We start from the raw sequence: 56,896 nt of genomic DNA, 5'->3' as shown, positions 1-56,896 counted from the left end.
GCTGCACTTCCCGGTCGCGGCCGACAAGCTCGGCATCTCGCGGCAGAAGCTCGAGTCGTCGATCGAGGCACTCGAGCTCGAGTTCGGCGCGAAGCTGTTCGACCGCGACGCCACGCCCTACCGGCTGACCAAGGCCGGCAAGGCGGCGGTGGTCGTCGCCGAGGACGAGCTGGCGAGCCCGTCCACCCCGACGCCGCCGCCACCCCCGCCGGCCGGCGGCAAGGCCAAGGCGTCCAAGGGCAAGGGCCGCACTCCCGCCGCCAAGGGTCAGCCCAAGCCGTTCAAGAAGCGCCAGGGCCGCTAGCCGCGCCCGCGGCGGGCCGCCCGCCCGCCACCGCATCACACGGCACCACACCACGAAGTGGACTCTGCACCGCGGTTTGGCGTGGCGCGGTGTCCACTTCGTGGTGGGGAGGGCACCTCGCGGGCCGGCGTTCAACTCGGGGCGGCGTCGGACCCGGCCGTGGCGAGCCAGGCGGCGTAGCGCGTGTTCCGTGCCATGCGGCGGGGCTCGTCGGGGGCGTCCCCGCCCCACCACACCGGTCCGCGTTCGCCGAGCGACGTCTTGGCGGCGTCGACCCGGGCCCGGGCGTCCTCGACGGCGGCAGCGTCGTCCGCGGCCAGCGCCGTCTTCTTCGCGCGCCGCGCCTCCATCAGCTCGTGGACCAAGGAGGCGCGGGTCGCCCCCTCGAGGCGCGGTGCGGTCCGGCGCCACAGCCGGCCGCGCACCACGAGGTAGCGGCCGTCGGGCGTGACCAGCGGTTCGGCGCTCATGGTGCGACTCGATGACGCTGCACGAGGGAGTGCAGGAGGGGAAAGCTTCGGGTCACGGTCTGCCAGAGGGTCTCGCGATCGAGGCGGTCGTAGTGATGCACGACGAAGTCACGGTTCTTGGCGGCCAGTGAGAACTCGACCTCATGGAACCGCTGGCCGTCGTACGCGACCAAGCGTTTGCTCAGGTCACCGACCCGGTTGGCCAGTGCCTCGAACGCCAACGGAAGCGCCGGGTCGCCGTCGAACGCCTCGCGCCCCCGGGACACGAGCTCGGCCGAGGCCGTCAGGGCCGCGTCGAGGTCGGCCAGCCAACGTTCGGCGCGGTCCGGAGAGGAGATCACACGGGCACCGCTTGCGCCAGGATCTCGCGGTCGGTCTCGGGGTCGAGCGCCCGCCGGGACACGACGTCGACCTGACGCTGGAACACGGCTTCCATGTCGAGTTCGAACTGGGCGAAGTCGAAGTAGGTCGCCTCGGCCCCCGGGTCGACCAGGAGGTCGATGTCACTGTCGTCGGTCTCGGTCCCGCGAGCGACCGACCCGAAGACGCTCACGGCGTCGATGTGGCTCAGGCCAGCCAGGCGCCGCACGAGACCGGCACGCGAGGTGATCTCGTCCAGCACCGAGGCGACCGCGCGACCCGACGTCGGGCGCTCGGACATCTCGAGGAAGCGGCTCCACGGCACGATGACGACCTCGGGGCGTCGGTGGGGCCCCACAGCGACGGCAGGGCGGTCGGGGTCGAGCCGGAAGTCTCGCATGAGACGACTGAGGCCACTGCGGGCGTCGGCCACGGCGAGGACGTCCGAGCTTCCGATGGAGGTCTCCATGACGACGAGACTAGCGCGGAGCGCCACGTCGTGTACATCTTTCTGTACATCGAACGTCACGCCCGCGCGACGGCCTGCTTCGCGAGCTCGCGCTGCACGCTGAGGGCGAGCTCGCGAAGCATCACGAGGTCGACGCTCTCGACCGTCCGGGGTTCGGGGTCGGCGACGCAGAGAGCGCCGATGCGGACGCCGTCGGGGCTCTCGACCGGATAGCCGGCGTAGAACCGGGCCGGCGCCTCGATGCCGAAGCGTTCGTCGGCCCAGGCGTCCTCGACGACGAACGGCTGGCCGCCGGCGACGGTGTGCGCGCAGAACGACAGGGCCATGGGCATCTCGCGGTCACCGCCCCCGGCGAGGGCCTTGTTCCAGTGTCGGTCGGCGGTGACGAGCGAGAACGCGGCCCCGCTCGCGCCGAGCAGGGTCCGGGCCCGTTCGACGATGTCGTCGAAGCGTTCCTCGGGGTCGGTGTCGAGGAGGCCGAGGGCCCTGATCGCCTCGACGCGGTCGACCTCGGCCTGCGGGGCGTGCCGACGCGCCCGCGCCACGCCGCCGCCGGCCGACATCTGCGCGTCGAGCATGGGCGCGAGCATCCCGGCCTGCGCCTCGCCCCAGCGGGCGTACTTGGCGATCAGCTGGTCCCGGTCGTCGTGGCCCGAGAGCGGCGACGGGGGCATGAGCACGTGCACCCGGGGATGCGTCGAGCAGACGTCGTGGATGATCGCGTTCATCTCGGCCGCATGGCGGTCGACGAGGCCACCGCCGGCGATGTGGAACACGGTCACCTCGCTGGGCGCCTGGACGCCCGTGACGAGCACGGGGCTGCTCGCGCCTCCGGTCTCGGTCTCGATGTGGACGAGCAGGTCGACGAACGCCCGCCGCCACTTCGTGACGTCGGTCATCTCGAGGGCGTCGTTGATGCCGGTCACCACGACCACGGCGTCGTAGCGCGTGAGGTCGCGGTCTCCGAGCACCCGCCGGGCGTCCGCCGTCCGCATGGCGGGGTCGGCCACGACGTCGACGTCGACCCCACGGCCGGTGGCCTGCGAGACCGCCCGCGCGAGATGGCCCGCGAGCCCCAGGTCGTGGCTGCGGACGCCCCACCCGACGGCGGGCCCGCTGCCGAACAGCAGCACGCGATCGGGGTTGACGCCGGGGGCGTGCGCCCGCGCGACGCCCTCGGGCCGGGGCAGCCCGGGGCGTCGGTCGAACCAGCGGTTGCGCTGTCGGATCAGCCCGCGCACGAGCGGGCTCACGAAACGGTTCATGCCGGGTTCCTCCCACAGCGGTGGCCTGATCGACGAGGGCTCCGCGTGGTGAGGGCCGAGCGGTGTCCCTCAATGGTCTCGTCCCGACGCCGGGCCCGGACAGCCCCAGGTCGGGGGCCGACGGACGAACGCACCCGTCAGGTCGAGCGCGGAGCGTCCGACGCCTGCGGCGGCTGCGCGAGCAGCTCGGCGAGGTCCACCTCGACGAGATCACGGAGGCGCTGGTCGCGTTCGTCGGGATACGCCGGGTCGACCGCCTCGACCGCCGACACCTTCGTGACGATCACGGCTCCGACGTCGCCCCAGGCGCGATCCACCGCCGCCGCGACGATCCCGCCCACGAAGTCGTCGTCGGACTGCAGTTCGTCCAGCCGCTCGGCTACGGCCGTGTAGGTCTTCTCCCGGAACCACAGGGTGTCGTCGTCACCGCGCCGGTAGTCGTGCTGGTGTCGCGACCGCCCCTTGGCCTTGAGGGCCTTCGCCCGTTCGCCGCCGATGCGTTCGTTCTGCTCGCGTTGTTCCGCCGCGAGGCGACCGAGGACGGTCCGCACGGCCTCGCGGGTGCGCTCGTGGTCGAAGTGCTCGTCGTCGCGGAGGGCACGGATGACGATCGAGTTGGCCACCGAGACCACGGCGGCCGCACGCGAGATGAGGACACCCTCGGCGACCGCCCGCTCGAGGGCCGCGGGATCGGGCGTCGCGGGTTCCGAGGGGGTCTTGCGCGTCTTGCCGAGCTTCACCGCGCCTCCTTCTCGACCGGATGGGCGCCGGAGCGCCGGGGACGGACCGACGACGGCCCGACGTCCCATTAAAGACCCGCGGCGGGGGCCGTCGCCCCGGGACGGGGCGACCGACCCCGCCGCGACGGAGGACGGCGGATCAGGCCGTGGCGGCCAGGGCCGTCGAGGTCTCGCGGACGAAGTCCTCGAGGTCGTCGGGGTCACGCGACGTGACGAGCGTGAAGCCCTGCTCGACGTCGGTCACGACCGAGCGGTCCACCCACGTGCCGCCGGCGTTGCGGACGTCGGTCTGCAGCGAGGCGAAGGAGGTCAGTTCCTTGCCCGTGACGAGGCCCGCCTCGATGAGCGCCCACGGGCCGTGGCAGATGGCCGCGATCGGCTTGCCGGCTGCGGCGAAGGCCTTGACCAGGTCGACCGCGTCGCTCTCGGTGCGCAGGGTGTCGGCGTTGATGGTGCCGCCGGGCACGAGCAGGAGGTCGTGATCGGCGGCGTCGACCTCGGCGATGGTCGTGTCGGGGCGGACGGTCTGACCCGGGTCCTTGTCGCCGACGAGCGTCTCGATCGGCTCGGTGGAGACGCTGGCGACGACGACGGTCGCGCCCAGCTCGCGCAGCTTCGCGACGGGGACGACGAGCTCGTCCTGCTCGACGCCGTAGTTCGTGACGATCGCGAGAACGCGGCGTCCGGTGAGTTCGGTGCTTGCCATGGTGATGCTCCTCTCGGGGCCCCTCGGGGGCCCGGTGTGCGACCGCTCCCGTCTACGCGGGCGGGCTGGGTCGCGGCTGATGCGACGTACCCCACCCGCGCCTCCTCGTCCGGGCCGACACCGGCTCAGCTGGCCAGCAGCGCCCTGGCGGTGCCCTCGTCGAGAATCAGGTCGGTGACCAGGCCCGCGGCCAGGGCACCGCGGACGCTGACGACCTTGGCCTCGCCGGCGACGACGCAGACGCGACGCGGCGTGCGCCGGATGGTCGCCAGGTCGGGGCCCGTGGCGCGCTGGTTGAGCTCGATGTCGGCCGACGAGCCGTCCTCGCGGAAGAACACGGTCGCGACGTCGCCCACCACGTGGTCGTGGGCGAGGCTGTCGTGGTCGCTCTGCTCGAGGTACCCGCCCGAGTAGACGTGGCTCGGCACGTGCGCCTCGCGCGAGCCGACGCCGAAGACGACGAGGTCCATGGCGCCCTGCAACGAGAGGACGCGTCGGGTGCTGCGTTCCCGCCACAGGGCCCGCTTGGTCGCCGGGTCGTCGAAGAACGCCGGCACGGGGAACTGCTGGATCAGGGCGCCGTACGCGTGACCGAACCGCCGCAGGATCTCGCTGGCGTACTCGATGCCCGTCGTCCGGGTGTTCGCCGCACCGTTCAGCTGGACGAAGACGGTGTTGTGCGTGGCCTTGGGCACCAGGTACCGGCTGACCGCGCTGACGGTGGAACCCCAGGCGACGCCGACGACCATGTTCGAGTCGACGTACTGCGTGAGCGTTCGTGCAGCCGAGAGCGCGACCCGGTCGAGCCGGTCGACGTCGCTCGTCTGGTCGGGCACCGGGACGACGTGAGCGACGACACCGAACCGCCGGTGCAGTCCCTCGCCCACGGCCGTCGGCTGGTCGAGCGGCGACTTGATCTGGATGTCGACGAGGCCCGTCTCGCGCGCCGACTTCAGGAGGCGCGAGACCGACGAGCGGGACGTCTGCAGTTCGTGCGCGATCGCCTCCATCGTGAGGTCCTGCATGTAGTACAGGTGCGCCGCACGCAGCGCCTCCTGTGTGCGTTCGGACGTGTCGCCAGCGACCAACGGGACCTCCTTGCACGTTCGTGCAGATCCGTTGCACCGTGTGTGCATCGGGACGACGATGAATCTACCGGCCCGCAGGACGAGTCGGTCACCATCACCTGACATCGCATCTCGAAAGAAGCAGTGACCATGTCGAAGAAGACAGACTCGATCCGTCCCAACGTGCAGCGCATCGTCGACCGCCCGACGGCACAGGTGCTCGTCGTCGGCGGTGGCATCAACGGCATCGCGACCTTCCGCGACCTCGCCCTCCAGGGCGTCGACGTCGTGCTCGTCGAACGTGCCGACTACGCGTCGGGCGCGTCCGCCGCCTCGTCGCACATGATCCACGGCGGCATCCGCTACCTCGAGAACGGCGAGTTCCGCCTCGTCCGCGAGAGCGTCGAGGAGCGCAACGGTCTGCTGAAGATCGCCCCTCACTACGTCAAGCCGCTGCAGACGACGATGCCGATCTTCTCGACGTTCAGCGGCATCATGAACGCCCCGCTGCGCATGCTGACGCACAAGCAGCGCTCCACGAAGGAGCGCGGCGCGCTGCTGATCAAGGTCGGCATGACGATGTACGACTCGTTCTCGCGCGACGGCGGCTCGGTGCCGCGTCACAAGTTCCTCGGTCGCAAGAAGGCCCTCGCCGAGATGCCGCACCTCAACAAGGCGCTCAAGTACACGGGCACCTACTACGACGCGTCGGTGCACGAGCCCGAGCGTCTCGCGCTCGACGTGCTGAAGGACGGCCTGGCCGCCGGCGACAACGCCCGCAGCGCCAACTACCTCGAGGCCGTCGGCACCGCCGACGGCGGCGTGACCCTGCGCGACGTCGTCACCGGCACCGAGTTCACGGTGAAGGCCGACGTCGTCATCAACGCCTCGGGCCCCTGGACCGACCTCACCAACAAGGCCTTCGGCGCCGAGTCGCAGTACATGGGCGGCACCAAGGGGTCGCACATCGTCGTCGACAGCCCCGAGCTGCTCGAGGCCACGAACGGTCGCGAGATCTTCTTCGAGAACAACGACGGCCGCATCGTCCTGATCTACCCGCTCAAGGGGCGCGTGCTCATCGGCACCACCGACCTCGAGGCCGACATGGCCGAGCCTGCCGTCTGCACCGAGGAAGAGGTCGACTACTTCTTCGACCTGGTCAAGCACGTCTACCCCGACATCGAGCTCGACCGTGGCCACATCGTCTACCGCTATTCGGGCGTCCGCCCGTTGCCGAAGCACGACGACCTCGCCGCCGGCTTCGTGTCGCGCGACTACCGCATCGTCGAGACCGAGGTCGCCGAGCTGCCCGGAACGACCGTCCTCAGCCTCGTCGGCGGGAAGTGGACCACGTTCCGCGCCCTGTCGGCCCACCTCTCGACCGAGGCGACGACGAAGCTCGGCGTGGGGCGGTCGGTCGACACGACGGGCATGGCGATCGGCGGCGGCAAGGGCTTCCCGACCACCGACGGCGCCCGCACCACCTGGATCGCAGCCCACGCCGACGGGCTCGACCGCGACCAGGTCGACCGTCTGCTGACCCGGTACGGCACCCGCGCCTCCGACGTCATCGAGGTCCTGCTCGACCAGCCGTCGCAGGCCCTCGAGGCCGACTCGACGCTGACCACGGCCGAGATCGCCTACTTCGCCGAGCACGAGGACGCCGTCCACCTGGCCGACGTCGTGCTGCGCCGCACGAACCTCGCGTTCGTCGGCGGTGTCACCATCGAGTTGCTCACCGAGATCGCCGACGTCATGGCTGGCTCGCTCGGCTGGACGACCGAGCAGCGCGACGACGAGATCGAGCAGACCCTGACGACCCTGCGCGACGCGCACGGCGTCGAGGTCGCCTCGCAGCACGTGCCCGCAGCGACCCCCACCGCCGCGAAGTAACCGCACCGACCCGAGTCACGAAGCCCCGCCCCCGTCATGGAGGCGGGGCTTCGTCGTCCCTGGCACCCGATCGGTCCACTGGAATTGACATGTGAACTTCACTGCCCAACGGGCAAAATGCGACGTTTTCGTATTAGGATGCTGGCCGGGCACCCGCCCGTGAGGATCTAGGAGGCCGCATGCCGATTCCCGTCACTCCCCCCGCCGCCGAGCGACAACTGCTGCGCGACACGGTCCGCAGCCGCATCCGCGACGCGATCATCGACGGAACGCTCGAGCCCGGCGAACGCCTGCACGACGACGAGCTGATCGCCTGGCTGCAGGTGTCGCGCACACCGATCCGCGAGGCCCTCGGCGACCTCGTACGCGCCGGCCTGGTCGAGATGGCCCCGAACCGCTACACGAAGGTCGCGACGCCGAAGGCCGAAGAGGCCGTCGAGGCGGTCCAGACCCTCGGCGTGCTCTTCGGCGGGGCGGTCCGCCTGGCCGTCCCCAACCTGCCTGCCGCCGTCAAGCGAGAGATCGTCCGGGCGATCGACGTCTGCCTCGCCGATCTCGACCGCGAAGACGGCCCGGCCCTCAACGCCCACGCCGTCGCGCTCTTCTCGACCTACGTCGACCACTGCGGCAATCCGGCACTGGTCAAGGTCTGTACGGACGTCACCGACGGTCTCGCCTACAAACTGCGCGTGCCCAACATCGTGCAGGTACTGCACTGGGACTCGATGGCCGACTCGTTCGTCGCCCTCCGCGAGGCGACCGAGGCCGGCGACCCCATCGCGGCCGAACTCGCCGCCGAAGACCTCCACGCCCTACCCGGGCACCGCCCCGTCGCCTGAGCCGACGAACCCGACGAGGCGCGGGTCAGGTCGTCGGGATCGTCGGCGTCGGGATCGTCGGCGGCAGGGCGGGCGGCGTGGCCCGCAGGTCGGCCACCCGGTCGGCCGGCTCGGTGCGGGCGAGGAACCCGATGCGCGACTCGCGGACGTGCCAGCCCATCAGCTCGGCGGCCCCGGCCTCGTCGCCCGCGTCGATCGCCGCGAGGATGCGGCGGTGGTCGGGCCAGAGCCGCTTGCCCCGCGAGAAGGTGTCGAGAGCGTACAGCCACTCGATCTTGTTCGAGAGCTGGCGCAGCAGCGTCGCCAGGGTGGCACTCCCGCTCAGGTGTGCCACGCCGACGTGGAACCGGTCGTGGAGCTCGACGAGAAGGTCGAGGTCGCCGGCCTCGACGGCGGCGTCCCCGTCGTCGAGCAGCTGCCCGAGCACGCGCCGCGTCCGCCACCAGTCCTCGGGCGGGCGGGGCTCGCCGAACAGCTCGCGCGCCCGCTGGGCGGCACGCCGCGCGGTCGAGATCTCGAGGGCCTCGCGGACGGCGAAGAGGTCGTCGGCCTCGTCGGCCGGGATCGCGGCGACCCGGCTGCCCACGTGGGGCGTCGACTCGACGAATCCCTCGGCCTCGAGCGCCCGCAGCGCCTCGCGCACCGGGACGCGCGAGACGCCGTGGCGGCGGGCGACCGAGGCCTCGGTGATGCGCGTCCCCGGCACGAGGGCGCCCTCGACGATCTCGCGACGCAGGACGTCGACGAGGACGACGGGTGGCGGGCCCTCAGAGGGCGAGGCTGGCACCGGGGATGGCTCCCAACAGTTCGGTCGTGTACTCGGCACGGGGCGACAAGAAGATGTCGTCGACGCTACCGCGCTCGACCACGGCTCCCTTGCGCATGACCACCACGTCGTGGGCGATCTGGCGCACGACCGCCAGGTCGTGCGTGATGAACAGGTAGCTGAGGCCGAGCCGACGCTGCAGGTCGCCGAGCAGCTCGAGGATCTGCTCCTGGACGAGCACGTCGAGCGCCGAGACGGCCTCGTCGCAGATGAGCAGCTCGGGTTCGAGCGCGAGCGCCCGCGCGATGGCCACCCGCTGGCGCTGGCCGCCCGACAGCTCGTTCGGCCGGCTCTGGGCGACCGACCGGGGCAGGGCGACCTGGTCGAGCAGCTCGGCGACCCGCTGCCTGCGGGAGACCCGGTCGCCGACGCCGAAGATGCGCAACGGCTCGTCGATCAGCCGCTCGACGCTGTACGACGGGTCGAGCGACCCGTAGGGGTCCTGGAAGACGGGCTGCACGCGGCGACGCAGCGCGCGACGGGACGCACCCCGGCTCGCCGTGATGCTCTCGCCGTCGATCAGTGCCGATCCACTCGTCGCCGACTCGAGGCCGAGCACGATGCGGGCCACGGTCGTCTTGCCCGAGCCGGACTCCCCCACGATCGCCGTCGTGGTGCCGCGCGGCACCTCGAACGAGACGTGGTCGACGGCCCGCACCTGCTCGCCACGGCGACCACGGAGGCGGAACTCCTTGACCAGGTCGGTGACGGTCAGGATCGAGCCGACCCGCGCCTCCTTCGCGTCCGTCGCGTCGTCGAGGACGGCCTCGCCGCGACGGAGGGCGGTGGCCGAGGCCAGCGTCGGCGCGGCCGCGACCAGGCGCTTCGTGTACTCGTGCTGCGGGCGACGCAGGATCTGCTCGGGCGTGCCCTGCTCGACGACGCGACCCTCGAGCATCACGACGATGCGGTCGGTACGGTCGGCGGCGAGCCCCAGGTCGTGCGTGATGAAGAGCAGCGACGTGCCGCGGCTCTCGACCAACGTCTGCAGGTGGTTGAGGATCTGACGCTGCACCGTCACGTCGAGCGCGCTGGTCGGTTCGTCGGCGATGAGCAGCTGCGGCTCGCGGGCCAGGGCGATCGCGATGAGCACGCGCTGGCGCATGCCGCCGGAGAACTCGTGCGGGAACTGTCCCGCCCGGCGCTCGGCCTCGGGGATGCCCGCCTCGGTCATCAGCGCGACGACGCGGCGTTGCACCTCGTCGTGGCCTCGGAGCCCGTGGGTGCGCAGCGCGTCGGCGATCTGGGCGCCGACCTTCATCGACGGGTTCAGGTTGGTCGACGGGTCCTGCGGCACGAGGCCGATGCGCGCGCCGCGCACCTGGCGCATGGGTGCCTCGGTGGCCTGCGCGAGGTCGAGGGTGCTGCCGTCGGGGCCCGCGAGCTCGATCGTGCCGCCCGTGATGTGGCCGGCCCCGGGCAGCAGGCGCAGGATGGCCGCGACCACCGTCGACTTGCCCGAGCCGGACTGGCCGACGATCGCCACCCGCTCGCCCGGCAGGACGTCGAGGTCGACGCCGTGCACGGCGGGGGTGTCGCCGAACGAGACGCGGAGGTCGCGCACGCTCAGCAGAGGGGAGGTCGGGTTCTCAGCGTCCTGCGGCATAGGCCTGGGCTCCTCGGGGGTTGGCGGCGGCGGAGAGCACGCCGGTCTCGGGGTCTCGCGAGACGCTCGACAGCCGGCCCAGGGACCAGCCGCCGGCGCGGGTGACGACGTGGCCGCGGGCGACCAGCGCGTCGATGACGTCGTCGCCCAGGCGGTCCTCGACGACGACGCCTCCGGGCTCCCAGGTGCGGGGCCAGAAGCTGCCGGGGAACGACGTGGTGTGCAGCGCGGGGGCGTCGATCGCCTGCTGCGGGGTGTACCCGCCCACGATCGTGCGCAGCAGGTAGAGCAGCTGCCACTGGTCCTGCTGGTCACCTCCGGGCGAGCCGAGCGCGACGACGGGCTCGCCGTCCTTCAGCACGAGCGTGGGCGTCAGCGTCGTGCGCGGGCGGGTGCCGGGCTCGAGGGTCGACGCCGTGCCCTCGTCCAACCACGACATCTGCAGCCGGCTGCCCAGGCAGAAGCCGAGCTCGGGGATGGTCGGCGACGACTGCAACCAGCCGCCCGACGGGGTCGCCGAGACGACGTTGCCCCAGCGGTCGACGACGTCGAGGTGGCAGGTGTCGCCGCGCGTCTCGCCGGTCGGCTCGGTGAACGGCTCGGCCAGACGGTCGGCAGGAGGCGCGGTGCCGGTCGGCGGGGCGTCCTCGGCCGGTGCGACGGGTGCGGCGGGTGCGGCGGGTGCGGCGGCCGATGCCTGCGCCCGCCCGGGGGCGGCGACCGTGGGCTCTCCGACGCCGGCGGGTGCCTCGCTGAGCGCGGGAGGCAGGTACTCGGTGCGCATGGTGGGCAGGGCGAACGGCTCGCGCCCGGGGACGTCGCCGGGTCGCAGGTCGTGCGACGCCCGGTCGCCGATCAGCGCGCGGCGCTCATCGGCGTAGTCCGCGGACAAGAGGGTCTCGAGGGGCACGTCTCCGGGGCCGTACCAGGCCTCGCGATCGGCCATCGCGAGCTTCTGCGCCTCGACGATGGTGTGGGCGCCGTCCGCGGTCGAGGGATCGAGCAGCTCGTCGTCCAGCGGCTCGAGCAGCGCCAGGACCTGGAGCAGGGCGGGACCCTGGCCCCAGGCGCCGGTCTTGGCGATCGTGTGACCCCGGAACTCGATCGTCGTCGCCGGTTCGGTCGTGGCGCGGAACGCGGCGAGGTCCGCGGCCGTGACGACACCCGCGTGGTCGGTGCCCGACGAATGACGGTGCGGAGTGCGGACGAACGCGTCGATCGCCTGCGCGACGTGTCCGCTGCCCCACTCGACCCGCGCCTCCTCGATCTTCGCCTCGCGGGACGCGTCGGGGCCGAGGGCCTCGCCGGCCGCGACCAGCTCGTCGAGGACGGCCGCGTAGGCCGGGTTCGTCAATAGGTCGCCCTCGCGTGGCACCTCGCCACCGGGCATCCACTGCGCGGCCGAGGTGGGCCAGTGCTCGGTGAAGAGGTCGGCGACGGTCTCGATGGTGGAGGCCACGCGCGCCACGATCGGGTGGCCGTCACGGGCGTAGCCGATCGCGTAGGCGAGGACGTCGGCGAGCGACCAGGTGCCGTGCTCGGCCAGCAGCTTCAGCCAGGCGTCGACGGCACCGGGGACGGCGGCGGCCAGGGCTCCCGACCCGGGGACGAGCTCGAGGCCCTCGGCGAGGTAGTGCTCACGGGTCGCGGCCGCCGGGGCCGGGCCCTGGCCGACGAGCACCGTCGGCGCGACGGGGGCCTCGGCTGTCGCGTAGATCGCCGTGAGGTCGCCGCCGGGGCCGTTGAGGTGCGGCTCGACGACATGGAGCACGAAGGCGCCCGCCACGGCGGCGTCGAAGGCGTTGCCGCCCCGCTCGAGGACCGACTGGGCCGAGGCCGTCGCCAACCAGTGCGTGGACGACGTCATGCCGAAGGTGCCGCGCAGGTCGGGGCGGGTGACGAACTCGTCGGGGGTGGTGTAGGTCACGAGGGGGTCACTTCCGGTCGCTGGCGGTGGGGTCGAGGGCGTCGCGCAGGGCGTCGCCGAACAGGTTGAAGCCCAGGCAGATCGCGGCGATCGCGAGGCCCGGCACGACGGCCGCGAACGGCGCCTTGGCCAGGTACTGCTGCGCGTCGCTGAGCATGATGCCCAGACTGGCCGTCGGCGGCTGGATGCCCAGCCCGAGGAACGACAGCAGGGCCTCACCGATCACGGCGACCGGCATGATGACCGTGGCCTGCACGATGATCGCCGAGACGCAGTTGGGCAGGACGTGCTGGAAGATCACGCGCAGGCCCGTGGCGTCCATGGTCGTCGCGGCGAGGACGAAGTCGGTCGACTTGACGCGCAGCGTCTCGCCGCGCACCACGCGGATCATCGTCGGCACCTGGGCGATGCCGAGGGCGACCACGGCGTTCGTCAGGCTCGGACCGCTGATCGCGGCGAGCGCCACGGCGATGATCAGGAACGGGAACGCCAGCATGACGTCGGTCAGGCGCGAGATGACACCGTCGAGCCAGCGCCAGTAGCCGGCCAGCAGCCCGAGGGGCGTGCCGACCACGACGGCCAGCAGCACCGACAGCACGCCGACCTGCAGCGAGACGCGGATGCCGTACACGGTGCGCGACAGGATGTCGCGGCCGAGGTCGTCGGTGCCGAGCACGTAGCCCACGGTGCCGGGCACCTGGAACGGCAGCTCGAAGTCGACCCGGGTCGGGTCGTACGGGGCGATGAGCGGCGCGGCGAGGCCCGCGACGAGGACGACGAGCAGCATGACGCCGCCCGTGACGCCCAGCTTGTTGCGGACGAGGCCGCGCCAGACGCGTCCCCGCGCCGAGCCGAGCCCCGCCCCTGCGGCGGTGGGTGTCTCGATGACGGTCACGATGCGCCTCCTACCCTGATGCGCGGGTTGATGACGGAGTACAGGACGTCCACCGCCAGGTTGATCACGATGTAGCCGACCGTGATGATCAGCACGACGGCCTGGATCACCGGGTAGTCGCGGGTGAACACCGAATCGAGCGTGAGCTTGCCGAAGCCCGGCAGGGCGAAGATGCGCTCGGTGACCACGGCGCCCGAGATCAGGCCGCCGAGCTGCAGGCCGACGATCGTGACGACCACGATCATCGAGTTGCGCAGGCCGTAGCGCATCAGCACCCGGCCGCGACCGAGACCCTTGGCCCGCGCGGTGCGCACGTAGTCGGTCTTCATCGTCTCGATCATCGAGGCCCTGGTCTGCCGCATGATGACCGCGGCGAGGCTCGTGCCGAGGATCAGCGCGGGCAGGGTGAGGTGGTAGAACGCGCTCGCCGGGTTCTCGGCCACCGGCACGTAGCCCGACGCGGGGAACAGGCCGAGGCCGGCCGCGAGCCAGAGGATCGCGAGGATGCCGAGCCAGAAGTTCGGCACCGAGAGCCCCACCAGGGCGGCGGCGTTGGCCATCCACTCGGGCCAGCGGCCCCGGTACCGTTCGGCGACGACGCCCAGCGCGACGCCCACGACGACGGCGATCACGATCGCGTAGAGGGCGAGCCACAGCGTGACCGGCAGGGTGGCGCCGATCAGCTCGGTGACCGGGGTGCCGGTGCGGGTGGACTCGCCGAAGTCACCGCGGACGAAGTTGCCGACGAACCGGCCGTACTGCACGAGCAGCGAGTCGTCGAGGCCGAGGTCGGCCCGGATGGCGGCGACGCGCTCGGGCGTCGCCTCTTCTCCGGCGAGCGCCAGGGCCGGGTCGCCGGGCAGCTGGCGCACCCCCCAGAACACGACGATCGAGGCGATCACGAGGGTGACGGCCGACTGCCAGAGCCGGGTCAACAGGTAACGGGTCATCGGGTCACTCCCCCTCGACGAAGGCGGCGTTGCTGAGGCGCACGACGCCGTCGGCGTAGGTGGACACCCCGGCGACCTCGTTCGTCAGCGCGGTCAGGCTGCGGGTGCGGTACAGGTAGATGAGCGGTTCGTCCTCTTGGACCTGCGTCACGGCCTCGCCGTACAGCGCCGCCCGCTCGTCGACGTCGATGGACGCCGCGGCGTCGGCCAGCAGCTCGTCGACCCGGGGGTTGCTGTAGCCCGAGTAGTTGTTGCCGCCACCGGTGCGCAGGAAGTTGACCATGTTGCCGTTCGGGTCGACACGACCCGACCAGCCGAGCTGCAGCGCGTCGAAGTCACCACGCGACTGCACGTCGAGCAGGGTCGAGTACTCGACCGGGGTGATCGACAGGCGGAACCCGCCGTCGGCGGCCTGGGCCTGCAACGCCTGGGCGAGGCGCAACGTGTCGGCGTTGTTGCTGGCCTGGATCTCGATGGCGTGGGGCGCGGCCCCGCCCGCCTCGTCGAGGAGGCGCTTCGCTCCCTCGGGGTCGTAGCCCGGGCAGGCGTCGCTGGCGTCCGTGGCGAACGGACTGGTCGGCGGGATCGGCGAGCAGGCGGTGTCGTTCCACCCGCCGAACACGCTCTGGACGAGCGCGTCGCGGTCGATCGACATGGCCAGCGCCTGACGGACGCGCACGTCGCTCGCCAGGGGGGTGTCGATCTGCACGGGGTCGGTTCCGACGCCGTCCTGGTTGCCGATGTTCACGGTGATGCCCTGGTAGCCGAACGAGCCGACCTGCAACACCGTCAGGCCGTCGTCGGCCATGAGGGAGTCGACGTCCATCGTCGACATCGAGTCGGCGACCTGCACGTCACCCGCCCGCACGTTCGCGGCCCGGATGCTCGCGTCGGTGATGATGCGGTAGGTGATCGTGTCCAGGTGCACGTCCTCGGCGTCGTAGTACAGCGGGTCGCGCTCGACCGAGATCGAGGTCTGCGGCACCCGGTCGACGAACTTGAACGGGCCCACGCAGACCGGGGCGTCGCCGAAGTCGTCGCCCTCGGCCTCGAGTGCCGTCGGCGACATGATCATGCCCGCCCGGTCGGCGAGGGCCGCGGTGAGCGGGGCGAAGGGGCGCTCGTAGGTCAGTCGCACCGTGTCGTCGTCGAGGGCCTCGACCCCGGTGACGGGGCCGAGTTCGCTGGCCCGCGACGAGTCGGGCTTGTCGAGGTGGCGGCGCAGCGTGGTGACCACGGCCTCGGCGTCGAGCGGGGTCCCGTCGGCGAACACGGCGTCGGTGCGCACGGGGATGTCGACCGTCAGCCCGCCGTCCGACAGCGTCGGCAGCTCGGTCGCCAGCAACGGCACCAGGTCGCCCTCGGCGTCGATGTCGTACAGCTTCTGGCACACCGTCTCCATGACGTACCGCGTGTAGAGCGACGACGACGTGGTGGGGTCGAGGGCGTCCGGCTCGGCCGACAACGCCATGACCAGGTCGCCTCCCTCGACGATCGTCTTGTCGCCGATCGGGGCGGTGGTGACGTCGGTCTTGTCGGGCGGGTTCGTGCCGGCGGGCTGCTGCGGGACGCAGGCCGTCAGCGCGAGCGTCGCGGCGGCGGCGAGGGCCGGGAGCGCGAGGGCTCGGCGCAGGCGGCGACGGCCGTCCGGTGCGCTCGCGCTCGCGCTCGCGGCACGGGACGCGCTCGCGGAACGGGTCGGGCGGGGTGGGCGGGCCATCGGGCCTCCGATGCTCGGGCGGTATCGGTCTGTGCGGCGTGGATTGCATACAATCCTGCCGCACGCCCCAGTTTTGTATACGAATTGTTTCGCGCGGGTAAAACGTGTGGCAGACGCACCGCTCCGAAACCATCGATGCGCCGACGAACCACGCAGGTGGATGGTTCGTCGGCGCATCGGTGGTGTCGTCCCGGTGCCCGACTCGCAGGACCACCGGCCGCGAGGCGTCAGCCCAGGGGCAGTCCGGCTGCGCGCAGGTTCATCGCAAGGCGCGGCGGGGGCATGACCTCGTCCCACACCGTGCGAGCGAATCCGTCGACCTCGGGCCGGTTGCGGATGCGGTCCTCCCGGATCTTCTCGTCCACGACGATCTGCTCCGGAGAACGCCCCTTCCGCCACCGGCCCTTCGCGTACTTGGTCCGCCCGTCGAACTCGAGGACGACACCGAACCGGGGCCACCAGAAGTCGACCACGTCCACGAACTGACCGCGATCACCCCAGCGAAAGCTCTTCTGGAGAACCGGAGGAGGCGCACCCAGCTCGTGCAGGACGACCCGCGTCAGCGACTCCCCGGGGGACTCGGCCGCCGACGTCGCGAAGGCCACGGCACGACGAGCGCCCGTGCGGCCCCGAGCCGTGGGCCGTGCGTCCAGGAACCGACCGACCTCCCCCCGCGTGGTCAACCGACGGCGGAGCAGCTGGTCGAGGGCGACGACGGCCTCCCGGAAGGTCCACGACAACGCGAGATCGGCAGCCGTGCGCGCCGGCGAGGTGACGAGCACCCCGGACTCCTCCCGCGCCTCCTGGGGCAGAAGAAGTCCGGCGTGACGGACGACCGTCGGCGTGGACTGCGTCGTGCGACGAGCGGGGTCGACGACGTGGACGCGGTCCGGCCAGTCACCCAAGATCGGTGCACCCCAGACGGCCGCCGCGGACGCGTGTGAGACGGCGACCCGGCTCGACAGCTTGGGCAGGAGCGCGACCACGCGCAGGAGATGGCGTTGCCTCGGCGTGGCAGCCTGCCAGGCCTCCCGCTCGACGGCGACACCCGGGCACAGCCGGAGGAGCTCACCACGGTCGATCCGGCGACGGACCGAGGAGGACTCTCGCGTCCCGTGGCCCAGCTGGGACGAGCGGATGACGGGCGGTAGGGAATCGATCATCCCCACACCTTGCCGGTCGTGACCGTGCCCTGTCGCAGTTCTCCACAGGACCCCCACCCTCTGAGCGAGACGAACCGTCGATGCGCTGTCGAACCATCCATTCGGATGGTTCGACAGCGCATCGACGGCGCGACGCGGAGGGCGCCGCGCGCGGAGGCGCGGGGCGGCTACTCGAGGTTCGCGTGGCGGGGCCAGAGCTCGTCGGCATCGGCACCCGAGCGCTTCCACAGCGCGTGGAAGACGGCGTCGCCGAGCAGCACGACCGTCTGCTCGAACAGGCCGCCGGCGTACTGAGACGAGGCGGCTCCCGAGCGGTCCTGCTTGTCGGCGGCGGGGACCACGAGGACGGCCTCGGCCAGGTCGGCCAGCGGCGAGTCGGCGGCGGTGGTGATCGCGGCCACCCGGGCCCCGGCGTCGACGGCGGTGCGGGCCGCGGCGACGATGCCGGACGTCGTGCCCGAGCCGCTCGCGGTGAGCAGCACGTCTCCGTCGGCGATGGCGGGAGTCGTCACCTCGCCGACGACGTGCACCTCGAGACCGAGGTGCATCAGTCGCATCGCGGTCATGCGCAGGGCGAGACCCGAACGCCCCGCCCCGTGCACGAAGACGCGCTCGGCGTCGTCGAGCAGGTCGGCGAAGGCGTCGAGCTGGCCGGACGTGTCGTCGTCCCCGCCCGAATCGCCCCCGGCGTCGGCGTCGAGGACCGCCGAGACGGCGGCGTCGACCTCGTCCGCCACGAGCTCGAGGGCGGTGGCGACGGAACCGTGGTCGTCGTCGGGGGACGTGCTGTCTGCGGGAGTCACGCGTACCAGCCTGCTCGCCCCGCGCCTCCTGCGTCCAGGTTCGGGTGGACTTCCCGGAACGACGGGGCGGCGCTGGGGTGCGACCACAAGGGGGGCCACCGCGGACCCGCACTGGGGGCAGCCCCGTGCACGCCCGCTGCCTAGCCTGGGACGGGGGGACGAGACACCGAGAGACACCCGAGGAGCACCACGTGACCAGGACGGTCGACACACCCGCGCACCCGACGCGCAGCTACGAGCGGCTGAGGCCTGCCATGCGCCTGTTCTACCTGTGGACGCTCTCGCGCTCGCGGCACGTGCCGTCTCCGCGCGGTCGGCCGACCTACCGGGCGGACTCCCCCGACCCCGACACCGTGCTGCTGATCGGCACGGGCCCCACCCACGGCTTCGGCGTGACGAGCCACGAGCAGGCGCTCACCGGCCAGATCGCCAAGGAGACCTCGAAGAACACCGGACGTGCGTGCTCGGTGGACTACATCGGCGACGAGATGATGAACGCCGGGTCGGCCCGCTCGTGGATCGGCGACCACGACCTCAGCCTGTACGACACGGTCGTCGTGATGCTCGGCCTCAACGACGCCGTCATGCTCACCCCGCTCGACAGCTGGCAGCGCGACGTCACGTCGCTCGTCACCGACCTGACGCGCCGCGTCCACCCGACCGCCCGCATCGTCCTGGTCGGCGTGCAGCCCATCCGCTCGGTGACGCGGTTCGACAACCCGTTCGGATCGGTCGCCGACCGGCACGCCGCGCGCATGAACGACATCACCGAGCGGGTCGCCTCGCAACACCCGCCGACCTCGTACTTCCGACTGCCCCCGGGCGAGCTGCAGCCCGGGCGCCCGCACGGCTGCGAGACGATGTACCGGCAATGGGGCGCCGTGGTCGCCGACCGGGTCGCCCCGACCCTCGACGTGGTGCGCCGCGGCGAATCGGTCGAGCACATCCCGCGCACCTCGGCGGCCCCCCTCGTGCCCGAGCGCGTCGCGGCCCAGCTCGAGGTGGCCCGACTGGCGGCGTCGGTGGCCGCGCCGGCTCCGGTCGACCCGGTCGTCGCGCGGCTCGAGGCCGCGCGGGCGGCCGGCGCCCGTCTCGAGGCCGAGCAGGCCGTCGCGGCGCGCTCGACAGCGGCCCCCGCACCGCTGCCGACACCTGCCACGACGCCTGCGCCGACGCCGACGCCTGCAGCCGTGAGCACCCCCGGAACCGTGCCCGTCCCGCCGACCGGCACCGCGCCTCCTGCGCGTCCGCGGCGGGCACTGCCCGAACCTACCTTCGAGTGGTCGGGTGCCGAGACGCTGGTCGAGCTCGCCAGCACCGGCGGGTCGGACACCCCGCAGGACCCCGCCCGCCGCGCCGAGAAGGAGGTCGGCGTCGACGTCGCGGGCGTCTCGCTGCTCGACGGCAAGAAGCTGTACTACGCGGTCAACACCGAGCTGCTGCCGGTGGCGATCCCCCGCGAGCTGACGTTCTGCGACGTGACCGTCGCGGCCGACGCGCCCGTGATCGTCGAGGACGCCCGCAAGGACGACCGGTTCAAGGACAACCCCTACCTCGACCTCAACCACGGGTACTTCTACGCCGGGCACCCTATCCACTCGTCGACGGGCGAGGCGATCGGCACGTTCTGCCTGCACAACACCCGCCCCCGCAAGGCGAAGAGCGTGTCGTCCGAGAAGCTCGCCGAGTTCGCCCGCCTGGCCGAGATCGAGCTGCAGAGCTACGAGACGGCCGACGGGGGCCACGCCCTGCCGACGATGTACGAGACCCGGGAGGCGGCGGTCGCGGCGGCCGTGTCGGGTCGCGCCCCGCAGGCGGCCGCGCCGGCCCCCACGCGCGTCGGGCGTCACGCCGCCCCCTGACCGCGACCCGTGGGCGAGGACGCACCACGTCCGCGTCGTCGAACCATCCGGGAGCGTGGTTCGACGACGCGACGGTGGTGCGACCGTCGAGCCGTCACGCCGTCACGCCGTCACCGTCGGCGCGGCCCCTTCCGCTGCTTCAGCCACAGCACGAGCATGAAACTGAAGATCACGAGCACCATCCACGAGCCGATCTTGCTGGGGTGCACGAGGCTCCAGCCGTCGGCCTGCGAGGCGTAGGTCCAGGCGCCGAGCAGGGTCGCGGCGTTCTCCGCGATCCAGATGAAGAGCCCGATCAGGGCGAACGAGACGAGCAACGGCATGCGGCGGTCGAGGCCCCGCACGCGGAAGGTCACCGACCGCCGGGCGATCAGCAGCGCGGCGACGCCGAGCAGCACCCAACGCAGGTCGGTGATCCAGTGGTTCGTGAAGAAGTTGACGTAGAAACCGACCGCGACGACCATGGTCGCCACCATCGGCACCGGGTCGACGCGCAGGTCGAGTCGTCGCCACGCCTGGCAGATGTAGCTCGCGACGGCCGCGTACATGAATCCGCTGTAGAGCGGCACGTCACCCAGGCGCAACACGCCGGGCTCCGGGTACGACCACGATCCGATCGCCACCTTGAACACCTCGAGCCCGAGGCCCAGGACGTGGAAGACGCAGATGACGAGCAGTTCGTCCCGGGTCTCGAGCCGCGTCGCGACGAGCGCGACCTGCACGAGCAGGCACCAGATCAGCAGGGCGTCGTAGCGCGGGATGCCCACGTCCACCACGCGTGTCACGGCGAGCCCCGCGAAGATCGCTACCGCGAACGCGCACGAGAGGGCCTGCGCGCGGCCGAAGGCCAGCAGGTCGAGCAGGGACTCGCGCGTGCGGGCGGCGCGACCCGGGCGGTGACGCGGGACGATCTCGACGGTGGACACCGCGCCTCCTCGGTTCGTCGTCGGCGCGGGCCGGGTGGCCGCACCGTCGCCCCCACGGGTGCGACCTCGTCCACGCTACGGACCCCGAGGAGGCGCGGCGTCCGTCCCGAGGACCACCCGCCTCCCCCGCGGGTGGCGTCTCCGGACACGCGAGAGCCCCCTCGCCGGGGGCGAGGGGGCTCTCGTGGGGTGCTCGTCGGCGTCCCGCGCTGCGGGCCGCTGGTACGCACCGTCGACGGGCCGGGCGTCAGCCCGTCCGAAGTCGTGCACCGGGCCGGGGCCCGGGACGGTCAGATCTGGTCGTCGTCCACCAGACCGGCCACGAAGGGGTAGCGGTCGGCCACGTACTCGTGGAGGTCGGGGTGGACGAGGGTGTCGAGCGAGGGAAGCGCGGGGGTCATGGTCGGGCCGTTCAGTCGAGGTCGTCGGTGTCGTCGAGGGCCGTGTCGAAATAGGACACGTGGTCGCCGACCTGATCGGCGAGGATGCGCTGTGCGAACGTCATCGTGCCTGCCTCAAGCCGACATCGCGTGGGCCGGGGCGGCCACGAGGAAGTCGGCGTAGGTGGGCTCGTCGACCCGGGCGACGGCCGAGACGGCTGCCGAGATCGGGGCGGCGAGGGCGACCGCTGCGACACGGGCCCGACGACGACGGGGGTAGGTCTCGATGCGGACGGCCGGGACACGGGGGTCGCGGCGGTAGAGGCCGGCGTCGACGCGACCGGTGGTCGGACGGACCACCGAGGGGCGAGCCGAACCGACGGTCCCGCGGACGAGGGAGACGAGCTGCTCGTGGCCGAGGCCCTGGAGCGCGGGGCTGCTGGTGTTCATGTTCTTCTCATTTCTGGTGACCCTGCGCCACCTGAGGAACTTGCTGGAGCTTCGGCACCGCCCGTGAAGTCGGTGCCCGTACCGCCGTGAACCGGTACGTCCATCACTGTGACAGGTGGATAGCTAGATGAACTAGCCAGATCGGCAAGAGTGCGCATTGCGGACATGACGGACCGGCTCGGGTGTGCGATCTGCGTTCTTCTTCGTTTTTCTGTCTTTGTCTTGTTTTCTCTGTGGAACCGTCGTACAGTCGGCCCACACCGGCGCGCGACACCGCCGGACGGACACCAGCAGCACCGGCACCAGCAGCACCGCGAGACGACGAGGAGGTCGCATGTACGCCACCGAACGGCACGAGTCGATCGCCGAAGCCCTGCGCTCGGCCGGTCGGGTGTCGGTCAGCGATCTCGCCCTGCGCCTCGACGTCACGGCCGAGACGGTCCGCCGAGACCTCGACGCCCTCGAGCAGGCGGGCCTGTTGCAACGCGTGCACGGCGGTGCCGTCGCCGCGGGCCGCTCCAGCGTCAGCGAGCTCAGCCTGAGCGAGCGCGAGACCCGACACAGCCCCGAGAAGACGTCGGTCGCCCAGGCCGCCGCGCACCTCGTACCCCCGACGTTCACGGGGTCGATCGCCCTCGACGCCGGCACCACCACGGCCGCCGTCGCCGCCGAGCTCGCCCGCTGGACCCCGGCGACGCCCGGCACCGTCCTCACCGTCATCACGAACGCCGTCCCGATCGCGGCCTTGCTGCAGCACAGCCCCCACGTCGACCTGCACCTGCTCGGGGGACGCGTCCGCGGCCTGACCAGCGCCGCCGTCGGCACGAGCACGGTCGAGCAGATCCAGGCCTTGCGGCCCGACATCGTCTTCGTCGGCGCGAACGGCCTCAGCGCCGGCTTCGGGCTGTCGACCCCCGACGAGTTCGAGGGCGCCGTCAAGTCGGCCTACGTCCGCGCCGGGCGCCGTGTCGTCGCCGTGGTCGACCAGACCAAACACGGCGAGGAGGCGCTGGTGCGGTTCGCGCGCCTGGCCGAGATCGACACCGTGGTCACCGACGCGCCCCCCGCCCCCGACCTGGGCGAGGCGCTCGAGCTCGCCGACGTCGAGGTGATCGTGGCATGAGCGGCTCGACCCGTCCGCCCCGCCCCGTCGTGGCCCCGCTCGACCCCGCACCGCTGCCAGGAGGCACCCGCATGATCCTCACCGTCACCGCGAACCCCTCGCTCGACCGCACGATCGAGCTGCCGGGCACCCTGCAGCGGGGCGCGGTGCAGCGCTCGGTCAGCACGACCGACGAGCCCGGCGGCAAGGGCGTCAACGTGTCCCGAGCCTTGGCGGCGTCGGGTGCCGAGACCGTGGCCCTGCTCCCCGGTGCCCTCGACGACCCGGTCCTCGTCGCCCTGCGCGAGCGGGGCGTGCCGACCGTCAACCTGCCGATCGACCAGCGCCTCCGGGCCAACGTCACCCTGACCGAGCCCGGCGGCACGACCACCAAGATCAACGAGCTCGGCCCCGACCTCGGCGCCCACGTGGACGAGCTCACCGCGCTCGTCGTCGAGCACGCGGCCCTCGCCTCGTGGCTGGTGCTCGCGGGCTCGCTGCCGCCCGGCCTGCCGACGACCTGGCTGGCCGACGTCGTCCGGGCCGTGCGCGCCTCCTGCGGTGACACCGCCCCGCGCATCGCGGTCGACTCGTCGGGCGAGCCGTTCGCGGCCCTGATCGCGTCGGGCGTCGGCATCGACCTCGTCAAGCCCAACGCCGACGAGCTCGCCGAGATCGTCGGCGGCGACCCCGAGGCGTACGAGGCCGACCCGGCCTCGGCCGTCGCCGGAGCCCGACGCCTGCGCGAACTCGGCGTCGAGACCGTGCTGCTCACCCTCGGCAGCGCGGGCGCCCTGTTGATCGACGACGAGGGGTCCTGGTTCGCCGCCGCCCCCGTCATCACCGCCCTGAGCACGGTGGGCGCCGGCGACTCGTCGCTGTCCGGCTACCTGCTCGCCGAGACGGCCGGGGCCCCCGCCCCGCCCCGCCTCGCCCAGGCCGTCGCGTCCGGGGCCGCCGCCGCGGCCCTGCCCGGCAGCATCGTCCCCCGCTTCGACCAGACCTTCCCTGACGACATCGACGTCGTCCCGGTGGCCCCCGCGGCCGTCGGGCACCTCTGAGCAGCGTCGCCCAACCCCAAGGAGCAGAACAGCATGTCATCCCTCATCAGCACCGACCTCGTCGGTCTCGACGAAGACCTGGGCGGCACGTCGACCGACGTCATCCGCGCCCTGGCCGCGCGCGTCGCCGCCTCGGGCCGCGCCGGCTCGGCCGACTCGCCCGCCGACGCCGCCCTCCAGCCTGAGGCCCCGGTCGGCACCGGCGCCCCCGGCGGCATCGCCCTCCCCCCCGCCCGGTCGGCCTCGGTCACCGAGCCGACCCTCGCCTTCTCGCGGCTCGCCCGCACGGTCGGCTTCGGCGCCCCCGACGGCGACGCCGACATCGTCTTCATGATCGCCGTGCCCGAAGGCGCCGACGGCGACCACATGACGGTGCTGTCGACCCTCGCCCGCGCCCTGATCCGCGACGACTTCACCGCCGCCCCCCGCGCCGCGAAGACGCCCGCCGACATCGTGGAGCTCGTCGACGACGAGGTCAGCGGCGAGGTCGCCGAGACGCGCGGCCCGGCCGCGACCTCCGCGGCCGGGGCGACCGGCGCCTCCTCGTCCGCGGCCGACGCCGCGGGCGACGGAGCCCGTCGCCCGAAGCTGGTCGGCGTCACCGCCTGCCCCACCGGCATCGCCCACACCTTCATGGCCGCCGACGCCCTCGTCGCCGCCGCGAAGCGCCTCGGCGCCGACCTGCAGATCGAGCCGCAGGGCTCGGGCACGGTCACCCCGCCCGACCCGGCCGTCATCGCCGAGGCCGCCGCCGTGATCTTCGCCGTCGACGTCGACGTGCGCGACCAGGGCCGGTTCGCCGGCAAGCCGGTCGTGCGAGGCCCCGTCAAGCGCGGCGTCGACGCCCCCGACGCCATGGTGAAGGAGGCGCTGGCCGCCGCGAAGGACCCGAACGCCGCCCGGGTGGGGGGCAGGGCCGGGGCCGCCGGCGCCGCCACGGGCTCGACCGCCGAGAAGCAGGGCTTCGGCTCGTCGCTCAAGCGCTGGCTGTTGACCGGCGTCTCGTACATGATCCCGTTCGTCGCCGGTGGCGGCCTGCTGCTCGCCCTCGGCTTCCTGCTCTCGGGTTACGAGATCGCCGGCAACGCCGCGACGGTGCTGACCGACTACTCGCTGTTCGACCTGCCGCCCGAGGGCCTGCAGTACTTCCTCGGTGCCGCCGCGTTCCAGATCGGCAACCTGTCGATGGGCTTCCTCGTCGCCGCCCTGGCCGGTTACATCGCGTACGCGATCGCCGATCGACCCGGCATCGCCCCCGGTTTCGTCGCCGGCGCCGTCGCCGTCTTCATGGGCGCCGGCTTCATCGGCGGTCTCGTCGGTGGTCTGCTCGCCGGCTTCGCCGCCTACTGGATCGGCAAGCCCGACGTGCCCCGCTGGCTGCGCGGCCTGATGCCCGTCGTGATCATCCCGCTGCTCGCGTCGATCTTCGCCTCGGGTCTGCTCGTGCTCGTGCTCGGCGGCCCGATCGCCGCCCTGACCGTCGCCCTGACCGACTTCCTCAACGGCCTGAGCGGCACCGGGGCGATCGTCCTCGGCGTCATCCTCGGCCTCATGATGTGCATCGACCTCGGTGGCCCGGTCAACAAGGTCGCGTACTCGTTCGCCGTCGCCGGCCTGTCGGCGGGCTCCATCAGCGACAACCCCGCCCCGCTGATGATCATGGCCGCCGTCATGGGCGCCGGCATGGTCCCGCCGCTGGCCATGGCCCTCGCCTCGACCGTGCTCTACCGCAAGGGCTTCTCGCAGGTCGAGCGCTCCAACGGCACGGCCGCCTGGCTCCTCGGCGCCTCGTTCATCTCGGAGGGCGCGATCCCCTTCGCCGCGGCCGACCCGCTGCGCGTGATCCCCGCGAGCATGGTCGGAGGCGCGGTGACCGGAGCCATCTCGATGGCCGCCGGCGTCACGTCGCAGGCCCCCCACGGCGGCATCTTCGTGTTCTTCGCGATCGGCAACCTGGGAATGTGGGCGCTGGCGATCGTCGCCGGCACCGTGGTGAGCGCGCTCGTGCTCGTCCTGCTGAAGAAGTTCGTCCGCCGCAGCACGGCCGCCGGTGCCGACGCGTCGGCCGACGCCGCCGAGGCCGGTTCGGTCGTCGGCCAGCGCAGCCCCGTCGCCGCGTAGGCACGTCGCCGTCGAGGCGACCACACGAGGAGGCGCGCCCCGGGGAGGCCCGGAGCGCGCCTCCTTCGCTGTGGACAGGCCGCGGACGGGCGGTCGCGGCCTCTCCCCCGGCGTGAGCCACCGATTGGGCCCCACGCCGTGACCGACATGAGCCTGAGGCTCCCCACTACCCATTTCCGTGCCGTGCTCGACCTCGGCCAGCGCCCGGCCGCGCAGACGCCGCTGCCGACCGCGCTCGGCAAGCCGAACCTCTACGCCGAGTACGACGACGACGACCTGATCACCGCGCTGTACGTCGGCTACGAGACCGGTCAGGTGCCCCCCGCGACCACGCCCGCGGGCGACGCCCAGCACCCCTTCCCCCCCGCGACCGGCGACGACAGCGACCTCAGCCCCTTCGGCGTCGCCGACCCCCGGGCGCTCGTCGAGTGGTCGACCCGGCTCATCGTCGACCTGCACCGCCGCATGCCCGACCTGCTCGACGAGGTCGACGAGGCCGCCGCCTGGCACGACGCCGGCTTCGACCTCTACGTCTGCGAGGTCGAGGAGCCCCGCAAGCTCGACCTGATCGAGGTCGACATCGAAGGCGAGCTGCTCACCCTGCCGTGGCTCGGCTCGGGCGCCGTCGAGCACGACCACATCGAGGGCGACGACCACCCGATCGCGCTGAGCTGGACGCCCCAAGGCACGTCCGACGCCGTGCCGATCGCCGAGGCCTGGCTCGACCCACGGACCGACCAGCCGCTCACGAAGGCCCTGCCCGGCGTCGACTGGGACGCCGTCGGCTGGGGTCGTGACGAGGTGCTGCCCTGGCTCGAGGCGATCTACATGAACCACCACGTGCTGCCCGACGCGGCCGGCACGATCCTCACGGGCGTGCTCGAACGACTCGGCGGGATCGCCGGCACCGACCAGCGACGCGTCGTCGCGGCAACGCGCCGCAGGGGGCGGGCCGGGCTGCCAGGATGGCGAGATGAGCGACTCGCCCGCACCGCACCTCCTGAACCTGTTGGTCCTCGACGTGACCGACGAGGCCCGCGACGACCCCGCGTTCGAACGTGAGCTCGACGACCTGTCAACCTCGGTGGTGGCGGCCGCCGAGCAGGTCGGCTTCGCGGCGCGGCGGGGGCCCGCGAACCGGCTCGGCGACGTGCGCTCCGCCCTCGACGAGGCCGACGCGGTGCTCGTCACCGGCGGGGGGGGCGGCGCCCCGAGCCACTACGGCGGGCCCGTCGACTACCCGGGGCGGGGCCAGACCTTCGCCGACGCCGACCGGGTGCAGGTCGAGGTGGTGCGCGGGGCCGTGGAGGCGCGGGTGCCGCTGGTCGGCATCTGCCGCGGCATGCAGGTGGTCGACGTCGCCCTCGGCGGCGACCTCGTGCAGCACCTCGAGCACCCCGGCCACGTGAACCCGGACGACGTCTCGGACAGCATGGTCGACCACCCGGTCCGGCTCGCCGGCGGCAGCACGCTCGCGACGATGCTCGGCACGACGTCGCTGGTCGTGCGCAGCTCGCACCACCAGGCGGTGGGACGCCTGGGCGAGGGGCTGCGCGCGGTGGCCTGGGCCGACGACGGCACGGTCGAGGCCGTCGAACACGGCACGGCGCCGGTGTGGTGCGTCCAGTGGCACCCCGAAGACCGCGGGGCGACCGGCACGGTGCTCACCGACCTGCTCGTCGCGGCGCGCGACGCCGCCCTCGTTCACCGAGAGGACGTTTGATCGACTAACCATGGCTAAGCTGGGAGGCATGCCCATCGTTCCCCCGCCCTCGTGGCCTCGGGTCGAGTACGAGAGCCACCCCTGGGACGACGACGAGGACGCCCCGCTCTCCCGCCGGGCTCGACTGCGGTCACGCGGGCCGTACGAGGCCGCCGTCACCCCGATCATCGCCGAGGCCGCCGCGCCGAACCTGCCAGCAGACCTCGTGGTCGACTGCGAGGACGCCGTCGCCGAGCTGGCCCGCTTCGACGCCGAGGTGGGCGCGTTCACCGCCCCTTTCGCGGCGATCCTGCTGCGGAGCGAGAGCGCGTCGAGCCCCGAGATCGAGAACCTCACGGCCATGCCCCGCGGCATCGCCCTCGCCGCCCTCGGCCGCACGGCGGGGACGAACGCCCGGCTCGTCACCGCCAACGCCCACGCGATGGAGGCCGCCGTCGCCCTCGCCGACGACCTCGACGACGCTGCCGTGATCGCGATGCACGCGGCCCTCCTGGGTGACGAGCAACCGCATCACACGGGCCGTTGGCGCGATCAGCAGGTGTGGATCGGGGGCACGGGAACGAGCCCGCACACGGCGGACTTCGTGCCGCCCCGTGCCGAGAGGGTGCCGCGAGCCATGGACGACGTGCTCGCCTTCGCCCGCCGTGACGACCTGCCGGCCCTCGTGCACGTCGCGCTGACCCACGCGCAGTTCGAGACCATCCACCCCTTCCCCGACGGCAACGGCCGGACGGGTCGCGCGATCGTCCACTCGATGCTGCGACGGCTGGGCGTCATGCGTCAGGTGACGGTGCCGGTCTCGGCAGGCCTCCTGCGGGACGCCTCGGGGTACTTCGACGCGCTCGGGGCGTATCGCGACGGCGACGTCGAACCGATCGTCCGCACCTTCACCCGCGCGACCGTCGAGGCGGTCGACAACGGCCGTTCGCTCGTGACGGACCTGACCCGGCTACGCCTGCAGTGGGACGACCTCACGACCGCCCGCGCGGGGTCGGTCGGTCGACGTCTGCTCGATGTGCTGCAACGCCAGCCCGTCGTCGACGTGCCGTCGGTCGCCCGCGAACTCGGGGTCGCGACGAACAACGCCCGCGCCGGCATCGAGCGGCTCGTCGACGACGGCATCGTGCGGCCGATCGGTGAGGCACGCCGCGGACGCCTGTACGAGGCGCCCGACGTGCTCGTCGCCCTCGACGCGTTCGCCGTGCGGGCCAAACGCGGCCGGCGACCCGGGCCCGGTGCCTAGCGCTCGCGGACGATCAGGGCCGAGGCCGCGGTCACGAGCCGGCGGGGCAGGAAGCGGTGTGCCTGGGCGCCGATCGCGTTGCCGAGCCCGCTGACCACGACGGCACGGCGGCGGCGCACGGCCCGCAGTGCTGCGGTGACGACCTGCTCGGGCGTCTGGCGACCGCTCGTGAGGAAGTCGCTCCCGGTCGCGGCGAAGAAGCCGGTCTCGGTCGCCCCCGGGCAGAGCGCCGTGACGGTGACGCCCGACCCGCGGACCTCGGCGTGCAGCGCCTCGCTGAACGAGAGGACGAACGCCTTCGTCGCCCCGTAGACCGCCATCGTCGGGATCGGCTGGAACGCCGCCGTCGACGCGACGTTGACCACCGTTCCGCGTCGGCGGGCCACCATGCCGGGCAGCAGCGCGCGCGTCAGCGCGACCACCTGCGAGCAGTTGAGGTGCACCTGCGCCTGGACCGCGGCGGGGTCGGACTCGGCGAACGCCCCGGGCGCGCCGCCGCCGGCGTTGTTCACCAACACGTCGATCGTGCGGTCGCCGACCGCGGCCAGCACGATCTCGACTCCCTCGGGCGTCGACAGGTCGGCGACCACGGCCGTGAACGACCCGGAGGCGCGGGGCGCCACGAGCTCGACCCTCACCTGCTCGAGGCGGTCACCGCTCCGTGCCACGATCACCACGTCGTGGTCGGGAGCGAGCCGCCGGGCGAACTCGGCACCGATGCCGCCGGACGCACCGGTGACGAGCGCGGTGGGCAGGGACGCGGTGGGTGCGGGCATGCGCCCATCCTGCCCGACGAGGTCGCCGATCGGGCGGCGCGTCAGCCGGCGGGCGCGACGACCACGTCGACGCCGGCGTCCGCGAACTCGGCCAGGGCCTCGGGTGCGGCCGTGGCGTCGGTCACGAGCGTCCACCCCTCGGGCAGCGCCGCCCGGGCGTGGAACGTCGCGCGACCGAGCTTCGACCCGTCCGCCAGCACGTAGACGCGCTCGGACTGCCGGCACATCAGCTCTTTCAGCCGCGTCTGCACGAGGTCGGCCTCGACCACGTGCCCCGAGGCGAGCACGCCGTCGGCGCCGAGGAACACCCGGTCGAAGGTCAGGCGCTCGAGCGCGGCCTCGGCCAGCGGCCCGACGAAGCCCTGACTGGCCGGGCGCAGCGTGCCGCCGAGGCACTCGAGGTGGATGCCGTCCGAGTCGGCGAGCTGCTGGATGACGGCGATCGAGGTGGTGGCGACCGTCGCGACCAGACCCGAGCGCGCCTCCCGGGCGAGGGCCGCGACGGACGAGCCGGCGTCGAGCAGCAGCGTCTCACCGTCGTGGACCAGCGTGCGGGCGTACCGGGCGATCTCGGCCTTGGCCACCCCGGCCTCGCTGTTGCGCTGGCGGAAGGTCGGCTCGGCACCGGGGGCACCGATCGGCATGGCCCCGCCGTAGGTGCGCGCGATCTCGCCGCGCCGGGTGAGCTCGGCGAGGTCGCGGCGGATCGTCGACGGGGTCACCTCGAAGCGACGGCTCAACTCGTCGACGCTCGCCAGGCCCGTGGTGTGGGCCAGATCGACGATGTCGCGGCGTCGCTCTCGCGCGGTGGTGCTCATGCGCTGGTGCTCATGCGATGGCCGTCCTGTTCGGTGCGGTGGGCGAGGTCACGCCGACGGCGCACCGACCTCGACGGCGTCGGCCGGGCTGGGCGACATCTCCACCGCCTGGCGCAGCGCCTCGATCATGCTACCGACGGCCACGACGCCGGTGCCGGCGATGTCGAACGCGGTGCCGTGGTCGACCGAGGTGCGGATCACGGGCAGCCCGACGGTGATGTTGACGCCGGCCTCGATGCCGAGGACCTTCACCGGCCCGTGGCCCTGGTCGTGGTACATCGCCACGATGAGGTCGTAATCGCCGCGACCTCCGAGGAAGAACGCGGGGTCCGCCGGCAGCGGCCCGACGGCGCGGATGCCGTCGGCCTGCAGCACCTCGATGGCGGGCGTGATCTTCTCGGCCTCCTCGCCGTAGCCGAACAGGCCGTTCTCGCCGGCGTGCGGGTTGATCGCGCAGACGCCGATGCGGGGGTCGTCGACGCCCGCGCGGCGGAGGGCCTCCCAGCCGCGGCGCACCGTGCGCTCGACCAGGCCGGGCTCGATCTTCGCGATGGCGTCGATCAACCCGATGTGGGTGGTCACGTGGATCACCTTGATCTTGGGCGTCGAGAGCATCATCGACACCTCGCCGACGCCCATGAAGTGCGCCAGCAGCTCGGTGTGGCCGGGGAACACGTGACCGGCCTCGTGCAGCGCCGCCTTGTTCAGCGGCGCGGTGCAGATGCCCTGCACGAGACCGGCCATGCCGAGCTCGCACGCGATGCGGATGTACTCGTACGCCGCGTGACCGGCCTCGGCCGAGACGGCGCCCCAGGGCAGGTCGGCCGAGAGCAGGTGCGGGTCGACGACGTTGATGCGGCCGGGGGTGAAGAGGGCGCCGGCGGGGCCGTCGACCTCGACGATCTCCGCCTCGACGCCGAGCGCGGCGGCCCCCAGCCGCAGTCGGTGGGCGTCGCCGACGACGACCGGGCGGGCGTCGCGGTAGGCGGCCTCGTCGAGCAGCGCGCCGACGGTCACCTCGGGTCCGACGCCGGCGCCGTCGCCCATGGTGACGGCGATGAACGGCCGCGTGTCGGGTGTCGTCGTGGTCATGGGGTTCTCCGTTTCGTGGGGGCGCCGGACGCGGCCGACGCGGTGAGGTCGTGGGGGTCGGCGCCGGAGCGGGTGCGGCGCACCAGGTCGACGAGGTCGGCGAGCACGGTCGGGCCGCCGAAGCTGCCGGGCTTCGTGGCGACGAGCCGGTCGTCGCCCGCGAGGCCCCGGCCGTCCCCGGTGAGGCTGAGGACGGCGCCGTGCTCGACCTGCGCGAGCGGCCGCAGGGTGGTCGTGGCGAGCCGGTCGAGCACGGCCCGGGCGGTCTCGCCGCCGGGCAGCACGAGGTCGAGCTCGACGTCGGCACCGATCCGGGCGACGACCTCGGCGAGGGCCGCCGACCCGACGAGCGGGTCGGGCAGGCGCCGGGCGGTCACCGTCAGCACGGCGACGGACGACCGGGACAAGGAGGCGCGGGTCACCTCGACGAGGCGGCCTGCGTCGTCCGCCGGGTCGAGCTCGTGCACGTCCGCACCGGTCGCGGCGAGCACGTCGGCGTGGCCGCGGGCCACCTCGGCGGCCGAGCCGACCACGACGAGGACGGGTCGCACGGGCCCGGCCCCGCCTGGGGGCCCGACGGCGTCGGGCGCGAGAGCGTGGCCCCCAGGGGTCGCGGCGGGGGCCACGGCCGGAGCCACGGCGTCGGCGAGCGCGGCGGCGAGCGCGGCGCTGCCCGCGAGGGCGATCGGCCGACGGGCCCCGGGGCGGGCGGTCGGTCGGAGCACGGCCGCGACCGCGGCCGCAAGGGCGTCGTCGGTCTCGGCGTCGACGAGGGCGAGGGCTCCCCCGACGAGCGCGTCGTCGAGGCGGGCGGCGACGGGGGCCGGGTCCGCGCGCACGACGCCGAGGCCGACGAGCACCCACGGATGGGCGACCAGTTCGGCGGGGCTCGGCGGGGCGGCGCCCGGTGCGGGGTGCCGGAGGGGCGTCGCGGCCACCGGTCGCCCGTCGACCAGGGGCCGCCCGCCGACGACCGTGCGCCCGAGGGCGGGCAACGTCCCGGCCACGACGACGTCGTAGCCCCGGCCGGTCAGGGCCTCGAGCTCGGGCCCGACGTGACCGCGCCAGAGAGAGTCGGTCTTCTTCAGGACGAGGGTGCCGACCGGCAGGGGCAGCGCGTCGATCGCGACCCGCGCCTCCTCGGCGGTGCCGGCGCGGGTGCCGACGTCGACGACCGTCACCCCGGCGGACCGTCCCGACGGGACGCCGAGCGAGACCGTGGTCTCGTGACCGCGCAGCCGGAACTGCTCGGCGGTCTCGGCGGCGCCGGACAGGTCGTCGGCGATGACGGTGATCGGGGTCATGATGCGGCCATCCTGACACGACTGCGCGTTGTGCGCCAATGGTCTTGCGCGGAACGCGCAGCAATGGCACAGTGTCATCCAGCCCGGACGAGGGCGTCGCAGCGCTGCGGGACCGGGCGCCGTCGACCTCGTCGAACCCCTGGATCGAGAGGTCGATGATGACCGTTCCGTTCGCGGACCACGAGATGTCGCGCCGTACCCTGCTTCGCTGGGGTGCCGCGGCCGGCCTCTTCGTGACCGCCACCAGCCTCGCCGGCTGCGCCGGTCCCACCGGGTTGCCCGGGCCCGGCACCCTGACGCTCGCCCTCAACCGCTCGCTGGTCAGCCTCGACAACAAGCTGAACCAGTTCGACGCGGCCGTCACGGTGCAGCGGGCGGTGCGCCAGGCGCTCACGCAGATCGGCCCCGACATCACGCCCGAGCTCGTGCTCGCCGAGAGCTTCGAGCCGACGAGCGACACGCAGTGGACCGTCCGGCTGCGCGAGGGCGTGCGGTACTCGGACGGCACGCCCGTCACGGTCGACGACGTCGCCACGGCCCTGCAGATGTACGAGCAGGTGCAGGGCTCGTTCGTCGCCAGCTTCTTCCCGGAGTTCCCGACGGTGACCGCGATCGACGACCGCACGTTCACGCTCGACTCGTCGCAGCCGATCCCGGTGCTCGACGCACTGATGAGCAACATCCTCATCACCCCGGCGGCCGCGAACAAACCGGAAGAGCTGCAGGACGGCGTGGGCAGCGGCCCGTTCGTCGTCACGCGCTTCAACCGCGGCGCCGGCACCTACAGCCTGACCCGCAACGAGCAGTACTGGGGAGAGGCCCCCGGCGTCGACCGGGTCGAGGTGCGGTTCCTGCCCGAGGAGTCCAGCCGGGTGATCGCCCTGCGCAGCGGCGAGGTCGACGTCATCGACTCGATCACGCCCGACTCGGCGACGCAGCTGCAGGGCCTGCCCGGGATCGCCCTCGACAAGGCCTCGAGCCTGCGCATCAACCAGATCTTCTACAACTTCCGCAAGCCCGAGGGGCACCCGCTGGCCGATGCCCGGGTGCGCGAGGCGCTCAGCCACGCGATCGACGGCCGCGCCCTCGTGCGCGACGTGCTCACCGATTCGGTCACGCAGGCCGACGGCGTGGTGCCACCGAGCCTGCTCGGCTACGCGAAGACCGGCGAGTACACGTACGACCCTGACCTCGCCCGCCGCACGCTCGCCGAGCTCGGGGCGAGCGACCTGACGTTGCGCATCATCTGGGAGACCGGCGAGTTCGCCGGCGACACCTTCATCATGGAGGCCCTCGTCGAGATGTTCGGCGCGATCGGCGTGCGGACCACGCTGCAGCAGTTCGAGCCCGGCGGCGACATCCTGCAATGGCGCCAGGGCAAGGCCGGCGACTGGGACCTGCTCGGCAACGGCTTCTCGGCCCCCACCGGCCTCGCCTTGACCATCTTGCAGGGCATGTACGCGGGCACCGCCGAGAAGGAGCAGACCCGCGACACCTACCAGGGCTACGTGCAGCCCGACGTGGCCGAGGCGATCGCCCGCGCGTCGACCGAGCCCGACGCGACCCTGCGCCAGCAGCGGCTGGCCGAGGCGCAGCAGGCGGCGTGGGACACCTGGCCGTGCGCCTGGGCCTTCGTGCCCAAGTCGGTGCTCGCCCGTCGCGAGCGCGTCGAGCGGCTCTCGCTCGCGTCGTCGAACTCGTACCCGCTCTCGAGCGTCCGACTGGGGGCCTGACCATGGCGACCTACATCCTCAAACGCCTCGGCCAGGGCCTGCTCACCGTGTTCCTCACGGTGTCGACGGTCTTCGTGCTGATCCGCCTCGCCCCCGGCGACCCGGCCGTCGCCTACGCCGGGCCGCTCGCGACGAACGAGCAACTCGCCGCCGTGCGCGAGCAGTTCGGCCTCGACGACCCGCTGCTGCAGCAGTACGGCGTGTTCCTGCAGCAGCTGTTCACGGGCAACCTGGGCACCTCGTACTCGTTCCAGGCACCGGCCGTGCAGGTCGTCCTCGAACGACTGCCCTACACGCTGACGCTGTCGTTCGCGGCGATCCTGTTGGCGGCGGTCGTGTCGATCCCGCTCGGCGTCTGGATGGCCCGCCGCACCGACACGCGCAGCGAGACCGGCGTCAACGTCGTCGCGATCGCGGGCCAGTCGATGCCCGACTTCTGGACCGGCATCCTGCTGCTCAGCGCCTTCGCCGTCGTGATCCCGATCTTCCCGGCCTCGGGCTTCGCGACCTGGGGCGGCCTCGTCCTGCCGACCGTCACGATCGCCATCCTCCAGGTGGCCCTCATCTCGCGGCTGGTGCGACGCGAGATGGCGACCAACTTCTCGGCGCCCTACCTGACCGTGGCCCGGTCGCGCGGCGTCTCCGAGCGGGCCCTGACCTGGCGCTACGCCATGGGCAACTCGGCGATCCCGGTCTTCACGGCCCTCGGCACCCGCTTCGCGGCGATGCTCAACGGCGTCGTCGTGGTCGAGGTCGTCTTCGCCTGGCCCGGCGTCGGGTCGCTCATCGTGCGGGCGCTCGAGACCCGCGACTACCCCCTCATCCAGGCGACCGTGCTGGTCACGTCGCTGCTCGCCGTCGGCGTCCAGCTGTTGATCGACCTCGCCTATCCCCTGCTCGATCCGCGCGTGCGGCTCGGAAAGGCGAGTGCCGCATGACCCGCACCGACACCACCGGACGCCCGTCCGACCCGGCGACCGCCGGCCCGACCGTCCGGACCCCCGAGGAGGCGCGACCCACCGCGGTCACGCCGCGCCTGCTCAAGAGGTCGGAAGCGGCCCGACGGACCTCCGCCGCACGCGTCAAGCTCTGGGTCGGCGCGATCTGCGCCCTCGTGGTCATCATCCCGATCGTGCTGGCGCAGGCCCTGCCGCTGCCCGACGCGAACGGCCAGGACCTCGGCAACCGCCTCGCGCCTCCGTTCACCGCCGGTCACCTGTTCGGCACCGACCAGCTCGGCCGCGACCTGCTCTCGCGCGTGCTGCACGGCGGGCAGGTCTCGCTCGCGATCGGCGTGCTCGCCGTCCTCGTCTCGGGTGCGATCGGCGTCGTGCTCGGCTCGATCGCCGGCTTCTACGGGCGCTGGGCCGACACGCTGATCAGCCGCCTGCTCGAGGCCCAGATGTCGCTGCCGCTGCTCATGATGCTGCTGCTCGTGGTCGCCCTCTTCGGCCCGTCGATCCCGGTGATCACCTTCGTGATCGCGATCGCGCAGTGGCCCGAGGTGGCCCGGCTGACCCGGTCGCTCGTGCTCGTCGAACGCGAGAAGCCGTACGTCTCGTCGGCCCGGACGCTCGGCCTGAACCGCTTCACGATCCTGCTGCGCCACGTCGTGCCGAACGTCATCAAGCAGGCGACGCTCGTCGTGCTGCTGCTGCTCGCCCAGGCCGTGCTGCTCGAGAGCGCCCTGAGCTTCCTCGGGGCGGGCCCGCAGCGACCGTTCGCCACCTGGGGCCGCATCATCTCGGACGGCCAGGACTACGTCACCACGGCCTGGTGGATGGTCACGATCCCCGGCCTGTTCATCGTGCTGCTCGTCGTCGGGGTGAACCTGCTGGGTGACGCCCTGCGGGACCGGCCGCGCCGGTCGACGGCCTCGCGCCTCCGTCGGTTCGTCGGGCTGCGCCCGTCGGCCTCGGCCCAGCAGGAAGGACCCCTCGCATGAGCCTCGCGACCGACGACACGACCGACCCCGACCTGCTGCTCGAGGTGCGTGACCTGCAGATCGAGCTGATGACGACGAACGGCATCGTGCGTGCGGTCGACGGCGTCTCGTTCCACATCGCGCGCGGCGAGACCGTCACGATCATCGGCGAGTCCGGCTCGGGCAAGTCGACCACCGCGATGGGCGTGCTGCAGCTGCTGCCCGCCGACCTGGCCGTCGTCTCGGGCCACGTGCGCATCACGGGCCTCGACGTGCTCGCGTCCGCCTCGGCCGTACGGAAGGTGCGCGGTCGGGCCGTCGCGCTGATCCCGCAGGACCCCATGACGGCGCTCAGCCCCGTGCGGTCGATCGGCTCGCAGCTCGGGGAGGCGATCCGCATCGCCGGGGCCGCCAGCGGTCGAGCCGCCGTCACGGCCCGGGCGGTGCGGCTGCTCGAACAGGTGCACATCCCCGACCCGGCGGCCCAGCTCAAGAAGTTCCCGCACCAGCTCTCGGGCGGCATGCTGCAGCGCGTGCTGATCGCCATCGCGCTGGCCTGCGAGCCGCAGCTGATCGTCGCCGACGAGCCGACCAGCGCCCTCGACGTGACGGTGCAGGCCGGCATCCTCGACCTGTTGCTCGAACTGCAGGAACAGCGTGGCATCGGCCTGCTGATGATCACCCACGACCTCGGCGTCGCCCGCCTGGTGTCCGACCGCATCCACGTCATGAAGGCCGGCGTCTTCGTCGAGTCGGGCGCCGTGCGGCAGATCGTCGAGCACCCCGCCGAGCCGTACACGCAGGGGCTGCTCGCCGCGGTGCCCACCCTGGGCGCCTGGGACGAGACCCCGTCCACCCCCGCCACGACCAGCACCGACCGACCGGAGGCCACCCGTGTCTGACACCATCCTCGAGGTCGACGACCTGGTCGTCGACTACGGCAGCGGCTCGACCGCGCATCGCGCCGTCGACCACGTGTCGTTCTCGGTGCGCCGCGGCAGCACCTTCGCCATCGTCGGCGAGTCCGGCTGCGGCAAGTCCACGATCGCCAAGGCGGTCATGCGCCTGCTGCAGCCGACCAGCGGGCGCATCGTGCTCGACGGCACTGACCTGGCGACCCTGTCGGAGGCGCGGCTGCGGCCCCTGAGGCACCGGTTCCAGATGGTCTTCCAGGACCCCTACGGCTCGCTCGACCCGCACCTGAGCGCCCGGGACATCGTCGCCGAGCCGCTGCGACTGAAGGGCGTGCGCTCGGCGCAGGACCGTGCCACCGAGGCGGCCCGCCTGATCGACCGCGTCGGTCTGCCCTCGACCGCGCTCGATCGTCGCCCGCACGAGTTCTCGGGCGGCCAGCGCCAGCGCATCGGCATCGCCCGGGCGCTCGCCTCGAGCCCCGACCTGCTCATCTGCGACGAGGCGACGAGCGCGCTCGACGTGTCGGTGCAGGCGCAGGTGCTCGAGCTGCTGCGCGAGATCCAGGTCGACACGGGCATCACCTACGTCGTCATCTCGCACAACCTCGGCGTCGTGCAGCAGATCAGCGAGAGCGTGCTCGTCATGAAGCAGGGTGCCGTCGTCGAGCAGGGCGCCACGGCGCAGGTGCTCACCTCGCCCGCGGAGGACTACACGCGGCGGCTGCGCCGTGCCGCCCTCGACCCCGCCACGATGACGGGCGTGAAGCCACGCCACGTCGTCCGCAGCCTCTCGTTGGGAGCCACCGCATGACCCGGACCGACACCGCCCGGACCGAGACGGTCGACGAGGCGGCCACGCGCACCGCGCCTCCTCGGCTCGTGCTCGGCACGATGACTTTCGGCGACACCGTCGACGAGGCCACCGCCGCCCGCATGCTCGACACCGCGCGCGACGCGGGCGTCAGCTGGATCGACACCGCCAACGCGTACGTCGGCGGGTCGACCGAGACGATGCTCGGCCGCCTGCTCGCCGGGCGGCGCGACGAGGTCGTGCTCGCCTCGAAGGCCGGCATGCCGCACGCCGACGCGGGCGGACTGCCACCGCTCTCGGCCGTGGCGCTCCGGGCGAGCGTCGAAGCCAGCCTGCGTCGACTCGGCACCGACCGGCTCGACCTGTTCTACCTGCACCAGCCCGACCGGCTGACCCCGCTCGACGAGACCCTGTCGACGGTCGCCGCCCTCGTCGCCGAGGGCAAGGTGCTCTCGCTCGGCGTCTCGAACCACGCCGCCTGGCAGATCGGCGACGTCGAGCGCGTGGCCGACGCCGTGGGGGCTCCCCGCCCGGTCGTCGCCCAGCAGCTGTGCAACCTGGTCGCCCGGCGTCTCGACGACGAGTACCTCGAGTTCGCGAGCGTCCACGGGCTCGAGACGATGGTCTACAACCCGCTCGGCGGTGGCCTGCTGACCGGCCGACACCGCTTCGACGAGACGCCGGCCGACGGACGCTTCGGCGACTCGGCCCTCGCCGAGATGTACACGAAGCGCTACTGGGACGCCGGCCTGTTCGCCGCGATCGACCGACTGTCGGGAGTCGCGGCCGAGGCCGGGGTGACCCTCGTCGAACTCGCCCTGCGCTGGGTGGCGTACCGCCCCGAGGTCGGCTCGGTGCTGCTCGGCGGGTCGCGGCCCGAGCCGCTGACCGCCCACGCCGCCGCGATCGCCGGCGGGCCCCCGCCCGACGAGGTCGTGGCGGCCTGCGACGAGGTCGGACGCTCGTTGCGGGGGCCGATGCCTCCGTACGCGCGCTGACCCGCGCCTCCCGACCTCCTCCGACCGAACCGCACGCACCGCACGAGAGAGAGCACCATGAGCACCGCCAGCGACTTCGCCCGCACGATCCGCCGCCGCGAGAGGGCGGTCGGCTACTGGATCACCCTCGACGCCCCGCCCGCGACCGAGCGCAGCGCGCGGCTCGGGTACGACTACGTCTGCCTCGACGCCCAGCACGGCCTCTTCGGCTACCAGGGCATGATGACCGGCCTGCTCGCGATCGACGCCGGGCAGACCTCGGCAGGCCTGGTGCGGGTCGAGGCGAACGACATCACGCCGATCGGCAAGGCCCTCGACGCGGGCGCCGCGGGCATCATCGTGCCGCTCGTCGACACGGCCGAGGACGCCGCGCCCGCCGGGCGCGCGCGAAGTACCCGCCGCACGGCCGCCGCTCGTACGGACCCATGCGGTCGAGCCTGCGCATCGGCCCCGTGCCGGCCGCCGCGAACGACACGACGATCGTGCCCGCGATGATCGAGACGCCCGACGGTCTCGCGAACGTCGAGGCGATCGCGGCGACGCGCGGGCTGGACGGCCTCTACGTCGGGCCGAGCGATCTGTGCATCGCGGTCGGCGGGGCCTACCCGGGCGACCCGGCCGTGCAGGAGGCCTTCGACGCCGCGCTCGTCCGCGTGGCGGCGGCGGCCGAGGCGGCGGGCATCGCCGCGGGCATCCACACGCCGCACGGCGACGTCGCCCGACAGCGGCTCGCCGCGGGCTACACGTTCGCCACGGTCGCCGGTGACCTCAACCACCTCGAGGCCGCCGCGCGCGACCACCTGCAGCGGGCGACCGCGACGGACGACGCCGACGCGACCGCAGGAGGCGCGGCGTGAGCAGGCAGGACACGGCGGCGGGTGCGGGCGGCACGGTCCCGGTCGGCGCCGTGGGCGCGGACGACGAGGTCGTCGCCGACGGCCGGCTGCGGCCCGATGCGGCGGGACGCTCGTGGTCGTACCTGCCCACGGCCACGGTGCAGTCGCACGCGGCCAACCTCTCCGAACTGCCCGACGGGCGCCTGGCCTGCGTCTGGTTCGGCGGCACGCAGGAGGGCGTCTCGGACATCCACGTCTGGTTCTCGACCCTCGACGGCGAGGTGTGGTCCGAGCCCGTGCGGCTCAGCGACGCCCCCGCCCGCTCCGAGCAGAACCCCGTGCTCTTCACGGCCCCTTCGGGCGACGTCTGGCTGCTCTACACGGCGCAGCGGGCGGGCAACCAGGACTCGGCCGAGGTCCGCCGCCGGGTCTCGACCGACGGCGGGGCGTCCTGGGGCGAGCCGTCGACGCTCTTCCCGGCTGACGAGACCGGGGGCGTCTTCGTGCGGCAGCCGCCCATCGTCACCCGCGCCGGTGACCTGCTCGTGCCGGTCTTCCGCTGCGTGACGACCCCCGGGCACGCGTGGGTGGGCGACCACGACACGAGTTCGGTGATGACCTCCCGGGACGGCGGCGCCACGTGGGGTGAGGTCGCCGTCCCGGGCAGCACGGGAGCCGTGCACATGAACGTGCACGAGCTGCCCGACGGCTCGCTGCTCGCCCTCTTCCGCAGCCGCTGGGCCGACGCCGTCCACGAGTCCCGCTCGACCGACGGCGGCCGCACCTGGTCGGCGCCCGTGCCGACGGAGCTGCCCAACAACAACTCGTCGGTGCAGTGGGTCCCACTCGCCGACGGCCGCCTCGCGATCGTCTACAACCACCGCCGGGCCGACGCCACGACCGAGCGCCGGCTCGGGCTCTACGACGAGATCGACGAGTCCGGCATCGTCGAGCAGGCCGTGCTGCCCGGCTCGGACACGGACGTCGACCAGGAGGCGCGGGCCGGGTCGACGACCTCGGCGGGCGTCCCGGCCGGGTCGACCCGCGCCTCCTCGTCCGTCGGTGCCGCGGACGACGTGACGGCCGCGGGCCGCACGGCGTTCTGGGGCACGCCCCGGGCTCCGATGTCGTTGGCCGTGTCGACGGACGACGGCCGCAGCTGGCCGCACCGCGTCGACCTCGAGGACGGCGACGGGTGGTGCCTCTCGAACAACTCGCGCGACGGCCTCAATCGCGAGCTGTCGTACCCGAGCATCACGCAGACGAGCGACGGTGCCGTGCACGTGGCCTACACCTGGCACCGACGGGCGATCCGCCACGTGCGCCTGTCGCCCGCCGACCTGCCCGGGCTGCCCGGCTCGGACGTCGGGGACTGAGCCGTGGCCGACGACGGGACACGGGGCGGGCCCGGCACCGACCGGCACGCCCTCGTCACGGGCTGCAGTTCGGGCATCGGGCGGGCGATCGCCGGCTTCCTGTCGGCCGAGGGGTGGCGGGTGACCGGACTCAGCCGGCGCGCGGTCGACCTGGGCGAGGGGTTCTCGTGGCTCGGCTGCGACCTGTCGGTGCCCGGTGACGTCGCGGCGGCGGTCCCCGACGTCGGGCCGGGCGACGCCATCGTCCCCGCGGCCGGGTTCCAGGCCGCCGCCCCGCCCGGCCGGCTCGACCCCGCCGCGCTCGAGGGCATGTTCGCCGTGCACGTGGGGGCCGCGGCCGCCCTCGTCGACGCGCTCGTCGACCGGCTGTCCGACGGAGGTCGCATCGTGCTGATCGGCAGCCGCACGGCTGTCGGCGTCGCGGGCAAGAGCCAGTACGCGGCGACCAAGGCGGCCCAGGTCGCGTTGGCCCGCAGCTGGGCGGCGGAACTGGCCCCGCGGGGCGTCACCGCCAACGTCGTGGCACCGGGGCCCACGGACACGCCGATGCTCGCCGACCCGGCCCGCGCCTCCTCGGCTCCGGTCGTGCCGCCGCTGGGCGCGCTCGTCGCCCCGGGCGCCGTGGCCGCGCTCGTGGCGTTCGTGCTCGGGCCGCACGGGCGGAGCATCACGGGGCAGGCGTCGTCGTCTGCGGCGGCGCCTCGCTCTGAGAGGGGTCGGGGTACGGCATCCTGTCCGGAAAGCGAGGATCGGCCCGCGTTGTTTTGAATCACTAAAAATAAGGCGTATGGTGGTGACAACGCCGACGGAGGCCAGGGCCACCGTCGAGCACCTCGGCGCCGCCCTCCCCCGCCGGTCACCGCCCGCTCGATCCCAGCGATCGCGGGCCCCCGACCAGCACGACCCGCCCAGCCCCGAGGAGTCACCGTGAACACCACCGCTACGACCACCCGCACCGCCGTCACCCCGCTCGGCGGCCGCTACGTCAGCACGACCGCCGCCCCGATCGTCGGTTCCTACGTCGGCTCGCTCGCCGCCGACGCTGCCCCCGGCTCGTACGTCAGCACCTCGGCTCGCCGCGACCTGTCGATCGGCCGCTACACCGCCGGCGTGCTGCGTCGCCTCTCGGCCGTCACGGCATCCGTCCGCACGGCCACGGGCTCGATCCACACCGCCACCGGCTCGATCCGCACCGCGTAGTCGGTACCGCTCGGTCCCGGCCGCCCCGCCCGGGCGGACGGTACAGACTGCCCCACCAGACCCGGGCCCGCCGCGCGACCTGAATCCGCGCGGCGGGCCCGTTCCTGTACCCAGCAGACACGACGTGCCGCTCACCTCCGGAGGTGAGCGGCACGTTGTGACATCTCGGCGGCCAGGCCCGGCCCGGCCGCCGGTCGGACTAGAGCGTCGCGACCGAGGGGTCCCAGCTCTCGTCGAGCGGCACCGGCTGCTGCACGGCGGACTCGACCGCGACCGGCGCACCCTGCTCGGCGGCCGACGAGATCGCCAGCAACACGTCGAGCACGTGCGAGGCCACGGCTCCGCTGGCCCGCTCGGCGTCGCCGCCACGGATCGCCCGGGCGAGGTCGAGCACGCCCGACCCACGGCCGTAGGTCGACCCCACGGCGGCGAGCGTCTCGGGCTCGTCCTGGCCGAAGCGCCACAGGCTCGAGTCGCCCTCGAACGTGTTGGGGTCGGGCAGCACCAGAGTGCCCTCGGTGCCGCTGATCTCGACGAAGCCCATGCGGGGCAGCGCGTTCTGGAACGAGAACGTGGACTGGGCCGACTGCCCGCCCGCGAACTCGATGAGCGCCGCGTGGTGCGTCGGCACCTCGACCGGGAAGGTCTGGCCCGCGCGCGGGCCGCTGCCGATGGTGCGGGTGTCGAACGACTTCGACGAGACCGCGCTGACCCGGCTGGCCGAGCCGAAGGCGTGCACCAGGGTCGTCACGTAGTACGGCCCCATGTCGAAGAGCGGGCCGGCCCCGAGCGCGAACAGGAAGTCGGGGTTGGGGTGCCACGACTCGGGCCCGGGCACGTGGAACATCGTGGTCGCCGTGAGGGGCTGGCCGATGTCGCCGCGGGCGATGGCGCGCATCGCGGTCTGGACGCCGGCTCCGAGCACGGTGTCGGGCGCGCACGCGACCCGGACGCCGGCCGCCTCGGCGGCGGCGAGCAGGTCGCGGGCGGACTCGTGGTCGAGGGCGAGGGGCTTCTCGCTCCAGACGTTCTTGCCGGCGGCGATGATCTGACGACCGACCTCGGCGTGCACGGCCGGGATCGTCAGGTTGACGACGATCTCGATCTCGTCGATCGCGAGCAGCTCGTCGACCGTGCCGTGCCCCGGGACCCCGTACGTCTCGGCCTGCGCCTTGGCGCGGTCGAGGTCGAGGTCGGCGACGAAGAGCACCTCGAGGTCGGCGAACCGCGTCATGTTCTCGAGGTAGGTGCCGCTGATGACGCCCGCGCCGATGACGCCGACGCCGACGCGTCCCGTGCGACCGGCGGTCGTGTCGACGCCGCTCACTTGTCGTTCTCCTGCAGCCAGGCGAAGGACTCGGCGACGCCGTCGAAGACGTCCTTCGCGTAGTCGTCGAACTCGACGACGCGCAGCGCGTGCGGCGCGGCGGCGAGCACGGCGGCGACGTCCACGTCGCCCTGGCCGGCCGGGGTCTGGTTCTTGAAGGCGGCGGCGAGCGCGTCGGGCACCTCGAGGGCGCTCTCGCTGCTGGGAAGGGCGGTCGCGATGTCGCCCGAGATCTTGCCGTCCTTGACGTGCAGGAACTGCACGCGGTCACCCAGCGAACGCAGCAGCGCCGGGGTGTCCATGCCGCCGACGGTGGACCAGAAGGTGTCGATCTCGAGGACGACGTCGTCGTTCAGGCGCTCGAGGAAGAAGTCGTAGACGGGACGGCCGTCAACCTTGTTCGCGAACTCCCACTGGTGGTTGTGGTAGCCGAACTTCAGGCCCGACGCGGCGGCGAGCACCTGCAGCTCGTTGACGCGGTCGGCGATCTTCGCGGCGTCGTCGGCCGTCTGCCAGCGGTCGCTGGGGATGAACGGGTCGATCACGGTGCCGATGCCGAGCTGGGCCGCGGCGGCGAAGGCGCGCTCGGGCTCGTCGGAGTCGATCACGGGAGCGTGGCCCGAGGGGGCCGTGACGCCCGAGGCGGCGAAGGCCTTCTCGAACTCGTCGGCGCGCTCGACGAACGAGTACGGCTCGACCTGGGTGAAGCCGATCTCGGCGATGCGGGCGACGGCGCCCTGCAGGTCGGCCGAGACGGCGTCCCGGACCGTGTAGAGCTGAACGGAGGGTGACGAGGTCATGGAATGACTCCTTTGTCGTGAGGGTTTCCGGTGGTCTGCGCCCAACTCTGTCACTTATGTCGACCGATGACAAAAGTTCGTCCGAAATCGACGCATTCGCTTGCCTGAGCGACACCCGCTGTGTATTCTGCGAACACCTAGCGCGACTAGGTTTTGACTCGAGGAGGCGTCATGGCCAACCCAGGCCCCATCGGCACGCAGGGCGTGCTCACCCAACCCGTCAGCACCGTGAGGGTGTCGCGGGGCTACATGATCGCGCTGGGGCTGGCCCAGTTCGGGCTGTTCGCGGCCCTGCTCTCGCCGGTGTACGTGAGCATGCAGCTCAAGGCGCAGCAGCTGAACCCCGACGACCCGGCGAGCATCATCGGGCTCGTCCTGCCGTTCGGCGCCTTCGGTGCGCTGCTCGCCAACCCCCTCGTCGGCGCGCTGAGCGATCGCACCCGCACCCGGTGGGGCCGCCGCCGCCCCTACCTCGTCGGCGGCATCGTCGTCTTCACGCTCGCCCTCGCCTGGCTCGCGTTCGCCCCCACCGTGCTGCAGCTCGGCATCGCCTGGGTCATCGCGCAGATCGCGGCCAACGCCGTGCTCGCCGCCCTGACCGCGAGCTTCGCCGACAACGTGCCGCAGTTCCAGCGAGGCAAGGCCTCGAGCGTGATCGCGTTGGCTCAGAACATCGCCGTGCTCGCGGGCACCTACCTCGCCGTGCTCTTCGTCGCGAACCTGCCGGTGCTCTTCATCGCGCCGGGCGTCCTCGCGATCGTGCTGATCCTCGTCTACGCGGTCGTCGCCCGCGACGACCTGCCCGAGTACGAGCTCAAGCCCTTCACCTTCGTCAACCTGGTCAGCTCGTTCTGGACGAACCCGCTCGAGCACCGCGACTTCGCCTTCGCCTGGTGGTCGCGGTTCCTGATCATCCTCGCGACGTTCATGTTCACGACCTACCGACTGCTCTACATGCAGGAGCACCTCGGCATCTCGGACGTCGGCGATGCCACGGCCGCGGTCGCCTTCGGCGTCCTGCTCTACACGCTCGCGTTGATGGCGAGTGCCGCGCTCTCGGGCTGGCTGAGCGACAAGCTCAAGATGCGCAAGGTCTTCGTCGGGGGCTCGACCGCCCTCTTCGCGGTCGGCCTGATCCTGCTGGCCCACGCCGAGACGGTCACCGGCTTCTACGTCGCCGAGATCGTCATGGGCTTCGCCTACGGCATCTACGCCGCCGTCGACACCGCCCTCGTCGTCGACGTCCTGCCGAACGCCGACCGCCCGGGCAAGGACCTCGGCGTCATCAACATCGCCAACGCCCTGCCGCAGTCGCTCGCCCCGGCGATCGCGCTGTTCTTCCTCGGCATCGGCAACGCCGGTTCGGGCAACTACACCCTGATGCTCTGGGCCGCCGGCGTCGCGGCGATCCCCGGGGCCCCGGCCGCCGTCCCCATCAAGCGCGGGCGCGGAGTGGGGCGGGGGGGGGGGCGCCGCCCCCCCGCCGCCCACGCCATGACGCCCCCGACCGACACCTCCGCCGCCACGCCCGCCACCACCGGTCCGGGTGACGACCGGGTCGTGCCGACGGTCGGCCCGGTCGGCGCCCCCGATCTGCACCTCATGACCTACAACGCGCGGCGGCGCATGCCGCAGGTGCTGGGCACCCGGCACGCGCTGGCCGACCGGTGGTCGTCCCGGCTCCCGGCACTGCGCCTCCTGCTCGAGGCCGAACGCCCCTCGGTGCTGGGCATCCAGGAGGCGCTGCCCGACCAGTCCGCACAGCTCGCGGACGCCCTCGGCACCGACTACACCGCGGCCGGCCCGGGCCGCGGCCGCGACCGCGGCGGCGAGCGCGTCGAGCTGCACGTCGACCCCACCCGGCTGCAGATCGTAGGCCACGAGGCGCTGTGGCTCTCGGCCACCCCGTCGGTGCCCGGGTCGCGCTCGTACGGCAACATGATCCCCCGCACGGCCGTCCACGCCGAGCTCGACGACCTCGCGACCGGGGCCCGGCTGCACGTGGTCGTCACGCACTTCGACCACCTCTCGGCCCGCTCGCGGCGGCACTCCGCCGTGCAGCTGCGCACCTTCACCGACGCCCTCGACGGGCCCGTCGCCGTGATGGGCGACTTCAACGCCGGTGTCGGCTCCCCCGCGCACCGCGAGCTGACCCGCGGTCGCCTGGTCGACAGCCGGGAGGTCGCCGACGAGCGCCTCGACCCCGGCTGGGGCTCGTACTCGAACTACGGCCCGCCACGTACCGGCGGCCGTCGCCTGGACTGGCTGCTCGTCGACGCCGGCGCCCCCGTCGATCGGGCCGGCGTCGGCGGGGGCCGTCCCGGCGGCGTCGCCCCCTCCGACCACGACCCGGTGCACGCCGTCGTGCGCTGGCCGTCCGCGCGTGCCGAGCGCCGTCCTGCCGAGCACCGCCCCGAGGAGTCCTGAGATGTCCACCGTCGCCGAGACCTTCCTCCGCCGCCCGCACGGAGTCCTCGAGTACGCCGCCGACGCCGTCCGCGTGCTCGCCGCCCTGGGCGTCGTCGTGGTCGGCGTCGGCTGGGGCGTCGTCGAGATCGCCGTGCTGATGCTGGCCCTGCTCGGCACCCTCGTGCCCCGCATGCTCGGCCTGCGGGCGACGTTCGACCTGATGGTGGGCGTCGCCGCGCTCGGCGCCGCCTGGAGCAGCGTCTTCGAGCTCTACACCCGCATCACCGGCTACGACACGGTCGTGCACTTCGTGCTCAACGGCCTTCTGGCCGCGGTGTTCGTCGTCCTCGCCCACCGCGCCGGCTGGGTCGTGTCGCCGGGCCACGGCGACGGACGAGGAGGCGCGGGTCGCTCGGCCCGCGTCGGCTCAGTCCTGGTGACGGTCGCCTTCGGCCTGGCTGCCGGCACCCTGTGGGAGATGGGCGAGTGGGCGGGCCACACCCTCGTCGACTCCGCGATCTTCGTCGGCTACGACGACACGATCGGCGACCTCGCTGCGGGAGGCCTCGGCTCGCTGCTGGCCGGGCTGGCGCTGCCGTTCCTCGTGGGAGGCGACGTCCGCGGCCGGGGCGCGCGCGCCTCCTCGTCCGGAGCCGGTGTCGACGGTGCCCACGGGCGCGGGGTCGACGGACCGGGGGACGACGCCGTCGGCCACGGCCGCCCGCGCATCCACCACCGCTGAGGGCGCCCAGCCGAGCCGCGTGAAGAGGCCGGCCAGGTCGGCGCGCAGCCAGCGCGACCACGGCAGGCCGTCCGTGCCGTGCACAGTGAACGAGTGCAGCGCCCGGTACGTGCGCAGCCACGGGGCGTTGCCCGGGTCGAGCGGACGGGCCGAGATGCCCGTCACGACGTCGCGACGGTAGGCGATGCGGCCCCGGCCGGCGAGCTGGCGGTCGCCGAGGTGCAGGGCGAGGTCCATGTCGTCGTGCAGCAGGGTCTCGTGCCGGTGCACCTCGTCGCGCACGTCGAGCCAGGCGGTGCGGCGCATCATCATCGTCGAGCCGAACAGCGGCCAGTGCGCCAGGGCGGCCCCGATCACGAGGTGGTACGCGCCGACGTAGAGGGCCGAGAGCAGGCGTTCGACACCGACGGGCGCGTCGTAGAAGCGGGCGTTCGTGCTGACGGCGAGCACGTCCGGCTCGTCAACGAGGGTGCCGACGAGGTCGGCGACCCAGGTGCGGGGCAGGACGCTGTCGGCGTCGACCCGGCCGATCAGGTCGGCGGGGGCGGGGGGGTCCGCCCCGGCACCCCCGCCGGCGGCGGCGGCGTAGCCCGTGCTGGCGGCCGCGGCGATGCCGACCTCGGCCTCGGTGACGACGCGCGCGCCGTGCCGCAGGGCCACCTCGACGGTGTCGTCCGTGCTGCCGTTGTCGACGACGATCACCTCGTCGGGCACGCGCGTCTGCCGCGCGAGCGACCGGAGGCACGCGTCGAGCAGGGCTCCGTCGTCTCGGACGGGGACGACCACACAGACACGCACCCGCCCATCCAACCCGGTCGCGGGCGTTCCCGTCGATCGCCGACACCCCAGGAAGTCGCCGAGACCCCTCGGCGCGCACGGGGGTCTCGGCGGTTTCCCGGGGTCTGGCCGCACGTGCGCCCGGCGAGAGCAGACTCGGCGCATGATCCCGACCGCCGCCGAACCGATCGTCCCGATGCTCGCCAAGGCCGTGGCCGACGTGCCCGAGCCCGACTCCGTCGAGGGCGGGCTCGTCTACGAGCCCAAATGGGACGGGTTCCGCGGCATCGTCTACGCCGAGCGCGCCGCCGCCGCCGCCGCCGCCGACACCGACGACCCCGACGCCGCGCCCCCGCTCACGATCGAGATCGGCAGCCGCGGCTCGAAGATGCTGACCAGGTACTTCCCCGAGCTGGTCGAGGCCCTCGCCCGCCTGCTGCCGGGGCCGTGCGTGCTCGACGGCGAGATCGTCGTGCGCACCGGCGAGCCCGGCCACGAACGCCTCGACTGGGACGCCCTCGGCCAGCGCATCCACCCGGCCGCCTCTCGCGTCGCGAAGCTCAGCGTCGAGACCCCCGCGATGTTCGCCGCGTTCGACCTGCTCGCCCTGGGCGACCGCGCCCTGCTCGACACCCCGTGCGCCGAGCGCCGCACGTTGCTGCTCGACATGGTCGGCCCCGACGGCGGAGCCGTCGGCACGGCAGGAGGCGCGGGTCACCCCCTGCACGTCAGCCAGGCCACCGACGACATCGCGACCGCACGTCGGTGGCTGACCGAGTTCGAGGGTGCCGGGCTCGACGGGGTCGTCGCGAAGCCGACCCGCGCCTCCTACGCTCCGGGCAAGCGGACGATGCTCAAGGTCAAGCACCACCGCACCGCGGACGTCGTGGTGCTCGGTTACCGCGTGCACAAGAGCGGCTCGGGCGTGGGGTCGCTGCTGCTGGGCCTGTTCGACGCAGACGGCGAACTGCTCAACGTCGGAGGCGCGTCCGCGTTCTCGGACGCCCGTCGCCTCGAACTCGTCGACGAGTTGGCACCGTTCGTGGACCGCGACGACGACGGCGAGGTGCGGCACGCCGAGACCGAGCGCAGCCGCTTCTCGTCGGGCAAGGACGTGTCGTTCGTCCCGCTGCGCCCCGAGCGCGTGGTCGAGGTGCGGTACGACCAGATGGAGGGCTCCCGGTTCCGCCACACCGTGCAGGTCGAACGGTGGCGCGACGACCGCGAGGCCCGCTCGTGCGGGTTCGACCAGCTCGAGGTGCCGGCGGCGTACGACCTGGGCGAGGTGCTCGCCTAGGCGAGCGTCGGCGAGCGCGACGTGCTCGCGGTGGCGACCCGCGCCTCCTCGGCCCTCGCGCCTCAGTCGGCGGCGGGCTTGCGGGCCCGGCTGGGCTGCACCCGGGGCGGCTCACCCGGCATCTTGGGGAAGTCCGGCGGGAAGGGCAGCTCGCCGAGACCGTCGGCGACGTCGCGCTCCCACCAGGCGAGCAACGTGTCGATGCGTCCGGGCGACTCGTGCATCGACGCCCACGGGTCGCCGTGCGTCTGCAGCCGCTCGGGCACCGTCAGCACGGTGTGCTCGGCGGGGTCGATGCCCGGCAGGTCGTCCCACGTGACCGGCAGGGACACGGAGGCGCGGGGCAGCGCCCGAGGAGACCACGCCCCCGCCATGGTGCGGTCGCGGTTGGCCTGGTTGTAGTCGACGAAGAGGCGGTCGCCGCGCTCCTCCTTCCACCACGCGGTGGTGACGCGGTCGGGGGTGCGGCGCTCGAGCTCCCGGGCGGCCGCGATCACGGCGTGACGCACCTCGAGGAACTCGTGGGTCGGCTCGATCGGCGCGAAGACGTGCAGGCCGCGGTTGCCGCTCGTCTTCACGAATGCGGTGAGGCCGGCCTCGTCGAGAACGGCCCGGAGGTCGAGGGCGGCGGTCACGGCGTCGGCGAAGCTCGTGCCCGGCTGCGGGTCGAGGTCGATGCGCAGCTGGTCGGGCAGGTCGGGTTGCTCGGCGCGCGACGCCCACGGGTGGAAGACCAGGGTGTTCATCTGGGCGGCCCAGACCGCGGCGACGGGCTCGTCGACGACGAGCTGGGGGTGCACGCGGCCGCTCGGGTAGGTGACGTCGACCGCTCGCACGTAGTCGGGGGTGCCGCGCGGCGGGTTCTTCGAGAAGTACTGGTCGCCGTCGACGTCGCCGCCGAAGCGCTGCAGCGAGATCGGGCGGTCGCCGTTGGCCGCGACGAAGGGCGTGCCGACCTCGAGCAGGTACCGGGCCAGGTCGAGCTTCGTGACGCCGAGGTCGGGCCAGAGGACGCGCGACGGACTGCTGATGCGGACGTCGCGGTCGCCCACCCGCAGGGTCGTCGCCTCGGATGCCATGCGCGTGACGGTAGTCCTGCGGCGGGGCGGCGGTGCGGGTCGGGTTCGGGGCCGGGGCCGGGTGAACCGGGTCGGGGGTCGGGGTGGCGCCGTTCACGGGGTGTTCACCCGGGCGTCGCTTCCGTCCGAGATGGTTCGGTCCACACCCGACCGAACGGACCCCCGCATGCGCACCCCCCTGCTCCGCCTCGGCGCCCTGACCCTGGCCGGCTCGATCGCCGCCGCCGGGCTCGTGGCCACGAGCGCCCTGCCCGCCCTGGCGGCCGACGCCGACGTCGTCGTCAACGAGATCGACACGACCGACGACTGGGTCGAGCTGCTCAACACCGGCGCCACCCCGACCGACGTCTCGGGTTTCGTGCTGCGTGACAACAACGACACGCGCACGCTCGCCCTGCCCGCGGGCACCGTCCTGGCCGCCGGAGCACGCCTCGTCGTCGACGTGAACGACGACGCCGTCTGGGGTGCCGCCGCCTACGGGCTCGGCCGCGCCGACGCCGTCCCCCTCTACGCCGCCGACGGCACGACCCTGCTCGACTCGTACGCCTGGACGCAGTTCCCGACGACGACCTACGGCCGCTGCGCCGACGGCACCGGCGAGTTCACGACGACGGCCGCGGGAACGCGGGGCACCGCCCACGAGGGCGCGACGACCCCCGCGCCGCCCGACCCGACGGACCCCGCCCCGTCGACCCCGGCACCGGCCCCGGCCGAACCCGCCCCCACCGACGTCGTGATCAACGAGGTCGAGTCGAACGGCGACGACACCGACTGGGTCGAGCTGACGAACGTGGGCACGGCGCCCGTCGACATCTCGGGCTACACCTTCCGCGACGAGGACGACGTCCGCACCCCCTTCACCCTGCCCACCGGTTCGGTCGTGCAGCCCGGCGCCTTCTTCGTGATCGACCAGGCCTCGGGCTCGAACCCGGTCGGCTTCGACTTCGGTCTCGGCCAGCCCGACTCGGCACGCCTGTTCGACACCGCGGGCACGCTCGTGGCGTCGTACGCCTGGACCGTCCACAGCACCGTCAGCTACGGCCGTTGCCCCGACGGCTCCGGCGCACTCACGACGACGACCGCGACCACGAAGGGCGCGGCGAACGACTGCTCGTCGCCCGTGCGCGTGAACGAGGTCGAGAGCCAGGGAGGCGCGCCCGGCGACTGGGTCGAGCTCACCACCGTGGGCACCTCGTCGGTCGACCTCGGCGGCTACGTGCTGACCGACTCCGACCCGACGCACCGCTACGTCATCCCGGCCGGGACGACCGTCGCCCCCGGCGGGTTCGTCGTCCTCGACGAGCAGACGGCCACCTCGGTCGGCTTCGACTTCGGGCTGGGCGGCGCCGACTCGGTGCGCCTGCTGCTGCCGGACGGCACGACGGCGGCGGACGGCTCGACCGTCGCCGACGAGTACTCGTGGACCTCGCACGCCGCCACCACCTACGGCCGTGGTCCGGACGGCACGGGCGACTTCGCCGTCACGTCGGCAGCCACCAAGGGAACGGCGAACACCTTCGCCGGCGTCACGGTGCCCCTGGCCTGGCCCGGCGGACCCGACGAGGTCCCCCTGGACGACGAGGACACCTTCACGGGCGACCTGAGCGGACTCGACTACGAGCCGACCGGCACCGCGGCCCCCGGCACGCTCTGGGCGGTGCAGAACGGCGACGGCCTGCTCTACCGCGTCGTGTCCGACGGTGCCGGCGGCTGGGCTCCGCAGACGACCGACGGCTGGGCCGCCGGCAAGAAGCTGCTGTACCCGAGCGGCGTCGCGACCGACATCGTGGACGCCGAGGGCGTCACGGTCGCCGACGACTCGTCGGCCGGTGGCGTCTACGTGTCGACCGAGCGCAACAACGCGTCCGGGTCGGTCAGCCGCCCCTCGGTGCTGCGGTACGACACCACGGCGGCAGGCTCGGCCACCGCGCTCGTCGCGAGCCACGAGTGGAACCTCGCCGTGGACTTCCCCGGCCTGGGGGCCAACGCGGGCCTCGAGGGCATCACCTGGGTGCCCGACTCGTGGCTGACCGAGGCGGGGTTCGTCGACGAGGCGACCGGCGCCTCCTACGATCCGGCCACCTACGCCGGCCACGGTGACGGGCTGTTCTTCGTCGGCGTCGAGGGCACCGCGAGCGTCTACGCCTACGCCCTGATGGACGACGGTTCGTTCGAGCGCGTCGCGACGATCGCGACGTCGTTCGCCCTGGTCGCCGACCTGCAGTTCGACGCCGACCTCGACGCGCTCTGGGTCGTCTGCGACGAGGCCTGCTCGGGCCGCACGGCCCTGTTCTCGGTCGACGAGTCGGGGGCGTTCGCCGAGGACGTCGTCTACGAGGCGCCGGCGAACGCCGACCGGGGGTTGGCCAACGAGGGCTTCGCGATCGCCCCGGCGGCGACGAGCGTCGCCGGGGTCCGTCAGACGTTCTACGCGGACGACAACGACACGGACGGGTTCTCGCTGCGCGCCGGGACCTTCCCCGGCGTGGCGGCCCCGCCCCGCGCACCCGGGGACCCCCGGGCGCCCGGCGCGCCCCGCCCCCCCCGCGCGCCCGCCGCGCCCGGCCCTCCCGTCGACCCCGGCGCGGGCGTGACGCCGATCGGTCAGGGTCAGGACCCGGCGGCGGTCGACGGGCAACTCGCCTTCACCGGTTCCGACGCCCGGTGGGCGGCGGCCGCGGCCCTGCTGCTCGTGCTCGCCGGGGCGGGCACCCTGATCGCCCGTCGCCGTCGCCTCACCCGCGACTGAGGCACGACGCCCCTCGAACCCCGTTCCGAACGATGAACCCGGAAGCTTCCGGGTGCATCGTTCGGAACGGGGTTCGTCGTCGTGCGATGCCCGGCTGGCTGCGCGGCAAGGGACTCCCCCGCATTCGCTGATCCGGTACGTACCGGATCAGGGAAAGGAGGAGGCCCGCGCCGTCGCGGAAGCGGCGGGACAGACGGTCAGCGCGGCAGACGGTCAGCGCGGCAGACGGTCAGCGCGGCAGCGGGTCAGCGGGGCGGCGCGGGGGCAGCGGGGTCGCCGTGCCGGTGACCGTGATGCCACCGACGACCGGGACGTCGACCACGAGCAGGCTCGGTCGCCCGACGTGCCGACCCTGCCGCACCACGACGCGAGCAGGAGGCGCGATCAGGTCGAGCGCTCGGAGGTAGCCGCCCAGCGAGGCGGCCGCCGAACCCGTCGCCGGGTCCTCCGTGATGGCGCCGACCGGGAACAGGTTCCGCGCCTCGACCACGGACGAGCCGGACTCGTCGACACCCTGCGCGTGGATCACCGTGATCGTGCCGGCCCAGCCCTGCTCGTCCATCAGGACCCGCACCGCGAGCGGATCGAAATCGAATTCGTCGAACACCCGCTGCTCGCGGACCGCCACCACGGGGTGCCGGTTGCCCGCGAAGGACTCCCGCACCGGACGCCGCTCGTCGAGGTCGGCGAGCGTGAGACCGAGCAACGCCAGCAGGCGGTCGGCGACGGCCGGGTCCAGGTCGCGCACGACCGGATCGACACTCGTGAACGACGCCGTCACCGGACCCGCGTCGGCGTCGCCGCCCGCACCGAGGCCCGCATCCGCGTCGGCGCCCGCATCGCTGCCGACACCGGCCCGAGCTCCGCCGCGCGACGTCTCGATCACGACCGGGCCGACCGCCGTGTTTAGCGTGAAGGCTCCGACCCCGCGACGCTCGGCCAGGGCGACGGCGGTGGCGATCGTCGCGTGCCCGCAGAACGGGACCTCGGCACCGGGCGAGAAGTAGCGCACGGCGACGCGCCGGACGTCCCCCGCGACGGACGGTTCGACCACGAAGGCCGTCTCGGCGTAACCCACCTCGGCGGCGATCCGCAGCATGTCGGCGGCCGTCAGGCCCGACGCGTCGAGCACGACACCGGCCGGGTTGCCCCCGCCCGGCCCGTCGGCGAAGGCCGTCAGGCGCAGCACCTCGACGGTGAGGGCGGGGGTCGGGCCGGAAGTCGGGGCGGCCGACGACGAGGGAGCGGCAGGGCTGACGGGAGGCGTGGGTCTGCGGTCGGTCACGACGCCACTGTGCCGCACCGCGCCTCCTCGTTGCCAGCGCACCTCGTCAGCAGCACACCTGGTGGCGGGTGGCCCGGCAACCGGGCGAGACGTCACGACGTGCCGCTCAGCTCCGGACGTGAGCGGCGCGTCGTGACCTCTCGGCGGGTCAGGGGCAGACGACGCGACCGGCCTCGAGCCGGACGACGCGGTGCGCCGCGTCGAGCAGCAGGGGATCGTGCGAGACGCCGAGGACGGCCGTGCCCCGGGCCGCCTCGTCGAGCAGCGTGACCCGGATGCGCTCGGCGCTCACCGCGTCGAGCCCGGTCGTGGGTTCGTCGAGCAGCAGCAGGTCGGCCCCACGCGCGAGTCCGTGGGAGAGGAGCACGCGCTGCCGCTGACCACCCGAGAGGGCGGCGAACGGTCGCTGCGCGAGGCCGGCGACGTCCAGGCGGTCGAGCGCCTCGTCGACGGCGGCGCGGGCTCGACGGTCGAGGGGACGCCACCGGCCCACGCGGCCCCAGGCGCCGACCGTCACGACGTCGCGCACGGTGACCGGGAGCCCGTCCGGGATCGACGTGCGCTGCGGGACGAACGCGATCGTCGCGGTCACCGACCGCGTGCCCGACGTCGGCGGCCGGACGCCCGCGACGACCTCGAGCAGCGTCGACTTGCCGGCCCCGTTCGGACCGGCCACCACCGTGACGGCACCGGCGGGCACGTCGAGGTCGACGTCGGCCAGGGCCGTGCGCTCACCGAACGAGACGCCCACTCCCAGGAGGCGCACCAGGGTCGTGGGAGCGGCGGCGGTGGTCGTCGTCATGCGACCACTGTAGTTGATAAGCGTTCTCATTCTCAGCTACGGTCGTGTCTCGTGCCCTTCCTCTCCACCGCCGTCCTCGAGCCGTTCTCGCTCGACTTCGTCCAGCGCGCCCTCGTCGGCGGCGGCCTCGTCGCGATCCTCTGTGGCGTCGTCGGCACCTGGGTCGTCGTGCGCGGCATGGCCTTCCTCGGCGAGGCGCTCGCGCACGGCATGCTGCCCGGCGTCGCCCTCGCGACCGTGCTCGGGGTGCCCGTCCTCGTCGGCGGGGCGCTCAGTGCCGTCGTCATGAGCCTGGGCGTCGCGGCGCTGCAGCGACGCGGTCGCCTGTCGTACGACACGAGCATCGGTCTGCTCTTCGTCGCGATGCTCGCGCTCGGCGTCGTCGTCATCTCGCACTCGGGCAGCTTCGCGACCGACGCCACGTCGATCCTGTTCGGTGACGTCCTCGCGATCACCTCCACGGACCTCGGCCTGCTCGCCGGCGCGACGATCGTCGGCGTCGGCCTCGCCGCCGCCTTCCACCGCCCCCTGCTGGCCCTCGCCCTCGACCCGCGGCTGGCCGCCGTGCTGGGGCTCGGCCCGCGCTCGGCCCAGGCCGTGCTCGTGGGCCTGGTCCCGCTCGCCGTCGTCGCCTCGTACCAGGCCGTCGGGTCGCTGCTCGTCGTCGGACTGCTGCTCGCGCCGGCCGTCGCCGCGGGTCACTGGCCGACGCGTCTGCCCCCGCGGATGGTCCTCGCCGCCGTGATCGGCGTGCTCGCGGTCGCCGTCGGCTTGCTCGTCTCGTGGCACGCCGCCACGGCCGCCGGCGCCTCGATCGCGGCGACGGCCATCGCCTTCGCCGGCCTCTCGGGCGTGGCCCACGCCGCGGTCGGCCGAGGCCGGACGCGTCGGTCCCGGGCAGCCGCCGGGGGCCTGCCGACCCCCGACCGGGCCGCGGCCGCGGCCCGCTGATCGACCGCACCCCCCACCCGCACCC

General features: G+C 73.1%; 52 protein-coding genes (1 of these 52 cut by a window edge). 25 read left to right on the top strand and 27 right to left on the bottom strand.

Annotation, left to right across the window (positions count from 1 at the left end):
• Positions 1-304 carry the 3' portion of a LysR family transcriptional regulator gene (locus AEQ27_RS13670; protein ID WP_054147159.1) on the top strand. It extends 44 nt beyond the left edge of the window, so only the last 304 of its 348 coding nucleotides appear in the window; the start codon falls outside the window, past its left edge; the stop codon is at positions 302-304.
• A gap of 131 nt (positions 305-435) precedes the next feature.
• Here AEQ27_RS13670 and AEQ27_RS13665 read toward each other — a convergent pair whose 3' ends face one another.
• From AEQ27_RS13665 to AEQ27_RS13635, 7 genes are all read right to left on the bottom strand, one after another.
• Positions 436-774, bottom strand: a complete 339-nt coding sequence (locus AEQ27_RS13665) for a hypothetical protein (RefSeq protein WP_054147158.1) — start codon at positions 772-774, stop codon at positions 436-438.
• On the bottom strand, positions 771-1,115 hold the full coding sequence (locus AEQ27_RS13660) for a DUF86 domain-containing protein (protein WP_054147157.1): 345 nt from the start codon (positions 1,113-1,115) through the stop codon (positions 771-773). The genes AEQ27_RS13665 and AEQ27_RS13660 overlap by 4 nt, the downstream gene beginning before the upstream one ends.
• Complete coding sequence (locus AEQ27_RS13655) at positions 1,112-1,603, bottom strand: nucleotidyltransferase family protein (RefSeq protein ID WP_054147156.1); 492 nt, start codon at positions 1,601-1,603, stop codon at positions 1,112-1,114. Before AEQ27_RS13655 ends, AEQ27_RS13660 begins: the two co-directional genes overlap by 4 nt.
• Positions 1,604-1,659: 56 nt before the next feature.
• Entirely contained in the window at positions 1,660-2,868 is a 1,209-nt protein-coding gene (locus tag AEQ27_RS13650) for a GAF domain-containing protein (protein ID WP_054147155.1), read from the bottom strand.
• Between the two features lie 137 nt (positions 2,869-3,005).
• A complete protein-coding gene (locus AEQ27_RS13645; protein ID WP_054147154.1) occupies positions 3,006-3,608 on the bottom strand; it encodes a hypothetical protein in 603 nt (200 codons plus the stop codon).
• Between the two features lie 139 nt (positions 3,609-3,747).
• On the bottom strand, positions 3,748-4,314 hold the full coding sequence (locus AEQ27_RS13640; RefSeq protein ID WP_054147153.1) for a type 1 glutamine amidotransferase domain-containing protein: 567 nt from the start codon (positions 4,312-4,314) through the stop codon (positions 3,748-3,750).
• A gap of 125 nt (positions 4,315-4,439) precedes the next feature.
• Positions 4,440-5,339 (bottom strand): sugar-binding transcriptional regulator, encoded by a 900-nt coding sequence (locus AEQ27_RS13635; RefSeq protein ID WP_235451098.1) that lies wholly within the window; start codon positions 5,337-5,339, stop codon positions 4,440-4,442.
• A gap of 192 nt (positions 5,340-5,531) precedes the next feature.
• Between AEQ27_RS13635 and AEQ27_RS13630 the strand changes: the two genes are divergently transcribed.
• Both AEQ27_RS13630 and AEQ27_RS13625 read left to right on the top strand, forming a co-directional pair.
• Positions 5,532-7,274 (top strand): glycerol-3-phosphate dehydrogenase/oxidase, encoded by a 1,743-nt coding sequence (locus AEQ27_RS13630; protein WP_054147151.1) that lies wholly within the window; start codon positions 5,532-5,534, stop codon positions 7,272-7,274.
• Positions 7,275-7,453: 179 nt separating this feature from the next.
• Positions 7,454-8,113: a GntR family transcriptional regulator gene (locus AEQ27_RS13625; protein WP_054147150.1), complete on the top strand. Its 660-nt coding sequence runs from the start codon at positions 7,454-7,456 to the stop codon at positions 8,111-8,113.
• 25 nt (positions 8,114-8,138) lie between these two features.
• On the opposite strand, the gene AEQ27_RS13620 is transcribed toward AEQ27_RS13625, so the two are convergent.
• The 8 genes from AEQ27_RS13620 to hxlB all read right to left on the bottom strand — a co-directional run bounded on the left by AEQ27_RS13620 (position 8,139) and on the right by hxlB (position 18,003).
• Entirely contained in the window at positions 8,139-8,900 is a 762-nt protein-coding gene (locus AEQ27_RS13620; protein ID WP_200908374.1) for a GntR family transcriptional regulator, read from the bottom strand.
• Positions 8,881-10,545 (bottom strand): ABC transporter ATP-binding protein, encoded by a 1,665-nt coding sequence (locus AEQ27_RS13615; protein ID WP_054147149.1) that lies wholly within the window; start codon positions 10,543-10,545, stop codon positions 8,881-8,883. Before AEQ27_RS13615 ends, AEQ27_RS13620 begins: the two co-directional genes overlap by 20 nt.
• Positions 10,529-12,472, bottom strand: coding sequence for a gamma-glutamyltransferase family protein (locus AEQ27_RS13610; RefSeq protein WP_054147148.1), 1,944 nt, complete (start codon positions 12,470-12,472; stop codon positions 10,529-10,531). Before AEQ27_RS13610 ends, AEQ27_RS13615 begins: the two co-directional genes overlap by 17 nt.
• 7 nt (positions 12,473-12,479) lie before the next feature.
• Positions 12,480-13,367 (bottom strand): ABC transporter permease, encoded by an 888-nt coding sequence (locus AEQ27_RS13605; RefSeq protein ID WP_054147147.1) that lies wholly within the window; start codon positions 13,365-13,367, stop codon positions 12,480-12,482.
• Positions 13,364-14,317, bottom strand: coding sequence for an ABC transporter permease (locus tag AEQ27_RS13600; RefSeq protein ID WP_054147146.1), 954 nt, complete (start codon positions 14,315-14,317; stop codon positions 13,364-13,366). Before AEQ27_RS13600 ends, AEQ27_RS13605 begins: the two co-directional genes overlap by 4 nt.
• 4 nt (positions 14,318-14,321) lie before the next feature.
• Complete coding sequence (locus AEQ27_RS13595) at positions 14,322-16,037, bottom strand: ABC transporter substrate-binding protein (protein ID WP_082383565.1); 1,716 nt, start codon at positions 16,035-16,037, stop codon at positions 14,322-14,324.
• Positions 16,038-16,264: 227 nt separating this feature from the next.
• Positions 16,265-17,200, bottom strand: coding sequence for a hypothetical protein (locus AEQ27_RS13590; RefSeq protein ID WP_054147145.1), 936 nt, complete (start codon positions 17,198-17,200; stop codon positions 16,265-16,267).
• A 167-nt stretch (positions 17,201-17,367) separates the two neighbouring features.
• Entirely contained in the window at positions 17,368-18,003 is a 636-nt protein-coding gene (hxlB, locus tag AEQ27_RS13585) for a 6-phospho-3-hexuloisomerase (protein ID WP_054147144.1), read from the bottom strand.
• A gap of 191 nt (positions 18,004-18,194) precedes the next feature.
• Here hxlB and AEQ27_RS13580 point away from each other — a divergent pair, with 191 nt between their 5' ends.
• Positions 18,195-19,865, top strand: coding sequence for a GAF domain-containing protein (locus AEQ27_RS13580; RefSeq protein WP_152970380.1), 1,671 nt, complete (start codon positions 18,195-18,197; stop codon positions 19,863-19,865).
• 110 nt (positions 19,866-19,975) lie between these two features.
• On the opposite strand, the gene AEQ27_RS13575 is transcribed toward AEQ27_RS13580, so the two are convergent.
• Complete coding sequence (locus tag AEQ27_RS13575; protein ID WP_200908373.1) at positions 19,976-20,791, bottom strand: DUF817 domain-containing protein; 816 nt, start codon at positions 20,789-20,791, stop codon at positions 19,976-19,978.
• Between the two features lie 515 nt (positions 20,792-21,306).
• Entirely contained in the window at positions 21,307-21,621 is a 315-nt protein-coding gene (locus AEQ27_RS13570) for a hypothetical protein (protein WP_054147142.1), read from the bottom strand.
• Between the two features lie 334 nt (positions 21,622-21,955).
• Here AEQ27_RS13570 and AEQ27_RS13565 point away from each other — a divergent pair, with 334 nt between their 5' ends.
• From AEQ27_RS13565 to AEQ27_RS13540, 6 genes are all read left to right on the top strand, one after another.
• Positions 21,956-22,744, top strand: a complete 789-nt coding sequence (locus AEQ27_RS13565; protein ID WP_054147141.1) for a DeoR/GlpR family DNA-binding transcription regulator — start codon at positions 21,956-21,958, stop codon at positions 22,742-22,744.
• A 71-nt stretch (positions 22,745-22,815) separates the two neighbouring features.
• Entirely contained in the window at positions 22,816-23,784 is a 969-nt protein-coding gene (locus AEQ27_RS13560; RefSeq protein ID WP_054147170.1) for a 1-phosphofructokinase family hexose kinase, read from the top strand.
• A 33-nt stretch (positions 23,785-23,817) separates the two neighbouring features.
• The gene (locus AEQ27_RS13555) at positions 23,818-25,905 is read left to right on the top strand and encodes a fructose-specific PTS transporter subunit EIIC (protein ID WP_054147140.1); all 2,088 of its coding nucleotides are present in this window, start codon (positions 23,818-23,820) and stop codon (positions 25,903-25,905) included.
• Positions 25,906-26,052: 147 nt separating this feature from the next.
• Positions 26,053-26,967 (top strand): hypothetical protein, encoded by a 915-nt coding sequence (locus AEQ27_RS17865; protein WP_161805549.1) that lies wholly within the window; start codon positions 26,053-26,055, stop codon positions 26,965-26,967.
• A complete protein-coding gene (locus AEQ27_RS13545) occupies positions 26,879-27,628 on the top strand; it encodes a gamma-glutamyl-gamma-aminobutyrate hydrolase family protein (RefSeq protein ID WP_082383563.1) in 750 nt (249 codons plus the stop codon). The genes AEQ27_RS17865 and AEQ27_RS13545 overlap by 89 nt, the downstream gene beginning before the upstream one ends.
• A 28-nt stretch (positions 27,629-27,656) precedes the next feature.
• On the top strand, positions 27,657-28,871 hold the full coding sequence (locus tag AEQ27_RS13540; protein ID WP_152970379.1) for a Fic family protein: 1,215 nt from the start codon (positions 27,657-27,659) through the stop codon (positions 28,869-28,871).
• Here the strand turns inward: AEQ27_RS13540 and AEQ27_RS13535 are convergent.
• The 4 genes from AEQ27_RS13535 to AEQ27_RS18380 are packed head-to-tail and all read right to left on the bottom strand — an operon-like array spanning position 28,868 to position 32,861.
• Positions 28,868-29,647: an SDR family oxidoreductase gene (locus tag AEQ27_RS13535; protein WP_054147136.1), complete on the bottom strand. Its 780-nt coding sequence runs from the start codon at positions 29,645-29,647 to the stop codon at positions 28,868-28,870. The genes AEQ27_RS13540 and AEQ27_RS13535 overlap by 4 nt on opposite strands.
• Before the next feature lie 41 nt (positions 29,648-29,688).
• A complete protein-coding gene (locus AEQ27_RS13530; RefSeq protein WP_054147135.1) occupies positions 29,689-30,465 on the bottom strand; it encodes a DeoR/GlpR family DNA-binding transcription regulator in 777 nt (258 codons plus the stop codon).
• A gap of 48 nt (positions 30,466-30,513) precedes the next feature.
• A complete protein-coding gene (gene pdxA / locus AEQ27_RS18385) occupies positions 30,514-31,557 on the bottom strand; it encodes a 4-hydroxythreonine-4-phosphate dehydrogenase PdxA (RefSeq protein ID WP_054147134.1) in 1,044 nt (347 codons plus the stop codon).
• Entirely contained in the window at positions 31,554-32,861 is a 1,308-nt protein-coding gene (locus AEQ27_RS18380) for a four-carbon acid sugar kinase family protein (protein WP_054147133.1), read from the bottom strand. Before AEQ27_RS18380 ends, pdxA begins: the two co-directional genes overlap by 4 nt.
• A gap of 71 nt (positions 32,862-32,932) precedes the next feature.
• Between AEQ27_RS18380 and AEQ27_RS13515 the strand changes: the two genes are divergently transcribed.
• The 11 genes from AEQ27_RS13515 (at position 32,933) to AEQ27_RS13470 (ending at position 42,653) form a co-directional block, all read left to right on the top strand.
• Positions 32,933-34,594 carry an ABC transporter substrate-binding protein gene (locus tag AEQ27_RS13515; protein ID WP_235451096.1) on the top strand — a complete coding sequence of 554 codons (1,662 nt, stop codon included), beginning with the start codon at positions 32,933-32,935 and terminating at the stop codon, positions 34,592-34,594.
• A gap of 2 nt (positions 34,595-34,596) precedes the next feature.
• On the top strand, positions 34,597-35,532 hold the full coding sequence (locus tag AEQ27_RS13510) for an ABC transporter permease (RefSeq protein ID WP_043594466.1): 936 nt from the start codon (positions 34,597-34,599) through the stop codon (positions 35,530-35,532).
• Positions 35,529-36,539 carry an ABC transporter permease gene (locus tag AEQ27_RS13505; protein ID WP_082383557.1) on the top strand — a complete coding sequence of 337 codons (1,011 nt, stop codon included), beginning with the start codon at positions 35,529-35,531 and terminating at the stop codon, positions 36,537-36,539. The genes AEQ27_RS13510 and AEQ27_RS13505 overlap by 4 nt, the downstream gene beginning before the upstream one ends.
• The gene (locus AEQ27_RS13500; RefSeq protein ID WP_054147132.1) at positions 36,536-37,420 is read left to right on the top strand and encodes an ABC transporter ATP-binding protein; all 885 of its coding nucleotides are present in this window, start codon (positions 36,536-36,538) and stop codon (positions 37,418-37,420) included. The genes AEQ27_RS13505 and AEQ27_RS13500 overlap by 4 nt, the downstream gene beginning before the upstream one ends.
• Positions 37,413-38,243: an ABC transporter ATP-binding protein gene (locus AEQ27_RS13495; protein ID WP_071254904.1), complete on the top strand. Its 831-nt coding sequence runs from the start codon at positions 37,413-37,415 to the stop codon at positions 38,241-38,243. The genes AEQ27_RS13500 and AEQ27_RS13495 overlap by 8 nt, the downstream gene beginning before the upstream one ends.
• On the top strand, positions 38,240-39,241 hold the full coding sequence (locus tag AEQ27_RS13490) for an aldo/keto reductase (protein ID WP_082383555.1): 1,002 nt from the start codon (positions 38,240-38,242) through the stop codon (positions 39,239-39,241). Before AEQ27_RS13495 ends, AEQ27_RS13490 begins: the two co-directional genes overlap by 4 nt.
• Before the next feature lie 57 nt (positions 39,242-39,298).
• Positions 39,299-39,736 carry an aldolase/citrate lyase family protein gene (locus AEQ27_RS18570; protein WP_255349768.1) on the top strand — a complete coding sequence of 146 codons (438 nt, stop codon included), beginning with the start codon at positions 39,299-39,301 and terminating at the stop codon, positions 39,734-39,736.
• Positions 39,667-40,098 carry an aldolase/citrate lyase family protein gene (locus tag AEQ27_RS18565; protein ID WP_255349767.1) on the top strand — a complete coding sequence of 144 codons (432 nt, stop codon included), beginning with the start codon at positions 39,667-39,669 and terminating at the stop codon, positions 40,096-40,098. The genes AEQ27_RS18570 and AEQ27_RS18565 overlap by 70 nt, the downstream gene beginning before the upstream one ends.
• The gene (locus AEQ27_RS13480; RefSeq protein WP_369813662.1) at positions 40,095-41,453 is read left to right on the top strand and encodes an exo-alpha-sialidase; all 1,359 of its coding nucleotides are present in this window, start codon (positions 40,095-40,097) and stop codon (positions 41,451-41,453) included. Before AEQ27_RS18565 ends, AEQ27_RS13480 begins: the two co-directional genes overlap by 4 nt.
• A 3-nt stretch (positions 41,454-41,456) precedes the next feature.
• On the top strand, positions 41,457-42,221 hold the full coding sequence (locus AEQ27_RS13475; protein WP_235451095.1) for an SDR family NAD(P)-dependent oxidoreductase: 765 nt from the start codon (positions 41,457-41,459) through the stop codon (positions 42,219-42,221).
• Between the two features lie 159 nt (positions 42,222-42,380).
• Positions 42,381-42,653 carry a hypothetical protein gene (locus AEQ27_RS13470; RefSeq protein WP_054147131.1) on the top strand — a complete coding sequence of 91 codons (273 nt, stop codon included), beginning with the start codon at positions 42,381-42,383 and terminating at the stop codon, positions 42,651-42,653.
• Positions 42,654-42,852: 199 nt separating this feature from the next.
• Here the strand turns inward: AEQ27_RS13470 and AEQ27_RS13465 are convergent, their stop codons facing one another.
• On the bottom strand, positions 42,853-43,980 hold the full coding sequence (locus AEQ27_RS13465) for a Gfo/Idh/MocA family protein (RefSeq protein ID WP_054147130.1): 1,128 nt from the start codon (positions 43,978-43,980) through the stop codon (positions 42,853-42,855).
• Entirely contained in the window at positions 43,977-44,780 is an 804-nt protein-coding gene (locus AEQ27_RS13460; protein ID WP_054147129.1) for a sugar phosphate isomerase/epimerase, read from the bottom strand. Before AEQ27_RS13460 ends, AEQ27_RS13465 begins: the two co-directional genes overlap by 4 nt.
• Positions 44,781-44,951: 171 nt before the next feature.
• On the opposite strand from AEQ27_RS13460, the gene AEQ27_RS16765 reads away from it, so the two are divergent.
• Positions 44,952-47,207 (top strand): MFS transporter, encoded by a 2,256-nt coding sequence (locus AEQ27_RS16765; protein WP_082383552.1) that lies wholly within the window; start codon positions 44,952-44,954, stop codon positions 47,205-47,207.
• Positions 47,208-47,616: 409 nt separating this feature from the next.
• On the opposite strand, the gene AEQ27_RS13450 is transcribed toward AEQ27_RS16765, so the two are convergent.
• On the bottom strand, positions 47,617-48,729 hold the full coding sequence (locus AEQ27_RS13450; protein WP_054147128.1) for a glycosyltransferase family A protein: 1,113 nt from the start codon (positions 48,727-48,729) through the stop codon (positions 47,617-47,619).
• A gap of 142 nt (positions 48,730-48,871) precedes the next feature.
• Here AEQ27_RS13450 and AEQ27_RS13445 point away from each other — a divergent pair, with 142 nt between their 5' ends.
• Positions 48,872-50,005 carry an ATP-dependent DNA ligase gene (locus tag AEQ27_RS13445; protein WP_054147127.1) on the top strand — a complete coding sequence of 378 codons (1,134 nt, stop codon included), beginning with the start codon at positions 48,872-48,874 and terminating at the stop codon, positions 50,003-50,005.
• 62 nt (positions 50,006-50,067) lie between these two features.
• Here the strand turns inward: AEQ27_RS13445 and ligD are convergent, their stop codons facing one another.
• Positions 50,068-51,084 carry a non-homologous end-joining DNA ligase gene (gene ligD, locus AEQ27_RS13440; protein ID WP_054147126.1) on the bottom strand — a complete coding sequence of 339 codons (1,017 nt, stop codon included), beginning with the start codon at positions 51,082-51,084 and terminating at the stop codon, positions 50,068-50,070.
• A 166-nt stretch (positions 51,085-51,250) separates the two neighbouring features.
• Between ligD and AEQ27_RS13435 the strand changes: the two genes are divergently transcribed.
• Positions 51,251-53,833: a lamin tail domain-containing protein gene (locus tag AEQ27_RS13435; protein ID WP_054147125.1), complete on the top strand. Its 2,583-nt coding sequence runs from the start codon at positions 51,251-51,253 to the stop codon at positions 53,831-53,833.
• 229 nt (positions 53,834-54,062) lie between these two features.
• Here AEQ27_RS13435 and AEQ27_RS13430 read toward each other — a convergent pair whose 3' ends face one another.
• Positions 54,063-55,118: a PhzF family phenazine biosynthesis protein gene (locus tag AEQ27_RS13430; RefSeq protein ID WP_082383547.1), complete on the bottom strand. Its 1,056-nt coding sequence runs from the start codon at positions 55,116-55,118 to the stop codon at positions 54,063-54,065.
• A 148-nt stretch (positions 55,119-55,266) separates the two neighbouring features.
• The gene (gene aztA / locus AEQ27_RS13425; RefSeq protein ID WP_054147124.1) at positions 55,267-55,920 is read right to left on the bottom strand and encodes a zinc ABC transporter ATP-binding protein AztA; all 654 of its coding nucleotides are present in this window, start codon (positions 55,918-55,920) and stop codon (positions 55,267-55,269) included.
• A gap of 51 nt (positions 55,921-55,971) precedes the next feature.
• On the opposite strand from aztA, the gene aztB reads away from it, so the two are divergent.
• Complete coding sequence (aztB, locus tag AEQ27_RS13420) at positions 55,972-56,871, top strand: zinc ABC transporter permease AztB (RefSeq protein WP_054147123.1); 900 nt, start codon at positions 55,972-55,974, stop codon at positions 56,869-56,871.
• The last annotated feature ends 25 nt before the right edge of the window (positions 56,872-56,896 follow it).

It is taken from the genome of Frigoribacterium sp. RIT-PI-h, from assembly GCF_001297205.1.
GTDB lineage: Bacteria > Actinomycetota > Actinomycetes > Actinomycetales > Microbacteriaceae > Frigoribacterium.
This window is presented reverse-complemented; position numbering and strand designations above follow the sequence as displayed.

Bases quoted from the DNA above. Each gene is read 5' to 3' on its own strand.
- AEQ27_RS13635 (WP_235451098.1), bottom strand. From the start codon at position 5,339: ATGCAGGACCTCACGATGGAGGCGATCGCGCACGAACTGCAGACGTCC.
- AEQ27_RS13650 (WP_054147155.1), bottom strand. From the start codon at position 2,868: ATGAACCGTTTCGTGAGCCCGCTCGTGCGCGGGCTGATCCGACAGCGC.
- AEQ27_RS13615 (WP_054147149.1), bottom strand. From the start codon at position 10,545: ATGCCGCAGGACGCTGAGAACCCGACCTCCCCTCTGCTGAGCGTGCGC.
- AEQ27_RS13490 (WP_082383555.1), top strand. From the start codon at position 38,240: ATGACCCGGACCGACACCGCCCGGACCGAGACGGTCGACGAGGCGGCC.
- AEQ27_RS13590 (WP_054147145.1), bottom strand. From the start codon at position 17,200: ATGATCGATTCCCTACCGCCCGTCATCCGCTCGTCCCAGCTGGGCCAC.
- AEQ27_RS13630 (WP_054147151.1), top strand. From the start codon at position 5,532: ATGTCGAAGAAGACAGACTCGATCCGTCCCAACGTGCAGCGCATCGTC.
- AEQ27_RS18380 (WP_054147133.1), bottom strand. From the start codon at position 32,861: ATGACCCCGATCACCGTCATCGCCGACGACCTGTCCGGCGCCGCCGAG.
- AEQ27_RS13500 (WP_054147132.1), top strand. From the start codon at position 36,536: ATGAGCCTCGCGACCGACGACACGACCGACCCCGACCTGCTGCTCGAG.
- AEQ27_RS18565 (WP_255349767.1), top strand. From the start codon at position 39,667: ATGCGGTCGAGCCTGCGCATCGGCCCCGTGCCGGCCGCCGCGAACGAC.
- AEQ27_RS13445 (WP_054147127.1), top strand. From the start codon at position 48,872: ATGATCCCGACCGCCGCCGAACCGATCGTCCCGATGCTCGCCAAGGCC.
- ligD (WP_054147126.1), bottom strand. From the start codon at position 51,084: ATGGCATCCGAGGCGACGACCCTGCGGGTGGGCGACCGCGACGTCCGC.
- AEQ27_RS13595 (WP_082383565.1), bottom strand. From the start codon at position 16,037: ATGGCCCGCCCACCCCGCCCGACCCGTTCCGCGAGCGCGTCCCGTGCC.
- AEQ27_RS13655 (WP_054147156.1), bottom strand. From the start codon at position 1,603: ATGGAGACCTCCATCGGAAGCTCGGACGTCCTCGCCGTGGCCGACGCC.
- AEQ27_RS13625 (WP_054147150.1), top strand. From the start codon at position 7,454: ATGCCGATTCCCGTCACTCCCCCCGCCGCCGAGCGACAACTGCTGCGC.
- AEQ27_RS13640 (WP_054147153.1), bottom strand. From the start codon at position 4,314: ATGGCAAGCACCGAACTCACCGGACGCCGCGTTCTCGCGATCGTCACG.
- AEQ27_RS13545 (WP_082383563.1), top strand. From the start codon at position 26,879: ATGAGCGACTCGCCCGCACCGCACCTCCTGAACCTGTTGGTCCTCGAC.
- AEQ27_RS13530 (WP_054147135.1), bottom strand. From the start codon at position 30,465: ATGAGCACCACCGCGCGAGAGCGACGCCGCGACATCGTCGATCTGGCC.
- AEQ27_RS13460 (WP_054147129.1), bottom strand. From the start codon at position 44,780: ATGACCTCGTCACCCTCCGTTCAGCTCTACACGGTCCGGGACGCCGTC.
- AEQ27_RS13505 (WP_082383557.1), top strand. From the start codon at position 35,529: ATGACCCGCACCGACACCACCGGACGCCCGTCCGACCCGGCGACCGCC.
- AEQ27_RS17865 (WP_161805549.1), top strand. From the start codon at position 26,053: ATGAGCCTGAGGCTCCCCACTACCCATTTCCGTGCCGTGCTCGACCTC.
- AEQ27_RS13540 (WP_152970379.1), top strand. From the start codon at position 27,657: ATGCCCATCGTTCCCCCGCCCTCGTGGCCTCGGGTCGAGTACGAGAGC.
- AEQ27_RS13510 (WP_043594466.1), top strand. From the start codon at position 34,597: ATGGCGACCTACATCCTCAAACGCCTCGGCCAGGGCCTGCTCACCGTG.
- AEQ27_RS13535 (WP_054147136.1), bottom strand. From the start codon at position 29,647: ATGCCCGCACCCACCGCGTCCCTGCCCACCGCGCTCGTCACCGGTGCG.
- pdxA (WP_054147134.1), bottom strand. From the start codon at position 31,557: ATGACCACGACGACACCCGACACGCGGCCGTTCATCGCCGTCACCATG.
- AEQ27_RS13560 (WP_054147170.1), top strand. From the start codon at position 22,816: ATGATCCTCACCGTCACCGCGAACCCCTCGCTCGACCGCACGATCGAG.
- AEQ27_RS13555 (WP_054147140.1), top strand. From the start codon at position 23,818: ATGTCATCCCTCATCAGCACCGACCTCGTCGGTCTCGACGAAGACCTG.
- AEQ27_RS13565 (WP_054147141.1), top strand. From the start codon at position 21,956: ATGTACGCCACCGAACGGCACGAGTCGATCGCCGAAGCCCTGCGCTCG.
- aztA (WP_054147124.1), bottom strand. From the start codon at position 55,920: ATGACGACGACCACCGCCGCCGCTCCCACGACCCTGGTGCGCCTCCTG.
- AEQ27_RS13435 (WP_054147125.1), top strand. From the start codon at position 51,251: ATGCGCACCCCCCTGCTCCGCCTCGGCGCCCTGACCCTGGCCGGCTCG.
- AEQ27_RS13600 (WP_054147146.1), bottom strand. From the start codon at position 14,317: ATGACCCGTTACCTGTTGACCCGGCTCTGGCAGTCGGCCGTCACCCTC.
- AEQ27_RS16765 (WP_082383552.1), top strand. From the start codon at position 44,952: ATGGCCAACCCAGGCCCCATCGGCACGCAGGGCGTGCTCACCCAACCC.
- AEQ27_RS13570 (WP_054147142.1), bottom strand. From the start codon at position 21,621: ATGAACACCAGCAGCCCCGCGCTCCAGGGCCTCGGCCACGAGCAGCTC.
- AEQ27_RS18570 (WP_255349768.1), top strand. From the start codon at position 39,299: ATGAGCACCGCCAGCGACTTCGCCCGCACGATCCGCCGCCGCGAGAGG.
- AEQ27_RS13665 (WP_054147158.1), bottom strand. From the start codon at position 774: ATGAGCGCCGAACCGCTGGTCACGCCCGACGGCCGCTACCTCGTGGTG.